The 54,497-nt window shown below is 70.6% G+C and carries 59 protein-coding genes and 1 rRNA gene (1 of these 60 running past the window's edge); 26 read left to right on the forward strand and 34 right to left on the reverse strand.

Annotated elements, in window-relative coordinates; genetic code table 11:
* Positions 1-95: ribosomal RNA gene (gene rrf / locus ACFY0F_RS09810) — 5S ribosomal RNA — on the forward strand; the annotation flags it as partial.
* A gap of 68 nt (positions 96-163) precedes the next feature.
* Entirely contained in the window at positions 164-715 is a 552-nt protein-coding gene (locus tag ACFY0F_RS09815; protein WP_388791371.1) for a GNAT family N-acetyltransferase, read from the forward strand.
* A gap of 4 nt (positions 716-719) precedes the next feature.
* Here ACFY0F_RS09815 and ACFY0F_RS09820 read toward each other — a convergent pair whose 3' ends face one another.
* The 8 genes from ACFY0F_RS09820 to ACFY0F_RS09855 form a co-directional block, all read right to left on the reverse strand.
* Positions 720-2,210: a type VI secretion protein gene (locus tag ACFY0F_RS09820; RefSeq protein ID WP_388791373.1), complete on the reverse strand. Its 1,491-nt coding sequence runs from the start codon at positions 2,208-2,210 to the stop codon at positions 720-722.
* A gap of 10 nt (positions 2,211-2,220) precedes the next feature.
* Positions 2,221-3,648 (reverse strand): ATP-binding protein, encoded by a 1,428-nt coding sequence (locus tag ACFY0F_RS09825; protein ID WP_388791375.1) that lies wholly within the window; start codon positions 3,646-3,648, stop codon positions 2,221-2,223.
* Between the two features lie 14 nt (positions 3,649-3,662).
* Positions 3,663-5,222, reverse strand: a complete 1,560-nt coding sequence (locus tag ACFY0F_RS09830) for an SCO6880 family protein (RefSeq protein ID WP_388791377.1) — start codon at positions 5,220-5,222, stop codon at positions 3,663-3,665.
* Positions 5,219-6,526 carry a hypothetical protein gene (locus ACFY0F_RS09835; protein ID WP_388791379.1) on the reverse strand — a complete coding sequence of 436 codons (1,308 nt, stop codon included), beginning with the start codon at positions 6,524-6,526 and terminating at the stop codon, positions 5,219-5,221. Before ACFY0F_RS09835 ends, ACFY0F_RS09830 begins: the two co-directional genes overlap by 4 nt.
* A complete protein-coding gene (locus ACFY0F_RS09840) occupies positions 6,516-7,340 on the reverse strand; it encodes a hypothetical protein (protein WP_388791381.1) in 825 nt (274 codons plus the stop codon). The genes ACFY0F_RS09835 and ACFY0F_RS09840 overlap by 11 nt, the downstream gene beginning before the upstream one ends.
* 193 nt (positions 7,341-7,533) lie before the next feature.
* Positions 7,534-7,842: a hypothetical protein gene (locus tag ACFY0F_RS09845; protein WP_014673544.1), complete on the reverse strand. Its 309-nt coding sequence runs from the start codon at positions 7,840-7,842 to the stop codon at positions 7,534-7,536.
* Positions 7,843-8,281: 439 nt separating this feature from the next.
* On the reverse strand, positions 8,282-9,610 hold the full coding sequence (locus ACFY0F_RS09850) for a peptidase S8 (RefSeq protein WP_388791383.1): 1,329 nt from the start codon (positions 9,608-9,610) through the stop codon (positions 8,282-8,284).
* A gap of 261 nt (positions 9,611-9,871) precedes the next feature.
* On the reverse strand, positions 9,872-10,474 hold the full coding sequence (locus tag ACFY0F_RS09855) for a TetR/AcrR family transcriptional regulator (RefSeq protein ID WP_388791385.1): 603 nt from the start codon (positions 10,472-10,474) through the stop codon (positions 9,872-9,874).
* Between the two features lie 89 nt (positions 10,475-10,563).
* Here ACFY0F_RS09855 and ACFY0F_RS09860 point away from each other — a divergent pair, with 89 nt between their 5' ends.
* Positions 10,564-11,487, forward strand: a complete 924-nt coding sequence (locus tag ACFY0F_RS09860; RefSeq protein ID WP_388791387.1) for an oxidoreductase — start codon at positions 10,564-10,566, stop codon at positions 11,485-11,487.
* Here ACFY0F_RS09860 and ACFY0F_RS09865 read toward each other — a convergent pair.
* Both ACFY0F_RS09865 and ACFY0F_RS09870 read right to left on the reverse strand, forming a co-directional pair.
* Complete coding sequence (locus tag ACFY0F_RS09865; protein ID WP_388791389.1) at positions 11,484-11,741, reverse strand: DUF397 domain-containing protein; 258 nt, start codon at positions 11,739-11,741, stop codon at positions 11,484-11,486. The two genes, ACFY0F_RS09860 and ACFY0F_RS09865, sit on opposite strands and share 4 nt — an antisense overlap.
* Entirely contained in the window at positions 11,734-11,925 is a 192-nt protein-coding gene (locus tag ACFY0F_RS09870; RefSeq protein WP_388791391.1) for a DUF397 domain-containing protein, read from the reverse strand. The genes ACFY0F_RS09865 and ACFY0F_RS09870 overlap by 8 nt, the downstream gene beginning before the upstream one ends.
* A 613-nt stretch (positions 11,926-12,538) precedes the next feature.
* Between ACFY0F_RS09870 and ACFY0F_RS09875 the strand changes: the two genes are divergently transcribed.
* The 4 genes from ACFY0F_RS09875 to ACFY0F_RS09890 all read left to right on the forward strand — a co-directional run bounded on the left by ACFY0F_RS09875 (position 12,539) and on the right by ACFY0F_RS09890 (position 15,859).
* Complete coding sequence (locus ACFY0F_RS09875) at positions 12,539-13,321, forward strand: trypsin-like serine peptidase (protein ID WP_388792383.1); 783 nt, start codon at positions 12,539-12,541, stop codon at positions 13,319-13,321.
* Between the two features lie 293 nt (positions 13,322-13,614).
* Positions 13,615-13,788 (forward strand): hypothetical protein, encoded by a 174-nt coding sequence (locus ACFY0F_RS09880; protein WP_388791393.1) that lies wholly within the window; start codon positions 13,615-13,617, stop codon positions 13,786-13,788.
* Between the two features lie 107 nt (positions 13,789-13,895).
* Positions 13,896-14,915, forward strand: coding sequence for an NlpC/P60 family protein (locus ACFY0F_RS09885; protein WP_388791395.1), 1,020 nt, complete (start codon positions 13,896-13,898; stop codon positions 14,913-14,915).
* A gap of 233 nt (positions 14,916-15,148) precedes the next feature.
* Positions 15,149-15,859, forward strand: coding sequence for a phosphatase PAP2 family protein (locus ACFY0F_RS09890; protein WP_388791397.1), 711 nt, complete (start codon positions 15,149-15,151; stop codon positions 15,857-15,859).
* Between the two features lie 19 nt (positions 15,860-15,878).
* Here ACFY0F_RS09890 and ACFY0F_RS09895 read toward each other — a convergent pair whose 3' ends face one another.
* Positions 15,879-17,474: an FAD-dependent oxidoreductase gene (locus tag ACFY0F_RS09895; RefSeq protein ID WP_388791399.1), complete on the reverse strand. Its 1,596-nt coding sequence runs from the start codon at positions 17,472-17,474 to the stop codon at positions 15,879-15,881.
* Between the two features lie 295 nt (positions 17,475-17,769).
* On the opposite strand from ACFY0F_RS09895, the gene pstS reads away from it, so the two are divergent.
* The 4 genes from pstS (at position 17,770) to pstB (ending at position 21,899) form a co-directional block, all read left to right on the forward strand.
* Positions 17,770-18,897 carry a phosphate ABC transporter substrate-binding protein PstS gene (gene pstS, locus ACFY0F_RS09900; protein WP_388791401.1) on the forward strand — a complete coding sequence of 376 codons (1,128 nt, stop codon included), beginning with the start codon at positions 17,770-17,772 and terminating at the stop codon, positions 18,895-18,897.
* Positions 18,898-19,026: 129 nt separating this feature from the next.
* Positions 19,027-20,034: a phosphate ABC transporter permease subunit PstC gene (gene pstC, locus ACFY0F_RS09905; RefSeq protein WP_388791403.1), complete on the forward strand. Its 1,008-nt coding sequence runs from the start codon at positions 19,027-19,029 to the stop codon at positions 20,032-20,034.
* Positions 20,031-21,086, forward strand: a complete 1,056-nt coding sequence (gene pstA / locus ACFY0F_RS09910) for a phosphate ABC transporter permease PstA (RefSeq protein WP_388791405.1) — start codon at positions 20,031-20,033, stop codon at positions 21,084-21,086. The genes pstC and pstA overlap by 4 nt, the downstream gene beginning before the upstream one ends.
* A gap of 36 nt (positions 21,087-21,122) precedes the next feature.
* Positions 21,123-21,899, forward strand: coding sequence for a phosphate ABC transporter ATP-binding protein PstB (gene pstB / locus ACFY0F_RS09915; RefSeq protein ID WP_388791407.1), 777 nt, complete (start codon positions 21,123-21,125; stop codon positions 21,897-21,899).
* Between the two features lie 558 nt (positions 21,900-22,457).
* Here pstB and ACFY0F_RS09920 read toward each other — a convergent pair.
* Together ACFY0F_RS09920 and ACFY0F_RS09925 are read right to left on the reverse strand one after the other, a co-directional pair.
* A complete protein-coding gene (locus ACFY0F_RS09920) occupies positions 22,458-23,456 on the reverse strand; it encodes an anion permease (RefSeq protein ID WP_388791409.1) in 999 nt (332 codons plus the stop codon).
* 7 nt (positions 23,457-23,463) lie between these two features.
* Positions 23,464-24,084: a DUF47 domain-containing protein gene (locus ACFY0F_RS09925; RefSeq protein ID WP_055490603.1), complete on the reverse strand. Its 621-nt coding sequence runs from the start codon at positions 24,082-24,084 to the stop codon at positions 23,464-23,466.
* Positions 24,085-24,290: 206 nt separating this feature from the next.
* Here ACFY0F_RS09925 and ACFY0F_RS09930 point away from each other — a divergent pair, with 206 nt between their 5' ends.
* Complete coding sequence (locus ACFY0F_RS09930) at positions 24,291-24,626, forward strand: metal-sensitive transcriptional regulator (protein ID WP_388791411.1); 336 nt, start codon at positions 24,291-24,293, stop codon at positions 24,624-24,626.
* Between the two features lie 16 nt (positions 24,627-24,642).
* On the opposite strand, the gene ACFY0F_RS09935 is transcribed toward ACFY0F_RS09930, so the two are convergent.
* The 12 genes from ACFY0F_RS09935 to ACFY0F_RS09990 all read right to left on the reverse strand — a co-directional run bounded on the left by ACFY0F_RS09935 (position 24,643) and on the right by ACFY0F_RS09990 (position 37,344).
* A complete protein-coding gene (locus tag ACFY0F_RS09935) occupies positions 24,643-24,819 on the reverse strand; it encodes a hypothetical protein (RefSeq protein WP_388791413.1) in 177 nt (58 codons plus the stop codon).
* Positions 24,820-24,917: 98 nt separating this feature from the next.
* Positions 24,918-25,802: a hypothetical protein gene (locus ACFY0F_RS09940; RefSeq protein ID WP_388791415.1), complete on the reverse strand. Its 885-nt coding sequence runs from the start codon at positions 25,800-25,802 to the stop codon at positions 24,918-24,920.
* Positions 25,803-26,164: 362 nt separating this feature from the next.
* A complete protein-coding gene (locus ACFY0F_RS09945; protein ID WP_388791417.1) occupies positions 26,165-26,584 on the reverse strand; it encodes an NUDIX hydrolase in 420 nt (139 codons plus the stop codon).
* 55 nt (positions 26,585-26,639) lie between these two features.
* A complete protein-coding gene (locus ACFY0F_RS09950; RefSeq protein ID WP_388791419.1) occupies positions 26,640-27,740 on the reverse strand; it encodes a CHAD domain-containing protein in 1,101 nt (366 codons plus the stop codon).
* On the reverse strand, positions 27,721-30,075 hold the full coding sequence (locus tag ACFY0F_RS09955; protein ID WP_388791421.1) for an RNA degradosome polyphosphate kinase: 2,355 nt from the start codon (positions 30,073-30,075) through the stop codon (positions 27,721-27,723). The genes ACFY0F_RS09950 and ACFY0F_RS09955 overlap by 20 nt, the downstream gene beginning before the upstream one ends.
* A 176-nt stretch (positions 30,076-30,251) precedes the next feature.
* Positions 30,252-31,109, reverse strand: coding sequence for a hypothetical protein (locus tag ACFY0F_RS09960; RefSeq protein ID WP_388791423.1), 858 nt, complete (start codon positions 31,107-31,109; stop codon positions 30,252-30,254).
* Entirely contained in the window at positions 31,106-32,149 is a 1,044-nt protein-coding gene (locus ACFY0F_RS09965) for an ABC transporter permease (RefSeq protein WP_388791424.1), read from the reverse strand. The genes ACFY0F_RS09960 and ACFY0F_RS09965 overlap by 4 nt, the downstream gene beginning before the upstream one ends.
* Entirely contained in the window at positions 32,146-33,036 is an 891-nt protein-coding gene (locus ACFY0F_RS09970; RefSeq protein ID WP_388791426.1) for an ABC transporter ATP-binding protein, read from the reverse strand. The genes ACFY0F_RS09965 and ACFY0F_RS09970 overlap by 4 nt, the downstream gene beginning before the upstream one ends.
* Positions 33,033-33,419 carry a GntR family transcriptional regulator gene (locus ACFY0F_RS09975; protein ID WP_388792385.1) on the reverse strand — a complete coding sequence of 129 codons (387 nt, stop codon included), beginning with the start codon at positions 33,417-33,419 and terminating at the stop codon, positions 33,033-33,035. Before ACFY0F_RS09975 ends, ACFY0F_RS09970 begins: the two co-directional genes overlap by 4 nt.
* A gap of 90 nt (positions 33,420-33,509) precedes the next feature.
* Positions 33,510-34,436, reverse strand: coding sequence for a mycothiol synthase (gene mshD / locus ACFY0F_RS09980; RefSeq protein WP_388791428.1), 927 nt, complete (start codon positions 34,434-34,436; stop codon positions 33,510-33,512).
* A gap of 54 nt (positions 34,437-34,490) precedes the next feature.
* A complete protein-coding gene (locus ACFY0F_RS09985) occupies positions 34,491-35,207 on the reverse strand; it encodes a PH domain-containing protein (RefSeq protein ID WP_388791430.1) in 717 nt (238 codons plus the stop codon).
* A 79-nt stretch (positions 35,208-35,286) separates the two neighbouring features.
* Positions 35,287-37,344: a pectinesterase family protein gene (locus tag ACFY0F_RS09990; RefSeq protein ID WP_388791432.1), complete on the reverse strand. Its 2,058-nt coding sequence runs from the start codon at positions 37,342-37,344 to the stop codon at positions 35,287-35,289.
* A gap of 170 nt (positions 37,345-37,514) precedes the next feature.
* Here ACFY0F_RS09990 and ACFY0F_RS09995 point away from each other — a divergent pair, with 170 nt between their 5' ends.
* Positions 37,515-38,258 (forward strand): hypothetical protein, encoded by a 744-nt coding sequence (locus ACFY0F_RS09995; RefSeq protein ID WP_388791434.1) that lies wholly within the window; start codon positions 37,515-37,517, stop codon positions 38,256-38,258.
* A 180-nt stretch (positions 38,259-38,438) separates the two neighbouring features.
* On the opposite strand, the gene ACFY0F_RS10000 is transcribed toward ACFY0F_RS09995, so the two are convergent.
* The 6 genes from ACFY0F_RS10000 to ACFY0F_RS10025 form a co-directional block, all read right to left on the reverse strand.
* On the reverse strand, positions 38,439-39,893 hold the full coding sequence (locus tag ACFY0F_RS10000) for an ATP-binding protein (RefSeq protein WP_388791436.1): 1,455 nt from the start codon (positions 39,891-39,893) through the stop codon (positions 38,439-38,441).
* Positions 39,890-40,624, reverse strand: a complete 735-nt coding sequence (locus ACFY0F_RS10005) for a response regulator transcription factor (RefSeq protein ID WP_388791438.1) — start codon at positions 40,622-40,624, stop codon at positions 39,890-39,892. The genes ACFY0F_RS10000 and ACFY0F_RS10005 overlap by 4 nt, the downstream gene beginning before the upstream one ends.
* Positions 40,625-40,709: 85 nt before the next feature.
* Entirely contained in the window at positions 40,710-40,916 is a 207-nt protein-coding gene (locus ACFY0F_RS10010; protein WP_388791440.1) for a hypothetical protein, read from the reverse strand.
* Positions 40,917-40,943: 27 nt separating this feature from the next.
* The gene (locus ACFY0F_RS10015) at positions 40,944-42,095 is read right to left on the reverse strand and encodes a S1C family serine protease (protein WP_388791442.1); all 1,152 of its coding nucleotides are present in this window, start codon (positions 42,093-42,095) and stop codon (positions 40,944-40,946) included.
* A gap of 166 nt (positions 42,096-42,261) precedes the next feature.
* Positions 42,262-43,284 carry a LacI family DNA-binding transcriptional regulator gene (locus ACFY0F_RS10020; RefSeq protein ID WP_388791444.1) on the reverse strand — a complete coding sequence of 341 codons (1,023 nt, stop codon included), beginning with the start codon at positions 43,282-43,284 and terminating at the stop codon, positions 42,262-42,264.
* A 105-nt stretch (positions 43,285-43,389) separates the two neighbouring features.
* Positions 43,390-44,169 (reverse strand): response regulator transcription factor, encoded by a 780-nt coding sequence (locus tag ACFY0F_RS10025; protein WP_388791446.1) that lies wholly within the window; start codon positions 44,167-44,169, stop codon positions 43,390-43,392.
* Positions 44,170-44,339: 170 nt separating this feature from the next.
* Here ACFY0F_RS10025 and ACFY0F_RS10030 point away from each other — a divergent pair, with 170 nt between their 5' ends.
* The 8 genes from ACFY0F_RS10030 (at position 44,340) to ACFY0F_RS10065 (ending at position 49,984) form a co-directional block, all read left to right on the forward strand.
* The gene (locus ACFY0F_RS10030) at positions 44,340-45,176 is read left to right on the forward strand and encodes an alpha/beta hydrolase (RefSeq protein WP_388791448.1); all 837 of its coding nucleotides are present in this window, start codon (positions 44,340-44,342) and stop codon (positions 45,174-45,176) included.
* A gap of 48 nt (positions 45,177-45,224) precedes the next feature.
* Positions 45,225-45,479 (forward strand): MoaD/ThiS family protein, encoded by a 255-nt coding sequence (locus ACFY0F_RS10035; RefSeq protein ID WP_388791450.1) that lies wholly within the window; start codon positions 45,225-45,227, stop codon positions 45,477-45,479.
* A 3-nt stretch (positions 45,480-45,482) separates the two neighbouring features.
* Positions 45,483-46,790 carry a hypothetical protein gene (locus ACFY0F_RS10040; protein WP_388791452.1) on the forward strand — a complete coding sequence of 436 codons (1,308 nt, stop codon included), beginning with the start codon at positions 45,483-45,485 and terminating at the stop codon, positions 46,788-46,790.
* 135 nt (positions 46,791-46,925) lie between these two features.
* Positions 46,926-47,663, forward strand: coding sequence for a DUF2993 domain-containing protein (locus ACFY0F_RS10045; RefSeq protein WP_388791454.1), 738 nt, complete (start codon positions 46,926-46,928; stop codon positions 47,661-47,663).
* Between the two features lie 196 nt (positions 47,664-47,859).
* The gene (locus tag ACFY0F_RS10050) at positions 47,860-47,940 is read left to right on the forward strand and encodes an Ms5788A family Cys-rich leader peptide (RefSeq protein ID WP_350751515.1); all 81 of its coding nucleotides are present in this window, start codon (positions 47,860-47,862) and stop codon (positions 47,938-47,940) included.
* A 129-nt stretch (positions 47,941-48,069) separates the two neighbouring features.
* The gene (locus tag ACFY0F_RS10055) at positions 48,070-48,915 is read left to right on the forward strand and encodes a sulfurtransferase (RefSeq protein ID WP_388791456.1); all 846 of its coding nucleotides are present in this window, start codon (positions 48,070-48,072) and stop codon (positions 48,913-48,915) included.
* 51 nt (positions 48,916-48,966) lie between these two features.
* Entirely contained in the window at positions 48,967-49,254 is a 288-nt protein-coding gene (locus tag ACFY0F_RS10060) for a DUF1416 domain-containing protein (RefSeq protein WP_054243838.1), read from the forward strand.
* Positions 49,255-49,726: 472 nt separating this feature from the next.
* Entirely contained in the window at positions 49,727-49,984 is a 258-nt protein-coding gene (locus tag ACFY0F_RS10065) for a DUF3099 domain-containing protein (protein WP_388791458.1), read from the forward strand.
* A gap of 10 nt (positions 49,985-49,994) precedes the next feature.
* Here the strand turns inward: ACFY0F_RS10065 and ACFY0F_RS10070 are convergent, their stop codons facing one another.
* The 3 genes from ACFY0F_RS10070 to ACFY0F_RS10080 are packed head-to-tail and all read right to left on the reverse strand — an operon-like array spanning position 49,995 to position 50,919.
* Positions 49,995-50,357, reverse strand: coding sequence for a DsrE family protein (locus tag ACFY0F_RS10070; protein WP_388791460.1), 363 nt, complete (start codon positions 50,355-50,357; stop codon positions 49,995-49,997).
* Entirely contained in the window at positions 50,354-50,581 is a 228-nt protein-coding gene (locus tag ACFY0F_RS10075) for a hypothetical protein (protein ID WP_388791462.1), read from the reverse strand. The genes ACFY0F_RS10070 and ACFY0F_RS10075 overlap by 4 nt, the downstream gene beginning before the upstream one ends.
* Complete coding sequence (locus ACFY0F_RS10080; RefSeq protein ID WP_388791464.1) at positions 50,578-50,919, reverse strand: hypothetical protein; 342 nt, start codon at positions 50,917-50,919, stop codon at positions 50,578-50,580. Before ACFY0F_RS10080 ends, ACFY0F_RS10075 begins: the two co-directional genes overlap by 4 nt.
* A gap of 164 nt (positions 50,920-51,083) precedes the next feature.
* On the opposite strand from ACFY0F_RS10080, the gene ACFY0F_RS10085 reads away from it, so the two are divergent.
* From ACFY0F_RS10085 to ACFY0F_RS10105, 5 genes are all read left to right on the forward strand, one after another.
* Positions 51,084-51,926: a helix-turn-helix domain-containing protein gene (locus tag ACFY0F_RS10085; RefSeq protein WP_388792387.1), complete on the forward strand. Its 843-nt coding sequence runs from the start codon at positions 51,084-51,086 to the stop codon at positions 51,924-51,926.
* Positions 51,908-52,111: a DUF397 domain-containing protein gene (locus ACFY0F_RS10090; RefSeq protein ID WP_388791466.1), complete on the forward strand. Its 204-nt coding sequence runs from the start codon at positions 51,908-51,910 to the stop codon at positions 52,109-52,111. Before ACFY0F_RS10085 ends, ACFY0F_RS10090 begins: the two co-directional genes overlap by 19 nt.
* Positions 52,112-52,323: 212 nt before the next feature.
* Complete coding sequence (locus ACFY0F_RS10095) at positions 52,324-52,899, forward strand: FABP family protein (RefSeq protein ID WP_388791468.1); 576 nt, start codon at positions 52,324-52,326, stop codon at positions 52,897-52,899.
* 331 nt (positions 52,900-53,230) lie between these two features.
* Positions 53,231-53,668, forward strand: a complete 438-nt coding sequence (locus ACFY0F_RS10100) for a Fur family transcriptional regulator (protein WP_388791470.1) — start codon at positions 53,231-53,233, stop codon at positions 53,666-53,668.
* A 9-nt stretch (positions 53,669-53,677) separates the two neighbouring features.
* Positions 53,678-54,497 carry the 5' portion of a YgfZ/GcvT domain-containing protein gene (locus tag ACFY0F_RS10105; protein ID WP_388791472.1) on the forward strand. The gene runs 146 nt beyond the window's last position, so only the first 820 of its 966 coding nucleotides appear in the window; its start codon is at positions 53,678-53,680; the stop codon falls past the right edge of the window.

Consider the following 54,497-nt stretch of genomic DNA (forward strand, 5'->3'; position numbering starts at 1 on the left):
AAACGCCCGGTTACATTCCGAACCCGGAAGCTAAGCCTCACAGCGCCGATGGTACTGCAGGGGGGACCCTGTGGGAGAGTAGGACACCGCCGAACAAATATTGAAAAAGGCCCACACCTAATCAGGTGTGGGCCTTTTTGCGTTTCCGGTTACTGTGAGACGCATGAACTACGTCATCCGCTCCATACGCGCCGACGAGTGGCCCGCAGTCAAGGCGTTGCGCCTTCTCGCGCTCCGGGACCCGATCGCGCACCTCGCCTTCCTGGAGTCGTACGAGGAGGCCGAGGCCAAGCCGGACTCCTTCTGGCAGGAGCGGGCGGCCGGCGCCTCGGAAGGGTCCTCCACCGTCCGGCAGTTCGTCGTGGAAGGCCCCGACAACGAGTGGGCCGGCACCCTCACCGTGCTGATGGAGGAGTCCGGAACCAAGGACTGGGCGGGGCTTCCCGTGGAGCGGCGGCAAGGACACGTCGTCGGCGTGTATATGCGGCCCGAGCACCGCGGGTGCGGTCTGACCGAGGTGCTGTTCGACGAGGCCGTGCAGTGGGCCTGGGCGGCCGGCGCGGAACGGGTGCGGCTCATGGTGCACGAGGACAACGGGCGTGCGCAGCGCTTCTACCGCAGGGCCGGGTTCAGGCCGAGCGGTGTCACCGTTCCGTTCTTCAGGGACGCTGCCCAGCGGGAGCTGGAGTTCGTGCTCGAGCGGGACGGCGGCTGACGGGCTACACCGGCAACTCGTCGTGGGGCCAGCGGGTGCGGGCCTGTTCGCGGGAGCGGAGCAGGGCCAGCGTGGGCAGGCCGCGGTCCGTTCCCGTGGACAGGAGGTCCGGGAGCTGGGAGATCGGGGCGACGGCCGCGACGTCCTCCAGGACCAGGGTGAGTGGTGGGTCGAGCCGACCGGAGGATGACCGTTCGGCCATGCGCCGGCCGCGCTCGACCACGCTGGAGACGAGGGCCGTCAGGAACGGCATCGCACCGGGAGCCGTCCTCGGGTCCTCGATGGATTCACCGAGCACATAAAGCGTGCCCCCTTCGTCGACGAAGGAATCCAGGGCAAGGGCATCAGTTCGGTTTGCCGTGCAGGCCTCGCGGATGTTGACCGTGGAGAGCGCCGACAGGGCACGGCTCGTCAACTCGTGTGCCATGTCCCGGCGGTCGGGGTGCGAGGTGAGCGCGGCCTCCAGCTCGCCCGCGGCGCCGGGAGCCGCTTTCGGGTGCGTACGCAGGACGCGGACCGCGTCCTGGATCTGGGTGCCCTGGGCCCAGCGGTGGAGGTGGCGGATGCTGCGGTTGTCGAGGGCGGCGGCGTGGAGGTAGCTGCGCAGGAGTGTCTCGGCGGTGTCGCTGACCGCCTGGTCCAGCCGGGCGGTCGGCCGGACCGGAGTGAGCAGGGCGGCCGCTCGCTGTACCGCCGTCTGCTTGTCCTCGCAGCCCGCGGTCGGGGACCAGTGCAGGCGGGCGGGTGTGTCGCAGAGGTGGGCGGGATCGTAGAGGAGGACAGGGCCCAGTTTGGCTCTCGCGTCCTTGGTTTCCTGCCAGAGCGCGGCATGGGAGCTGACGACGACGAGGGGACCTTCGGCGTCGCGGATGGCCTGGGCCGCGTCGGCCAGACGGTCCGCGGGGGCGCAGTACAGCACCGCGCCCTCGGCGGGCTTCGTGAAGGTACGAGGCTCCTCAGGCTCCGGTTCCCTCCGGGGCGCAGGCACCTCGTGCACAGGCTCGGGCACCTCATGCACAGGCTCGGGCACCTCATGCACAGGCCGGGGAGCGTCATTCACAGACCCGGGAACCTCGTAGGGAGACACCGGTGCCGGCACCGCCCCCTTGTGGAGCCTCCGCCGGACCCGCCCCGCCCGCCACCGGGCGACCGTGCCGATCACGAACACGGTCAGCACGAACAGCACCATCAGCTGCCCTATGAACAGCCCCCAGAACAGCCCGTACCCCGACAGCTGGGCCGCCGGGGTGTCCGGCCAGGCGCCGGTCATGTCGTGCGGTCGGCCGATGAGGTGGCGCATGGCCGTGGGCGTGTGGGTGAAGGTGACCCCGGACGGCCACGCGCCACCCGCGAACCAGCCCGCGAGACCCGTCGCCGTCCACACCAGCAGGGTCATGCCGAGCAGGAAGGCGATCAGACCGATCAGCAGACCGTCGGGAATGCCGCCCTGGCCCTCCCGGCGTCCCCGCCCGTGGTCGCGGTCGTCGGGTCTCACGCCGCCTCCCTTACGCCACCGTCGACTCCGACGACCCGTCCAGGTCGCCGATGTGCTGCTCCACGAAGGCCGCCGCCCGCTGCTCCGCCTCCAGTTCGGCGGCGCGCAGGGCGTCGTCGTACGGCTCGAGGTCGCTGGACGACTCGGTCATCGCGCGGTCGGTGAAGACCAGGGGGCGTTCCGTCTCGGTGACCAGGTGTTTGACCACCTGGACGTTGCCGTTGACGTCCCAGACCGCGATGCCCGGGGTGAGCGTCGGGATGATCTCCACCGCCCAGCGGGGCAGTCCGAGCACCCGGCCGGTCGCTCGGGCCTCGTCCGCCTTCTGGGCGTAGATCGTCCGCGTCGACGCCATCTTCAGGATGGCCGCGGCCTCCTTAGCCGCCGCCCCGTCGACCACGTCACTCAGGTGGTGCACCACCGCCACGAACGACAGACCGAGCCGGCGTCCGAACTTCAGCAGCCGCTGGAAGAGCTGCGCGACGAACGGGCTGTTGATGATGTGCCAGGCCTCCTCGACCAGGAAGATGCGCTTCTTCCGGTCGGGGCGGATCCACGTGTGCTCCAGCCACACTCCGACGATCGCCATCAGGATGGGCATGGCGATGGAGTTGCGGTCGATGTGGGAGAGGTCGAAGACGATCAGCGGGGCGTCGAGGTCGATGCCGACCGTGGTCGGGCCGTCGAACATGCCCCGCAGGTCACCGTCGACCAGGCGGTCCAGCACCAGGGCGACGTCGAGTCCCCAGGCCCGTACGTCGTCTATGGCGACGTTCATCGCCTCGGCCGACTCGGGCTCCGGGTGCCGTAGCTGCTCGACGATGTCGGAGAGCACGGGCTGGCGCTCGACGATCGTCTCGTTGACGAACGAGTGGGCGACCTTCAGGGCGAAGCCGGAGCGCTCGTCGAGGCCGTGGCCCATCGCGACCTCGATGATGGTGCGCAGCAGGGCGAGCTGACCGGTCGTCGTGATCGACGGGTCCAGGGGGTTGAGCCGGATCCCGTGGTTGAGGGCGGCGGTCGGGTCCAGCCGGATGGGGGTTATCCCCAGCTCCTCCGCGATGAGGTTCCACTCGCCCACGCCGTCCTCGCCCTGCGCGTCGAGGACGACGACCTGGCGGTCGCGGAAGCGGAGCTGGCGCAGGACATACGTTTTCTCCAGCGCGGACTTGCCGTTGCCGGACTCGCCGAGGACCAGCCAGTGCGGGGCGGGGAGCTGCTGGCCGTACAACTGGAACGGGTCGTAGATGTAGCCCTTCCCGGAGTACACCTCGCGGCCGATGATGACGCCCGAGTCGCCGAGGCCGGGAGCGGCGGTCGGCAGGTAGACGGCCTGGGCCTGGCCCGTGGAGGTGCGCACCGGCAGCCGGGTCGTCTCGACCTTCCCGAAGAGGAAGGACGTGAAGGCGTCCGTGATGGCGGACAGCGGGTCCCGCATCAGGGCATCAACCCCTACCTTCGGATTCCGGTGGCGAACGGCAGCGTGTTCACGAACGCGCGGTGGTGCTCGCGGTCGCACCACTCCAGCTTGAGGTACGACTTTCCGGCGGACGCCCTTATCGTGCGCTTGTCGCGGTTCAGCGCCTCCGGGGAGCGCGAGGAGACGGTGATGTAGCCGACGAGGTTCACTCCGGCGGCGCCGCTGGCGAGGTCCTCGCCGCGCTGGTCCAGGCGGTTGTGGGCGGCGACGTCCCGCGGGTCCACCGTCCGGTTCATCTTGGCGGCTCGGGACGCCTCGGCGACGTCGTTGGTCTTCTCGGTCAGCATCCGCTCGATGGCGAGCTCGGTGGGTTCGAGGTCCATCGTCACGGCGACCGTACGGATCACGTCCGGGGTGTGGACGAGCAGCGGCGCCAGGAAGTTGACGCCGACCGGGGTCATCGGCCACTCCTTCACCCACGCCGTGGCATGGCACCAGGGCGCGCGGGTCGAGGACTCCCGGGTCTTCGCCTGGAGGTAGGTGGGCTCCATGGCGTCCAGCTCGGCCGGCCAGGCGTTGCGCTGCGTCATCGCCTGGATGTGGTCGATCGGGTGGTCGGGGTCGTACATGGAGTGGATGAGGGACGCCAGGCGCCCCTGTCCCAGGGGCTGGCGGACCCGGATGTCGGCCTCCTGCAGCCGCGAGCAGATGTCGGTCAGCTCACGGGCCATGACGACGGCGAGCCCCGCGTCCCGGTCCAGTTTCCGCCCGCCCTGCGGCCGGGCCGCGCGGGCCATGGCCTGTGCCTCGGCGGCCAGTTCGCGGGAGTAGTGCATGCAGGCGACGAGGTAGGCGCGGTGCTGCTCGCTGCTGGTGGACACCATCGACTGCAGCTGGTCGTACGACTGCCTGAGCCAGCCCGGGGCCCGCTCGTCGCCGCGCTGGGTGACGTCCTTGGCGTGGGCGTCGGGGTCGGCGGGCAGGGTGCGGGCGAGCATCTGCAGGCGGGTGACGAAGCCGTCGCCGTTCGCCACGTGCTTGAGCAGCGTGCCGAACCGGTCGACCAGGGCCTCCTGGTCCTCGGAGTCGCGCAGGCCGACGCCCGGGCCCTCGATCTCGATGGCGGCGGTGACGGTCTTGCGGTCGGCGTGCAGCAGTACGGCGATCTCGTCCGGCCCGAACGGCGCGGCCAGCCAGCTGATCCGTCCGATGCCGGGCGGCGGGCCGATCTCGACCTCACGCCCGTCCAGGCGCGTGCCGGCCTCCATCACGTCGGAGCGGTAGACGGCGGCCCGCTTGACGGTGCGTTTGAAGCTGCGGTTGATCTCGAACCACTTGTAGAAGGTGCGGCGCTTGTACGGCACGTAGACCGCCGCCAGCGCCAGCATCGGAAAGCCGGTCAGCAGCACGATGCGCAGCGACAGGACGGGGACGAGGAGCCCGCACATCATGCCGAGGAAGGCGCCCGCGATGATCAGCGCGATCTCGCCCGACTCGCGGTTCCGGCCGATGATGCCGTTCGGCCGGGCGCGGCCGATCAGATACGTACGGCGGGGCGTGACCGGATGCGACATGTGGGACTGGGTCGTCAACGCCCTTCACCTCCCGTGCGGTTGCTGCTGTTGCGGGTGTTGCCTGCGTGCGGTGTGTTGACCGGGCTCGGGGCGCGCGGCGCGGGTGCGGCCGCGCCGCCCCCGCTCGGGGTACGGCTGCTGTGCGCGGCCACTCCGCCGGAGGCCGGGTTGGCCGGGCGGGGGCCGCCGGACGACTGGCCGCCGCCCGCGCCGTTGCTGTCGGCGCGGGTGCTGTGCGTCTTGATGCCCTGGGCGACCAGGGTCGCCGGGGAGCTGATGACCGCGGCGGCCTTGCCCTCGGCGCCCTGCATGATGCGGTTGTTGCGGCCGCTGGCGATCTCGTCGCCGAAGCCCGGTACGAAACGGTAGATCATCGCGCTCGCGAAGATGGCGAGCAGGATGATGGCGAGCCCGGAGACGACCGCGGAGAAGGCGTCCGGGCCGTTGTCGCCGGACAGTGCCCCGGCGAGGCCCAGCACGATGACGATGACGGGCTTCACCAGGATGACCGCGATCATGATCCCGGCCCAGCGCCGGACGTGTCCCCACAGGTTCTTGTCCACCAGGCCCGCGTAGACGACGGTGCCGAGGAGGGCGCCGACGTAGAGCAGGGCGGCGCGGATCACGAGCTCCAGCCAGAGGATGCCGGCGGCGAGGATGCTGACCAGGGACACGACGATCAGCATGATCGGGCCGCCGCCGATGTCGTCTCCCTTGCCCAGGGCGCCGGAGAACGTCCCGAAGAACGTGTCCGTCTGGTCGCCGGTGGCTTTCGCGAGTACGTCCGAGACGCCGTCGGTGGCCGATACGACCGTGTACAGGATCAGCGGCGTGAACGCGCTGGCCAGCACGGTCAGCCAGAGGAACCCGACGGCTTCCGAGATGGCGGTGGTGAGCGGAACGCCGCGCACCGCCCGCTTGGCCACGGCCAGCAGCCACAGCAGGAGCGTGAGGATCGTCGACGCCGCGAAGACCACCGCGTACTGCTGGAGGAACTTCTCGTTCGTGAAGTCGACGTTGGCCGTCTCCTTCACCGCGTCACTCAACTTGCCGATCGTCCACGACGCGGCCTCGGCGCAGCCCTTGGCCAGGGAGGAGAGGGGGTCTTGGGTGCTGGAGGGAGGGACGTCGGATGTGAGGCCGTGCTTGTTGCCCCTTTCGCAGTACGACTTGGCTGCGCCGCGAATGAGGTCACATGGGTCGTTGCTCTTGGACGGGGACGGAGTTGGTTCGGCGACGGCTTGGGAAGCGAGCAGCACCATGCTGGTCTGTGCCACGGTGAAAACCGCCGTCACTTTGAGCATGCGGTGGCTAGCGCGCATACGTGAACCCTCCGTACTCCTCGACGGCCTTCGTCATGTCGTCAGCGGTGGAGGCCTTCTGGTCGCGGCCGACTGGAACAGGGCCGTCCTTCTGCTGGAAGTCCGTGATCTTCCAGTCGTTGTCGGCCCACTTCATTTCGTACGTGGTGGTGTACCAGCTCTCGGTGACAGGGTTGGTCGACGCCCCGCCGGACAGGCCGAACAGCGAGGTGTACCAGACCTGCACGGTGGCGTTGTCCCCGGTCATCGAGGTGACCTTGGTGCCCACGGGGATGACCCGAGAGACGAAGGTCTGGCCACTTGGCGCGCTGCCGTCCTTGGTGAGCCCGATGTTGGTGAGGAACGACTGGCTGGAGTAAGCCTTGTCCATGGCCGGCTGCCTGCGGACTGCTACATCGGGGGCATAGACGGTGTTGACGATCGCGTGCCGCCGGTCGGTGTTGAACATCTCAGCCGAGCCCAGTGCCACGGAGTAGTTCGCGGCCGCACTCTCCGCCCCCTGCTGATCCCGCGAGAACCCCGTGGGGATCCCCCCTGCCTTGGAAGCCACCGGCTTCGTCCCGCTGGCCGCGGTGGTCGCGACCTCGGGCTTGGCCCCTGAGCCCGCGTCACCGCCGGAGGCGTCGTCGTCGCCGCGGTTCGCGAAGGCGATCGCCGCGATGAGGAGGACGACCACGCCGACCACCGTGACCAGGCTCCTGGAGGATGACCGACCGCCTCGGCGGGCCCCGCCGTAGGGGTCGGTCTCCCGTTCGGGCAGCCGGGTTCTGGTCTCGCCCGCGCCGCCGTGACCCTGCTCGTCTCCGAGACTCATGCCGCGTACGCCCCCTCGACCTCGACCTCGTACCGGAACGCGTAGAAGTACGACGGTAGCCGTGCTGGTTCCCGCGCGGGCGCGGTGTGGTGACTCGACATCAGGGAAACGCAACCTCAGCCGGTGGGCACGACGGGCGGGTGGGGTGGTGGGGGGCCGGGCGTGCCCGGAGGACTGGAGGAGTGGGAGTCCGCTACACGGCCATCCCGTACACGATGGTGAACAGTGTGCCGAGGGAACCGATGATGAAGACGCCCGTCAGACCGGCGATGATGAGGCCTTTGCCCTGTTCGGCGCTGAACGTGTCCCGCAGGGCCGTCGCACCGATGCGCTGCTTGGCCGCGCCCCAGACGGCGATGCCCAGGCAGAGCAGGATCGCCACGGCCATCACCACCTCGATCATCACCTTGGCTTCGTTGCCCAGGCTGCCGAAGGGCCCCCAGTCCGGAGCGATTCCGCCGATGATGGTGTTGATGTCTCCCTTGTCGGCCGCAAAGAGCATGTAAGTCACCGCCCCTGGTGGGTTGTTCCGCAGTCCCCCTGCCCTGTGCAGAGGTCAGGCCTCATTGTCGCCGACAATCTCGCTGCCATATGTCGACTTGGCGTCATTGTCGGGCTGGTTTCGTACGAATGACTCGTCTGGTCACTCTGTGTATCACGGCAGGTCACGCCGGGCAATGACGCCTGGGCGGAACCTGCCGTGTGGTTGTGTCGTTGTGCTTCTCTACGACCGGGCACGCTTTCTGACGGCTGGTCGGGTGACGCTTGTCGGGACGATGGTCTCACGAGGAAGCGGCACCGGCGGTGGCTCAGACCCAGAAAGAGGAAAGGGTCACGGCCGGCTGCCGTGACCCTTTCCCTCGTGTGCCGGCGAGAGGGCCCCACGTTCCCCTCGCCGTGGCGGCTCCCCGTGACCCGACGGGGAGGTCATGCCGTGGGGTTCACCCGGTGAAGGCGGTGGTGCCCTCCGGGGTGCCCCAGCCGGTGGGGCCGTCGTAGCCGGACCTGGCGGTGCACAGGTAGCTCGCGCTGGACGAGCAGCTGCCGTTGCTGCCGCTGGTGACGTCGTTGAGGGCCGAGGTGCCGGCCGACTCGTACGGGTACTCGGCGGGGTAGTCGCCGCTGCCGGGGGTGCCGGCGAGGGCGTAGACGCCGGCGATGATCGGGGCGGACGCGCTGGTGCCGCCGAAGGTGTACCAGCCGGCGGTGACCCCGTAGGAGTCGTAGACCGCGACGCCGGTGGCGGGGTCGGCCACGGCCGAGACGTCGGCGACGGCCCGCTTGCCGCATCCGGTGTCGGTCTGCCAGCTCGGCTTGGCGTCGTAGGAGGAGCAGCCGGAGCCGGTGCCCTCGGTGCTGCTGGTGCTCCAGACGCTCTCGCTCCAGCCGCGGGAGTTCGAGGAGGTGGACAGGGCGGTGCCGCCGACGGCGGTCACGTACTTCGACGCGGCCGGGTACTCCGCGCCGTAGCCCTCGTCGCCGGCGCTGACGGTGACGGCTACGCCCGGGTGGTTGAAGTACGAGGAGTCGTACGAGGTGTCGCTGGACGACTCGGAGCCGCCGTAGCTGTTGGAGACGAACTTGGCGCCGAGCTTGACCGCTTCGTTGACCGCGGTGCCGAGGTTGGTCATGGAGGAGGACTTGGCCTCGACGAGCAGGATGTTGCACTGCGGGCAGGTCGCGGAGGCCATGTCCAGGTCTAGCGACTCCTCCTCGGCCCAGCCGCTGTCGGCGGAGGGCAGGGAGGTGGTGGAGCCGGTCTGGCTGACCTTCTTGAAGCAGCCGTTGGAGGTCGTGCAGGAGGGGAGGCCGTAGTACGAGCGGTACTTCGCCAGGTCGGCCGCGGCGTTCGGGTCGTCGTACGCGTCGACGATCGCGATGGTCTCGCCGGAACCGTTCGTGGCGGCGGCGTCGGTCAGGCCGTAGGCGTCCTGGAGGTCGCTCGGGCCGTAACCGGTGGGGGCCGCGGCGGCGGCCTTGGGGGTGACCTTCGCGGTCTTGCCGGTCAGCTCGGCCTGCGCCTTCTGGAAGGCGGTGGTGCCGCCGGTGACCCGGAAGGAGTTGCAGGCGAGGTCGCCCTTGTGCTTGGGCGTGGCGCAGGGGGTGGCGGCCCAGGTCACCTTTGCGGGGGTGGCAGCGGTGGTCGCGGCGCTCGCCTGGGCGGCGGTGTCCAGTCCGGTGAACGCGAGCGCGGCGGTGGCGACGGCGACGGAGCCGATGCGGCGCCATCTGCCGGATATGTGGGGGGAGTCGGGGGTGGTCGTACGCAACGTACAGCCTCCTGGGAAGGGTGGACAGAGGCCTGCGGGTGGGGGGACCACCGATGTGCTCACCGGTGGGGGCGGCGGCCCGGCACGACGATTGCTTGTTGAGTACGCGACAACAAGACGGCTGGCGGAATCCTGACTCCCGCGTTACCGAAACGAGCGCCCGGCTTACTGGTCATTGGCGGGCGGATGGCGCCGGGGTGGGGGTGGCTTGACCCGGCGCACAGCCCGGTCACAGCCTGGGCGCCGCGGGTTCTGTGGGTTTCAGCGGGGCTTGAGGCCGTGCAGCAGGTGGTGTACGTGCTCGTCCAGGCCGGCGAGTGCCTGCTCGGCCGGGATCCTGCCACCCGCGGCGAAGGTGGCGAGCCCGTGCATGCTCGCGCCGGCGACGAGGGTGAGGTGCGCCGGGTCGCCCGCGACGATCTCGCCCCGCGCCTGCGCGTCCGCGATCAGCCGCTCGAAGGCCCCACCGGAGCGGTCGACGGCCTCGGCCAGCTGGGCGGAGGCGTCGGGGTCGTGCTTGAGCGTGAACATCAGCTCCAGTAGCGCGGCGTTCTCGACGGCGAACCCGACGTAGGCCCTGGCCAGCGCGGTCAGTCGCGGCTCCAGCGGCACTCCGGGATCGTCCGCGGCCTCCAGCGCCCCGGTCAGCCGCTCGTAACCGGACAGCGCCAGGGCGTCGAGCAGGGCCTGCTTGTCCTTGAAGTGCCGACCGGGAGCGGCGTGGCTCACCCCCACCTCACGGGCCAGCTCGCGCAGGGAGAGCGCGCCGGCCCCCCGGTCGCGCAGGGTGCGCTCGGCGGCCGCGAGGAGGGCGGCGCGCAGGTCTCCGTGGTGATAGGGGCGGCTCTCGGGCATGCGGACCATGCTATCGGCATGTAGGCGGCGACAGCATAGTTGGCATCGCCATCATTGTTGTCATTGACAGCATTGTTGGCGCCGTCTACTTTGAGGTCATGGCTGACAAGACCGACGCGCCCGCGGCGCGCACATGGAACGCGACCCACCTCCCCGACCTCTCCGGCCGCACCGCCGTCGTCACCGGCGCCAACAGCGGCATCGGCTTCACCGCCGTCGACGCGCTGGCCCGCGCCGGCGCGCACGTGGTGCTCGCCGTACGGGACCCCGAACGCGGCCGGAGCGCCGCCGCCCGGGTGACCGGCAGCACGGAGGTGCGCCGACTCGACCTCGCCGACCTGGCCTCCGTCCGGGAGTTCGCCGACTCCTGGCAGGACGGGCCGATCGACCTGCTGATCAACAACGCGGGCGTGATGATGCTCCCGGAGCAGCGGACCAAGGACGGCTTCGAGATGCAGTTCGGCACGAACCATCTCGGCCACTTCGCCCTGACGAACCTGCTGCTGCCCCACGTGCGGGACCGCGTGGTGACCGTCTCCTCCGGCGCCCACCGCATGGGCGACCGCAGGATCAGTTTCGACGACACGAACCTCACGGGCCGCTATACCCCGCAGCGCGCCTACTCCCAGTCCAAACTGGCGAACCTCTTGTTCACCCTGGAACTCCAGCGCCGCCTGACCGGGTCGGGCTCCCCCGTCCGCGCCCTCGCCGCCCACCCCGGCTGGGCGGCCACCAACCTGCAGAGCCACACCGCCAACCCGGTGGCTCGCCTCGTCATGCGGATCGGCAACGGGTTCCTGGCCCAGGACGACAGGGCGGGGGCGCTGCCCACCCTGTACGCCGCCACCCAGGACCTTCCCGGCGCGAGCTACGTCGGCCCCGACGGCTTCCTTGAGATGCGGGGTGCCCCCACCCTCGTCGGACGCACCACGGCGGCGAGCGATCCGGTGGCGGCGCGGCGGCTCTGGGCGCTGTCGGAGGAGCTCACGGGGGTGCGGTGGCCGCTGGGGGTGACTCTTTAGGACCCCTTGCTCTCCATGCCCTCGACGCCCTCCACGAAGTGGTCGAACTCGCCCGCCTGCACGCCGAGTACGAAGGCGTCCCACTTGCGCCGGTTGGTGGTGACCACGTTGTCCGGGTCGCTGGTCTCGCGGATGTAGACCGGGGCCTCCCCGTCGTCCCCCTCGCCAAAGGCGATCTCGATCCAGGGCCCCGGCCCGGTCGCCTCCGGCGGGGCGGCGCGCTCCCAGGTGAGGTCGGGGGGGATGTCAGGCATGGGCGGGCTCCTTCTTGAGTGAGGACAGGAGGGCGGCGAAGGCGGCCGGGGCCGCCGTGAGTATGGACCCCGTGGGGTCGCCGCTCTCGATCATGTGCGTCGATGCGGGCGTTGCGGCGACGTGTATGCAGGACTCGCCTTCACCGCAGTACGACGACTTCTGCCAGCCGGGGTTGCTGATCATGCCTGCCTCTCAGGTCGGCGCCGCACTGCCCGGAAGCGCACCGCCGACGGGACGGCAGGCCACTGGGTCGTCGAGCAACTCCCCTCAGTGCTCGGAGCGTTCCATGACCACCGTATCCCCGGCCTGGGCCTGCACCCTCCAACTCCCGCGCGATCCGCGCGCACCGGGGATCGCCCGCGCAACCCTCCGCACGGTCCTGTCCGCTCACGACCTCACCGCACTCACCCCCACCGCCGAACTCCTCGCGGCCGCGCTCCTCACCAACGCCCACCGCCACACCCGGGGCACCTACGCCCTCCGTCTCCTCTCGACGGAGGCGGGAGGTGTCCGGGTGGCCGTCTGGGACACCGATCCCCGGGTCCCGCGAGGCTTCGAGGCGGAGGCCGGCCCGGCCGCCGCGCCGCCGCTCGATGCCGAGGGCGGGCGCGGGCTGCACCTGGTGCGGGCTTGTGCGGACGCCTGGGGGGTATCCGCGTTGCGGGAATTGGAGGCTTCCAAGGGCGGGAAGCTGTTGTGGGCCGATTGCCGTCGGGTCGATGATGGCCGCGATTCACAGCCAGATCTCAGCTGGGCAAGGAACGGATTCTCACCTTCGAGGGACACAGTGGGCCTGGTGAAGCGCACCTCACGCATCTCGTTCACCTCACGACCCTCGCTGCTCGGAGTCGTTGTGCTGCTGGCGCTGACGTCGGCCTCCGTCGCGGCGGCCGACGACGGGCCGGGCCCCCTCGGTGTCACCGCCGGGACCGTTCCGACGAAGGAGAGCGCACGGATAGGTGCGATCTTCGGCGCGGACCGGGCCGACAAGCTCGCCGGGGGCCACTTCTGCACCGCCTCCGTCGTCCACAGCGCCCACGGCAACCTCATCGTCACGGCCGCGCACTGCGTGGACGGGGACGACGGCGGCGACCTGGTGTTCGTTCCGGGTTACCGGAACGGCGAGGCGCCGTACGGCCTGTGGAAGGTGAAGAGGCGGTTCCTGGCGGACGGGTGGTCCAAGGAGCAGGACGAGGACAGCGACGTGGCGTTCGCGGTGGTGGAGGGGCTGGGCGGCGAGCAGGGCAAGCGGCTGGAGGACGTCGTCGGCGCCAACCGCTTCGCCACGGGGGTGGCGACCGGCGCCACCGCTGTGACGGTGACCGGGTATCCCAACTCCGGCGAGGCCCCCATCACCTGCACCAACAAGCCCCGCGCGCACAGCAGCACCCAGCAGCGGATCTCCTGCCCCGACTTCACCGGCGGGACCAGCGGCAGCCCCTGGATCAACGGGGACCACCAGGTCGTAGGCATCCTGGGCGGCCACGAGCAGGGCGGGGCGACGGCCGACGTCTCCTACAGCGTGGTCCTGGGGGCGGAGGCAGCCAGGCTCTACCGGGAGGCGGCGGCGGATCCCTGAGCCGGGGTGGGGGCACGTGAGCTGGACCCCGGTTGGTCGGTTGCCGTGGGGCCGCCCGCTTCTTTTGCAGTGTCGGGCTGGAGCGGCCCCCACGGCAACCGCCCAGTCGGCGCCCGCATCACCCACCCCCCGAACCCCGCCCCGCCCCGCCACCTGCCCAGCATGCACCTGGCCCCCGGCGGCTGAACTTGGTCGGGCGGTCATATGACTGACGCCGCGTCCGTGACTGCCGCGGAACAGTGGAGTCGCTCCGAGAGCAGCAATGTCGGAACCACACCACGAGGGTTGTCGCCATGAAGAAACTGCCGGGCAAGCTGGGGAAGACGGCCGGAGTCCTGGGCCTCGCCGTGGCCGCTGTGACCGCCGTGTCGGCCGCCCCGGCCGCGGCGAGCGCCTCCGCCACGGCCGACCACCGGGTCCGGTCCCCTCGGGCCCCGGTCCCCCCGGCCCGGCTTCCCGCCCACTGATGCGCGGTCAGATCAGCGGTTACCCTGACGGATCGGTGGTGTGAATACGCCGAAATGCTGGCTGAGTCGGTCGGCGCGTGGCGAAAGCGGACTTGAAGCGGGCGCGGATGGGGGAGGGTTGGGCCGTGCGGAGAGTTTGGGTGGTCGGTGGGGTCGCGGTCGGGCTCGGGCTGAGCTTCGTCATGCTGCTCGTGGTCGGGGTGTACGTCGTCGCCGGGAACCTCGCGGGCGGGGCCGGCGGCGGGGCCGTCGCCCTCGCCAAGGGGGCCGTGCCCGCCGCGTACCAGACGCTCGTACAGAAGTGGGGCAATCTCTGTCCCGCCCTCAACCCCGCGCTGCTCGGTGCGCAGTTGTACCAGGAGAGCGGATTCAACCCGGACGCCAGGAGTCCGGCGAAGGCGGAGGGGATCGCGCAGTTCATCCCGGGGACGTGGGCCACGCACGGTGTCGACGGTGACGGCGACGGGGACCGGGACGTGTGGGACCCGAATGACGCGATTCCATCGGCCGCTTCGTACGACTGCCAGCTCGCCTCGTACGTGAAGACCGTCCCGGGGAACATCACGGAGAACATGCTCGCCGCCTACAACGCGGGCGCGGACGCGGTGATCAGATACCGGGGCGTGCCGCCGTACGGGGAGACGCAGAACTACGTGAAGACGATCACCACCCTGGAGAAGAGTTTCGCCGCCCCGGTCACCCGTGTGGACCCCAGCCAGCAGGCCGCCGGAGCCATCGAGTTCGCGCAGAAGAAGCTCGGCACGCCCTATCTCTGGGGCGGGAACGGTACCGCTGACCAGGGCGGACGGTTCGACTGCTCGGGGCTGACCAAGGCCGCGTACGAAACCGTGGGGATCACTCTTCCGCGGGTCGCCAACGACCAGTACAACGCGGGACCGCACCCCAAGCGGGACGAACTGCTGCCGGGGGATCTGGTGTTCTTCTCCGACGATCTCACCGACTCCCGGGCCATCCGGCACGTGGGGATCTACGTGGGCGGCGGGTACATGATCGACGCGCCGAGGACGGGTGCCGTGATCCGGTTCGACCCGATCGACACCCCCGACTACTTCGGGGCCACCCGGGTAACCGAGGATGGCGCGAAAGCACTCCCCACCAAGGTGTGAGCTGAGCGTGAACCCGCCCCCTGAGCTGCGGCGATGAGTCTCTCTTCGATAACGTCTGCGTGATCTTTCGGTGGAGAGTGGAACGTTGGGACAGGGGACGTGCGTTCCTGTTGACGTAGCCGAGCGGACGTCAGTGCGTCAGTGCAGCGGAAGCGGATCTACGAAACCACGGGGGTGGGTAGGAGCGGCGCACGCGAGGTGCGCCCGGAGAACGACGAAGGGGCCGCAGCACCATGGCTGTACTCGCCGATTCCGGATCTAACCCCGACGTCGATCTGCTGTACGACATCAACGGACTGGCGAAGGACGCGCCCGGGTGGTTCGACCGGGTGATGGAGTTCGTGGGTGAGTACGGGCTGCTGCTCGCCATGGTGCTCGTCGTGGTGTGGTGCTGGTGGTCGGTGCGGCGGCGGGCCCGGAGCGGGGACGAGGCGGCCGGCGCGGTCGCCGCGCTCGTGTGGGCGCCGTTGGCCGCCGGTGTCGCCGTACTGGTGAACGTGCCCATTCGCGGGTTCGTGGAGCGGCCCCGGCCCTTCGTCGATCATCAGGGTCTGGATGTGCTCGTCTCCGGGAAGAACGACTACTCGTTCGTGAGTGATCACGCGACCCTGACCATGGCGGTGGCGGTCGGCCTGTTCGTCGCCGACCGGAGGTTCGGGCTCCTCGGGATCGGGCTGGCGCTGTTCGAGGGCTTCTGCCGGGTGTACATGGGGGTGCACTACCCGACCGACGTGATCGGCGGGTTCGCGCTCGGGACCGCGGTGGCGCTGCTGCTGTCTCCGGTGGCGATGGCCCTGCTCACGCCGGTGATGAAGGCCGTCGAGCGGTCGCCCCGGGTGGGGTGGGTCGTTCGGCGGCGGTCGGCGGACGGTGTGACCGGCGACGCACTGGTTCCCGGCGCGCGGAAGTCCATGGCCTCGGAGGAGCGGGACCTCGCTGCCTGACCGCAGCCCCGCCGCCCGACTACACCCCCTGCGGGTAGCTGAAGAACCTCTCCGGGTCGTAGGTCTTCTTCACCTGCGCCAGCTTCGTCGCCGCGTCCCCGTAGTACGCCTTCCGCCAGTTCGTCAGCGTCGGGTCGGTGTAGTTCTGGTAGGCCGCGCCGGAGGCGTACGGCTTCATGGCGTTGTGCGCCGACGTCAGCCAGGACTGGGCCGTCGTGCCGGAGGCCCCCGCGCCCCAGGAGGCGATGTACTGGGCCAGCATGCGGGAGCGGCGGTGGACGAAGGCCGTGGCGGTCGGGGAGACCCGGTTGACCGCGCCGCCTAGTGCGGTGAGCGCGATGCTGCCCGCGCCGCCGCGCACCGACTTCACCTGGGCCAGCAGGGTCTGGATCCCGGCCGCCGAGAGGGAGCGGTCGAAGAAGTCCGAACGGGCGGCGTAGGTTTCGCGGCCCAGCGCGCCCTGCGGGGAGCGTCCCGGGGTCGAGCCGGGGAGGTGGCACTGGGCGGAGGCGGAGAAGGAGGAGCAGCCGGCGTAGATCTCCATGGCCTCCTCGTAGCCGCGGCGGTGGAGCGAGACGCTGCTCGCGTTCGCGCCCACCTTGTCCGCGAGGCGGTCCACCGCGTTCTTCAGCTCGCCGTAGGTGCCCAGGGAGAAGGCGGCCACGGAGATGGTGGGGGTGTGTCCCGGGGTGTTCGCCAGGTGCAGGGACGACCAGATCTCGTCGGGCTGGGTCGGGCCCCACTCCTGCCAGGCCTTGACCACCGCGGCGGCCTTCGCCCAGGGCCAGGTCAAGTAGCCGGTGACGGCCTGGGGGGCGGGGTGGGTCTTGAAGTGGAGCTCCGTCACGACGCCGAAGTTGCCGTTGCCGGCGCCGCGCAGGGCCCAGAAGAGGTCCTTGTTCGTCGTCGCGTTCGCCGTGAGCTGCTTGCCGTCCGCGGTGATCAGGGTCGCCTGGGTGAGGCTGTCGCAGGTCAGGCCGTACGCGCGGGAGACGACCCCGTGGCCGCCGCCGAGGACGAGGCCGGAGACGCCGACGGTGGGGCAGGAACCGGCGGGGATCGTGACGCCCTTGGCGGCGAGGGCGCGGTACACGTCGATCAGCTTGGAGCCGGCGCCGACCACCGCCTCCTGGCCGCTGACCCGGACCCGGTTCAGCTGGGAGACGTCGACTATGAGGCGGCCGTCGCCGGAGGACCAACCCGCGTAGGAGTGGCCGCCGTTGCGTATCGCCACGCGTATGCCGTGGGCGCGGGCGTAGACAAGCGTCGTCCGGATGTCGTCGGCGTGGGCGACGTAGGCGACCGCGGACGGTTTCAGGCCGTCGAAGCGGGTGTTGTACAGCTGGTGGGCGGTCTTCCAGGACGCGTCGCCGGGGCGGACCAGGGTGCCGTCGAGGTCGCGGGCGAGGCCGGCCCAGTCGGCGGCGGCCGCAGCGTTGGTGGTCTTGATGGGCGTACGCGAGGATGTGGCCGTAAGAGCCTTGGTCAACGGGTCCGAGGTGGTCGCCGTGTTCGTCGCGGATCCCGCGGAAGCGCCGCCGATCCCCCTGCATCCAGCCACCGCGGCCGCAGCGATCGCGGCCGTGCCGCCTGTGATGAACGTACGCCGTTCCATGCCCGTCCCCTTCGTCGGCTCCCGTGGAACGAGACGGAAGCCGAGGGCCAAAGGTTCCACCGTACGTAACTCGGCAGTCGGAACCTCCACGTGCCCTCCCCGTAAGCGTTCCGTGACCTCACCGGGCCGACGGCAGGGGTTCACCCTCCGTTCACTTCCGGCCATCGGCCGCTTCACCTGTTCTGCCTAATTTCGGCCGTACCAGGTGCTGAGTGCGGCCTTCGCGGCGTGCTCGGGCACTACAACGACTTCGCACGCCGCCGACGGTGGCGGCTCCTGGAAGGAACTCCCGAAAGTGAAGCTTCAGCGCAAGAACCGGCTTCGCGCCCTTTCCCTCGGTGCTGTCGCCGTCTCCGGCGCCCTGGCCCTGACGGCGTGCGGCTCCGACGACACGGGTACGAAGGCGGGCGGCGGTTCTTCGTCGACGGCGAACGCCAGCTCCATCAAGTGCGACGGCGCCAAGGGACAGCTGCTCGCCGACGGCTCCTCCGCGCAGAAGAACGCGATCGACGCCTGGGTGAAGAACTTCTCCCAGGCCTGCCACGTGCAGATCAACTACAAGGGCGGCGGCTCCGGCGCCGGCGTCACCGCGTTCACGCAGGGTCAGGTCGCCTTCGCCGGTTCCGACTCCGCGCTGAAGCCCGAAGAGGTCAAGGCCTCCAAGAGTGTCTGCAAGGGCGGCCAGGGCATCGACCTGCCGATGGTCGGCGGTCCGATCGCCATCGGTTACAACGTCCCGGGTGTGGACAACCTCGTCCTGGACGCGCCGACCCTCGCCAAGATCTTCGACAGCAAGATCAAGAAGTGGAACGACCCGGCGATCGCCGCCCTGAACAAGGGCGTCAAGCTGCCCGACCTGAAGATCCAGGCGTTCCACCGCTCGGACGAGTCCGGCACCACGGACAACTTCACCAAGTACCTGAAGGCCACCACCCCCGACAACTGGAAGTACTCCGGCGGCAAGGCCTGGCAGGCCCAGGGCGGCCAGTCCGCCCCGCAGTCCGCGGGTGTGGCCCAGCAGGTGAAGCAGACCTCCGGCGCCATCGGCTACTTCGAGCTGTCCTACGTCACGGACGGCATGAAGGCCGTCGCCATCAACACCGGCGCCAGCAAGCCGGTCGCGCCGAGCACCGAGAGCGCCACCGCCGACATCGCCGCCGCGAAGGTCGTCGGCCAGGGCAAGGACCTGTCGCTGCAGCTCGACTACAAGACCAAGGCCGAGGGCGCCTACCCGATCACCCTGGTCACCTACGAGATCGTCTGCGACAAGGGCAACAAGGCGGACACCCTGCCCGCCACCAAGGGCTTCCTGCGCTACATCGCCAGCGAGGACGGCCAGAAGATCCTGTCCGGCATCAACTACGCGCCGGTCCCCGACGCGATCATCTCCAAGGTCCGCACCACCATCGAGGGCCTGAGCTGACCCGAGTGCGGCCCGGCTCCCCCGCGGGGCCGGGCCGCACCTTCCGGTGCACCGCCGCCAGGAGCCGCGTCCCGCATACGGCTCCACCGAGCCGCCCGACGCAGGTGGCTCCGCAGACCGGAGAACCCGATGGACATATCCACGAAGACAACCGACGCACCTCCCCCCGTCCCCGAACCGACCGTGGCCGAGCAGAAGCGGAACGCCCGTGGCGCGACCCGCCCCGGTGACCGCATCTTCCTCGGCCTTTCCCGCGGTTCGGGCATCCTGCTGCTGGTGGTCATGGCCGCGATCGCGGTCTTCCTCACCTACCGCGCCGCCCTCGCGATCAGCAAGGACCACGGCAACTTCCTGACCACCTTCGACTGGAACACCGGCGCCCAGCCGCCGGTCTTCGGCATCGCGGTGCTGGCCTTCGGCACGATCGTCTCCTCGATCATCGCCATGGCCCTCGCGGTCCCGGTCGCGGTCGCCATCGCGCTCTTCATCACGCACTACGCCCCGCGCAGGCTGGCCGGCCCCGTCGCGTACGTGATCGACCTGCTCGCCGCCGTGCCGTCCATCGTGTACGGCCTGTGGGGCGCGCTCGTCCTCGTACCGCACATGACCGGCCTGTTCGGCTGGCTGGACCACTACTTCGGCTGGACCGGCATCTTCTCCTGGGACGGCGGCCCCGCCCGCTCGATGCTCACCGTCGGCGTCCTGCTCGCGATCATGATCCTGCCGATCATCACCAACGTCAGCCGCGAGGTCTTCCGGCAGGCCCCGCAGATGCACCAGGAGGCCGCGCTGGCCCTCGGCGCCACGCGCTGGGAGGTCATCCGCATGTCGGTGCTGCCCTTCGGCCGCTCCGGTGTGATCTCCGCCTCGATGCTCGGCCTCGGCCGCGCGCTCGGCGAGACGATGGCCGTCGCCACCGTGCTCTCCCCGACCTTCGACATCCAGGCCAGCCTGCTGAACCCGGGCGGCGGCACCTTCGCCCAGAACATCGCCAGCAAGTTCAGCGAGGCGACCGAGTACGGGCGTGACGCGCTGATCGCCTCCGGCCTGGTCCTGTTCGTCATCACCCTGCTGGTCAACGGCGCGGCCCGCATGATCATCGCCCGCCGCAAGGAGTACTCGGGGGCCAACGCATGAGCACCGCCAGCATCGCCGACAAGCGCCCCAGCACGCTGCGCGGCGCCAGCCTCCCGAAGTGGTCGCCATGGGCCATCGCCGCCGGGTCCCTCGTCGTCGCGGTCGGCATCGGCCTCGCCGCCGGCCTGGACAGCAAGATCCAGTGGGGTCTGATCGCCGCGATCCTGTTCATCCTCGGCACGTTCGGCATCGCCGCCCGCGTCGAGGGCCGCCGCCAGGCCAAGGACCGCGTCGCGACCTCCCTCGTCTGGGTCGCCTTCCTGCTCGCCGTCATTCCGCTGGCCTCCCTGATCTGGGTGACCATCGCCCGCGGCGTGAAGGTCCTCGACGTCTACTTCCTGACCCACTCCATGGGCGTCGTCGCCGACTCCGAGCCGGGCGGCGGAATCTACGCCGCCATCATCGGCAGCCTGGAGCAGGTCGGCCTCGCCACCCTGATCGGCGCGCCGATCGGCATCCTCACCGCCATCTACCTGGTGGAGTACGGACGCGGCAGGCTCGCCCAGGCCGTCACGTTCTTCGTCGACGTGATGACCGGCATCCCCTCGATCGTCGCGGGCCTGTTCATCCTCAGCCTGATGCTGATCTTCAAGATGGAGCCGTTCGGCTTCGCCGGCTCGCTGGCCCTGGCCATCCTGATGATGCCGGTCGTGGTCCGCTCCACCGAGGAGATGCTCAAGCTCGTCCCGAACGAGCTGCGCGAGGCGTCGCTGGCGCTCGGTGTGCCGAAGTGGCGCACCATCCTGAAGGTGGTCGTGCCGACCTCGATCGGCGGCATCATCACCGGCGTCATGCTCGCCATCGCCCGTATCGCGGGTGAGACCGCGCCGGTGCTGCTGCTGGTGTTCGGCAACCCGTTCATCAACAACGACCCCTTCGAGGGCGCGCAGGCGTCGCTGCCGCTGTACATCTACCAGCAGTACGCCGCGGGCTCCGACCCGGCGCACGCCCGCGCGTGGGCGGCGTCCCTCACGCTGATCGCCTTCGTGATGATCCTCAACATGGTGGCCCGGGGCATCGCCCGCTGGAAGGCCCCCAAGACCGGTCGCTGACCGCGGCCTCAGCGACTGACTGGAAGTGAAGTAGTTATGTCCAAGCGAATCGACGTGAGCGGACTCACCGCCTACTACGGCTCCCACAAGGCGATCGAGGACATCTCGATGACGGTCGAGCCGCGCACGGTGACGGCGTTCATCGGGCCGTCCGGCTGCGGCAAGTCGACGTTCCTGCGCACGCTGAACCGTATGCACGAGGTCACCTCGGGCGGACGGGTCGAGGGCAAGGTGATGCTCGACGACGAGGACCTGTACGGGGCCGGGATCGACCCGGTGTCGGTGCGGCGCGAGGTCGGCATGGTGTTCCAGCGGCCGAACCCGTTCCCCACGATGTCGATCTTCGACAACGTGGCGGCGGGGCTGCGGCTCAACGGGAACTACAAGAAGAGCGAGCTCGGGGAGATCGTCGAGAAGTCGCTCAAGGGCGCGAACCTGTGGAACGAGGTCAAGGACCGGCTGAACAAGCCGGGTTCGGGGTTGTCCGGTGGTCAGCAGCAGCGGCTGTGCATAGCGCGGGCGATCGCGGTGGAGCCGAAGGTGCTGCTCATGGACGAGCCGTGCTCGGCGCTGGACCCGATCTCCACGCTGGCGATCGAGGACCTGATCGGTGAGCTGAAGGAGCGGTTCACGATCGTCATCGTGACGCACAACATGCAGCAGGCCGCGCGTGTGTCCGACCGTACGGCGTTCTTCAACCTCGCGGCGGTGGGGCAGCCCGGGAAGCTGATCGAGATCGACGACACGGAGCGGATCTTCTCCAACCCGTCGGTTCAGGCCACGGAGGACTACATCTCCGGGCGTTTCGGCTGAGCCGATGGCTCGATGACCCCTCGCGGTGCTGCATGGCGGTGCCACCGTGAGGATGCAAGGGCCCGCCCCTGGCTCCCGGGGGCGGGCCCATCGCCGTCCGGCGGTTCGGTTGTGGGCGGTGCGGTGGCCGTCCGGCGGTTCGGTTGTGGGCGGTGCGGTGGCCGCCGTGGCCGGGGCTCCGCCCCAGACCCCGCCAGGGGCTGCGCCCCTGGACCCCGGGGTTTCCCACCCACCCACCCGTGACAGTGGGTCAAGAAGTCCCCCACCCTGGGGCTCCGCCCCAGACCCCGGCGGGGACTGCGTCCCCTGCACCCCTGCGGGCTGCGCCCGGGGCTCCGGCGGTTGTGCGCCCCTTGCGCCCCTGCGGGTTTCGCCCGGGCGCCGTCGGGAGCTGAGTCCCCTGCGCCCTTGCGGGTTTCGCCCGGGCGCCGTCGGGAGCTGAGTCCCCTGCGCCCTTGCGGGCTTCGCCCGGGCGCCGGCGGGAGCTGGGTCCGCTGTCCCCCTGCGGGCTCCGGAGGGGACTGCGTCCCCTCCCCCCGGCAGGCAAGCGCGCCCCGGTTACAGGAACGCCAGCTTCACGACTCCGTAGGCCGCGGCGGCGACCAGGGCTGCTGCGGGCATGGTGATGAACCAGCCGAGGACGATGTTCTTGGCTACGCCCCAGCGGACGGCGTTGACGCGCTTGGTGGCGCCGACGCCCATGATCGCGGAGGTGATCACGTGGGTCGTGGAGATCGGCGCCTTGAAGATGAACGCGGTGACGAACATGATCGACGCGCCGGTGGTCTCGGCGGCGAAGCCCTGGGGCGGGTCGAGTTCGATGATCTTCCGGCCGAGGGTGCGCATGATGCGCCAGCCGCCGGCGTAGGTGCCGAGGGAGAGCATCACCGCGCACACCAGCTTCACCCAGACGGGGATGGGGTCCGCGAAGGTCTGGTGGCCGGCGATGACCAGGGCCAGCACGACCACGCCCATGGTCTTCTGGGCGTCCTGGAGGCCGTGGCCGAGGGCCATGCCGGCCGCCGAGACCGTCTGCGCTATGCGGAAGCCGCGCTTGGCCTTGTGGGGGTTCGAGCGGCGGAACAGCCAGAGGATCACGGTCATCACCAGGTAACCGACGATCAGGCCCACCACCGGGGACAGGAACATCGGGGTGATGATCTTGTCGAGCACGCCGTTCCAGTGGACCGCCGTGCCGCCCGCGAGCGCCGCGCCGACCATGCCGCCGAACAGGGCGTGGGAGGACGACGAGGGCAGGCCGAAGTACCAGGTGACCAGGTTCCAGACGATGGCGCCGACCAGCGCCGCGAAGAGGATGGCCATGCCCGAGGAGCCGGTGGGCGTCTCGATCAGGCCTTCGCTGACGGTCTTGGCGACTCCGGAGCCGAGGAAGGCACCGGCCAGGTTCATCACCGCGGCCATGGCGAGAGCCGCCCGCGGGGTCAGGGCCCGGGTCGACACCGACGTCGCGATGGCGTTCGCCGAGTCGTGGAATCCGTTCGTGTACGTGAAGAAGAGCGCGACCAGGACGGTCGCGATCAGAGCGAAGGTGTCCATGGACGGGTCAGGACTCCTTGACGGCGATGGTCTCCACCGTGTTCGCCACGTGCTCGAACGCGTCCGCCGCTTCCTCCAGCACGTCCACGATCTGCTTGAGCTTCAGCACCTCGATCGCGTCGTACTTGCCGTTGAAGAGGTGTGCAAGAAGCTTTCTGTGGATCTGGTCCGCCTGGTTCTCCAGGCGGTTGACCTCGATCCAGTACTCGGTGAGGTTCTCCATGGTGCGGAGGTTCGGCATCGCCTCCGCCGTCAGCTCCGCCGCCCGCGCCAGGACCTCGATCTGCTGCTCGACACCCTTTGGCAGTTCCTCGACGTTGTAGAGGACGACCAGGTCGACGGCCTCCTCCATGAAGTCCATGATGTCGTCGAGGGACGAGGCGAGGGAGTAGATGTCCTCGCGGTCGAACGGTGTGATGAACGAGGAGTTCAACTGGTGGAAGATCGCGTGCGTGGCGTCGTCACCTGCATGTTCCGCGGCCCGCATACGCTCTGCGATCTCGGCCCGGGCGGATGCGTCCGCCCCGAGCAGTTCCATCAGGAGTTTCGAGCCGGTGACGATGTTGTCCGCGGAGGCGGCGAACATGTCGTAGAAGCTCGTCTCCCTGGGGGTCAGACGAAAGCGCACTTGGGGTCCTCGGGGTGCTTCGGTTTCGGTCAGGGTGATGCTAGGCGCATCATCCGGCCACGGCTAATGGGCCGTCCCCCAGTGTCACCCATCAGTCAAACCGATCATCAGGGGGGCGTACCAAGACCCCTCTACCCACCGAAATTGGGTACCATATACCCACCAGGGGTATCTGTCCGAAGCTCTGCTTTGACTGGAGGGGCGCGATGACGACGACCGAGGCCGGTGCCACGGCGCCCTCCGACACGGGCGGCGGCACCACCCACGGATATCACAAGCAGAAGAACGAGCACCTCAAGCGGCTGCGCCGGATCGAGGGCCAGATCCGCGGCCTGCAGCGCATGGTCGACGAGGACACCTACTGCATCGACATACTCACGCAGGTGTCCGCCTCCACCAAGGCCCTGCAGTCCTTCGCGCTCCAGTTGCTGGAGGAGCACCTGCGCCACTGCGTCGCGGACGCGGCCGTGAAGGGCGGGTCGGAGATCGACGCCAAGGTGGAGGAGGCCACCCGGGCGATCGGCCGCCTGCTGCGCACCTGAGGGACGATCCCGCAGGTCAGCCGTCGGCCGGGGTCCTTTCCTCGGCCACGCGCAGCACCTGGTCGATGCTCTCCAGGCTGAGCCGTTCGTCGGCGGCCGACGCCGCGATGATCAGCTCTCCGCACAGTTCGATCTCGGCGAGGGCCACGTGGTCCTGAACTGCCGTACCGCCGACCGGAGCCACGTGCGTCACCTCTTCTCTGCCGTTACCGACTTCCTAGAGTAGGCAGGGCTCTACACACGGCGCATGGCACGGACGGGCTAGTTCACGGGCAGCCGCTCTGACTAGTGCTACCGTCCGCTGTTCCGTTCCTCGGATGGCTGGTTTTCGGCGATCCGGCCCGCGTAGATGTCCTTCGACGGCGGCAGCCGGACGTCCGCCGGGGTCCCGAAGCCGTACAGCAGTGTGGTCGAGGCCACGGCCACGGTGCCCCTCTGCCGGCCGTTGACGAACGAGAAGCTCTGCCGGATCTTGCGGATGCGGCCCTCGTCGTCGAGATAGGCGTCGAACGGGACCTCGGCCGTGGCGAACCCTTTCGCCGCCGCCGCCAGCGCCTCCCGGTTGCCCGCCGAGGCGCTGCGCGCCGCACGGGCCAGGTCGGCGGTGCCGCGGAAGTGCCGCACCCCGACCCCGCCGAGTTCGCTCCGCCCCACGTACCGCGCCGTCCGTGTCCCGCGCAGCAGCTCCGCGGCGGCGTACGGGTCGGTCGCCCCGCCCGTGACCAGATTGCCGTCGGAGAGGGTCGCGATGTCCACCCGGACCCATTTGTCCGGGGGCACCCCGGCGCCGCGGTTCTTCATGAACAGGGCGCCGGGGGCGAGGAGTTCGGTGATCGGACGGTGCTCGGCGTTCCCCGCCGGGTCCTGCGGCAGCCGCACGGTCAGTCTGCCGAGCTGTCTGCGGTAGTCGTAGACGCCCTTGCCGCGGATGGTGACGCGGGTGCCGCCGGTGGCCATCTCCATCGACGTGGCGGCCCGGGAACTGCCCGCCGCGCGCAGTGTTCCGGCGGCGCGGTGCAGCGTGGTGACCGGGTCGCCCGCGCCGCGCGCGTCCTCCGCGGCGGCCCCGCTGAAGGAACAGCCCGTGGCGCCGAGGCCCACACCGGCGGCGATCCCCACCGCGAGTCCCACCATGCCGGCCGTGCCGCCCGCCCGCCTGTGCTGCCGCCGATCCATCGCCTGCCTACCCCCAGCCGGTACGTCCCTCACGCGCCCCCTGTCGATCCGGTTAACGACGAGTAGGGGGCGGCCGTCACGCGTGCTCCCGGCACGTGCGGCCAGAGCTCGGCAAGGGACGGACGAGTCGTTCACCCCCCTGTGGGTAACGTTGTCAGAGTGGCGCAGCAGGACGGCCCGGAGCGGGTCCGGCAGGGACAGGAACACTCCACGACGACGAGTGAACAGGGCCGCTTCTGCGTGGCCCGCTGCACATGCGGCTGGCGCGGCCCCGCCCGCCGGGCCCGTAGTCAGGCGAGAGCGGACGCGGAGGGGCACGCGGGCTGCTGAGGGGCTGTGCGGTCCACTGAGGGGCGTGCGGGTCACACGGGGGAGTCGCAGACCAGTTCGTCGACGAGGTCCCGGTCCCGGGGCTGGGTGAGGCGGTCACGGGCGGCGGCGGGGGTCAGCCAGAGGATGCGGTCCACCTCGTCGTTCGGGGTGAAGCCGCCCGCGACGGCCTCGGCCGCCCAGTAACGGACCTCCTTGGGCCGTCCGGCCGCGTAGTAGCAGACCGTGGACAGCTCGGTGCCGGGCTCGCAGGTGTACCCGGTCTCCTCCGCCACCTCCCGCACGGCGCCCGTCAGTGCCTCCTCGCCGCGCTTGAGCTTGCCCTTGGGGTGGGACCAGTCGTCGTACTTCGGCCGGTGGACGAGGCAGACCTCCAGCCGGCCGTCCACGGGTGAGCGGCGCCACAGTACGCAGCCCGCCGCCTGTACGGGGGTGTCCCTCGGGGTCGTCACCGGTGCTGCACCGCCTCGGGTAGAAGATCGAAGGCCGGGTCGAAGGGCGAAGGGGTCAGGGGGTGTTGACCGTCCGCTTCTGCCAGCACTGCTGGAACGCGAACCGCGCCGCCTCGACCTCGTGGCGCTGGTCGGCGTGGAGCACACCGAGGGCGTACGCCGTCGCCGGGGCGATGCGCGGGGTGCGGGCCGCCTGTGCCGCCGCCGCGGCGGCCTCCGAGGCGTCCCGGTGCCGGTTGAGGGACTGGCCGGCCGTCAGCAGCCGCATGTCGACGGGGGTGTTCGGGCCGTGCAGCACCTCTCGGGCGTAGCGGTGCAGGCGCAGCAGCAGGCGGACCTGGTGCCACGGGCCGTCCTGGGGGTGGGGGGACGGGTCCGGGGACAGGCCGTGGACGAGGGCCTCCGCGTTGTACGGGTGGCCCGCGGTGACCAGGGGGAGTGCGGAGATCGCGTCGGTGAGACGTTCCTCCGCGGCGGCGGCCAGAGGGCGCAGGTCGGTGGTGGCGGCGGAAGTGGTGAGGGGGACCTCGCTGGCCAGTAAGGCGACCTTGTCGGCGACGGCGTGGAAGCGGGAGGAGCCCAGGGCCTGCAGGGCGGTGGAGTGGGCGCGGGTCCTCGCGAGGGTGAGCTGGCGGTCGAGCAGCGCACCCGCCTTCGCCGCACCCACGGTCAGGTTGCCGCGTTCCACCGGCAGTTGGGCGGACGTCATCCCGTCGGCGCGGCCGCCCACCGCCGCGCCGACCACCTGGGCGGACACCGCCGTCGACCCCGACAGCCGGTGCAGCGCCAGCAACAGCCGCTCCAGCCGGGCCTCGTAGGCGTGCTCCAGCCCCAAGGTCCCCGACAGCCAGGCCAGTTCCGGGCGGATCTCCTCCGACCAGGCGGTGTCGAGCAGGGGGCGGAAGGTGTGCAGGCTGCCGCTGATGCGGCGGGCCGAGCGGCGCAGGGCGCGCGCCGCGTCGACGGACGCCTCCGCGCCGCCCGCCTCCCCCGCCCTGGACTTCGCCCGATGGGGGGGACCGCCGTCCCCGGTCTCCCGGTGCAGCCGCAGCGCGCGGAGGAACTCCGTGGCCTGGGCGCGCAGGTAGCCCGCGAGGGCGTCCCCGTTCGTCACCCGGGCCGTGGGGTCCGTCGGGTCAAGGTGTTGCTGTGCCACGCCGGCGCCTCCGGGCGTCTATGAGCATCTCCTGGACGTTGCGCAGGGGCTGGCCGTCCCCGTCGACCGCGTGTCGCGTCCACTCGCCGTCCGGGCCCAGGTGCCAGGAGGCGGTGGTGTCGGACATGCCGGTGTCGAGCATCCGGTTGAGGGATGCCCGGTGGGCCGGGTCGGTGACCCGGACGAGGGCCTCTATCCGGCGGTCGAGGTTGCGGTGCATCATGTCGGCGCTGCCGATCCACACCTCGGGCTCGCCGCCGTTGCCGAAGGCGAAGACGCGGGAGTGCTCGAGGAAGCGGCCGAGGATGGAGCGGACGCGGATGTTCTCCGACAGGCCGGGGACGCCGGGGCGCACCGCGCAGATGCCGCGGACCCAGATGTCGACCGGTACGCCCGCCTGGGACGCGCGGTAGCAGGCGTCGATGATCGCCTCGTCCACCATCGAGTTGACCTTGATGCGGACGAACGCGGGACGTCCGGCACGGTGGTGCAGGACCTCCTTGTTGATCCGCGCGACCAGGCCGTCACGCAGGGACTTCGGGGCCACCAGCAGACGGCGGTAGGTCTCCCGGCGCGAGTAGCCGGAGAGGCGGTTGAACAGGTCGGACAGGTCCGCGCCGACCTGCGGGTCGGCGGTGAGCAGGCCGAGGTCCTCGTACAGACGGGCCGTCTTCGGGTGGTAGTTGCCGGTGCCGACGTGGCTGTAGCGCCGGAGGGTGTCGCCCTCCTGGCGCACCACCAGGGACAGCTTGCAGTGGGTCTTCAGGCCGACGAGGCCGTACACGACGTGACAGCCGGCCTCCTCCAGCTTGCGCGCCCACTTGATGTTGGCGTGCTCGTCGAAGCGGGCCTTGATCTCGACCAGGACGAGGACCTGCTTGCCGGACTCGGCGGCGTCGATGAGCGCGTCGACTATCGGGGAGTCGCCGGAGGTCCGGTACAGGGTCTGCTTGATGGCGAGGACGTCCGGGTCGGCCGCCGCCTGCTCCAGGAAGGCCTGCACGGAGGTGGAGAAGCTGTCGTACGGGTGGTGCAGCAGCACGTCCCGGCTGCGCAGCGCCGCGAATATGTCCGGCGGCGAGGCGGACTCCACCTCCGCCAGGTCCCGGTGGGTGCCCGCGACGAACTTCCGGTACTTCAGCTCGGGCCGGTCGAGGCCGGCGATGCGGAAGAGGCCGGTGAGGTCGAGGGGACCGGGCAGCGGGTACACCTCGGCCTCGGTGATCTTCAGCTCGCGCACGAGCAGGTCGAGGACCTCGCGGTCGATGTTCTCCTCGACCTCCAGGCGCACCGGCGGGCCGAAGCGGCGCCGCATGAGCTCCTTCTCCAGGGCCTGGAGCAGGTTCTCGGCGTCGTCCTCCTCGACTTCCAGGTCCTCGTTGCGGGTGACCCGGAAGGTGTGGTGCTCCAGCACCTCCATGCCCGGGAACAGCTCCTCGAGGTGGGCGGCGATGACGTCCTCGAGGGGGACGTACCGGCCCGGGGAGCACTCCAGGAAGCGGGACAGCAGCGGCGGCACCTTGACGCGCGCGAAGTGCGGCGTGCCGGTGACGGGGTTGCGTACCCGCACGGCCAGGTTCAGGGACAGGCCGGAGATGTACGGGAAGGGGTGCGCCGGGTCGACGGCGAGGGGGGTGAGGACGGGGAAGATCTGGTGCCGGAAGAGCGTGAAGAGGCGTGCCTGCTCCTTCTCGGTCAGCTCGGCCCAGCGCACCAGGTGGATGCCCTCCTCCGCGAGGGCGGGGGCGACGTCCTCGTGGTAGCAGGCGGCGTGCCGGGCCATGAGCTCGCGGGAGCGGGCCCAGATCATCTCCAGTACCTCGCGGGGCTGGAGACCGGAGGCGGAGCGGGTGGCGACGCCCGTCGCGATACGGCGCTTCAGGCCGGCCACCCGGACCATGAAGAACTCGTCCAGGTTGCTGGCGAAGATCGCCAGGAAGTTCGCCCGCTCCAGCAGGGGCGTGTCGGGGTCCTCGGCGAGCTCCAGGACCCGCTCGTTGAACGCGAGCCAGCTGCGCTCCCGGTCGAGGAAACGACCCTGCGGCAGCTGTACCCCGTCGACTTGCGATTCCTCGTACGCGTCGAGATCGGCATCGATGTCGGGTTCCAGGTCGGAGACGACGGCGGCCACCGTGTGCGGGCGGTGCGCGGCGATGGAGCCCACGGAGGGCTGCGCGTGCTGGACCTGTGCCTGGGTGTCTGGCTGGCTCATGACCCCATTGTTCCGCGCCACGAGCGAAACGGGCGCGTCGGAACGTGCGGGTGGGAGCTTCACGGCCCCGTTCCCCGCGGACCCCTCGGGGGGTGGCGAAGGCTCTGGCACGGCGGGCTTCATTGGCTGAGCGTCGCAAGGTCGTCTGAATCGATGGTTACGGCGACATGACGTGCGGGATATCGGGGGGCGGCTCCCGGGCGTCCGTGGCGCCGGGAGGGCGGTGAAAGTGACGGTCCCGTACGCCTTTCCCCCCGTGGAAAGGCGTACGGGACCGTCGGTCCGCGGTGGCCCGGCTCTCAGGCGGTGCGCCGGCGCAGCACCGTGCAGGCCGCCGTGGTCGCGGTGGCCGCCAGGGTGAGGACGATGCCGGTCTCCACCAGGTGGAGGGGCCAGTAATGGGACTCGGGCTGATAGACGGCGAAGTAGCCGTCGGCGTTCCGCCCCCAGTCCACCTGCCAGGCGCCGCTGGGCCAGTGGGGCCGCTTCGGTGCCGTGCGGGTCACCGCCGGCCACAGGTCGGTGCGGTGGCGTTCCAGCACGAAGCCGAGCAGCCACATGACGGCGAAGGCGGTGCCGAGGGCGGCGAGGGTGCGGCGCAGCAGCACCGCGGCGAGCGCGCCGACCGCGAGGGCGCACAGGCCGTAGGCCACCATGAGCGGGCCCCGGGCCACGAACGCCGCCGGCAGGGTCCAGTCGTCGCCCGTCAGGTCGTGGTTGGCATCCCAGCCCCAGCGGTACACGCTCACCAGCACCGCGCCGCCGGCCACCACCGCCAGCGCGGGCACCGCGAGCTTGGCGGTCAGCCAGCGGGCCGGGGTGACGCCCTGCGTCCAGGCCAGCTCGGCGGTGCCGGACTCCATCTCGCGCCCGACCAGCGAACCGCCCGCGAAGGCGGCGACGGCCAGGAAGCTGTAGCAGATCAGCGCGCCGATCCAGCCGACCGGTTTGCTGTAGGCGAGGGAGGCCAGGGGGTCGGCGCACATACCGAGGCGGACGCAGCCGTGTTCCGCCCTGCGGACGTCGACCGCGGTCACCTCGTTCAGCCAGACCAGCCAGCCGGCCATGCCGACGACGAACGCGGTCCAGGCGAGCAGGGCCCAGCGGTGCAGGCGCAGCACGGTGCGGGGCAGGCCCGTGAGTACGGCGGAACTCATCCGGCGGCTCCCTCGGTGATCGGGTCGGCGGTCCGCAGTGCTCCGGTGAGCCGCCTGAGGACGAGGAACGCGGCCACGGTGAGCAGGACGGCGATGGCCAGCACCACGGCCGAGGTGGTGAGCTGGAGCGGCCAGAAGTGCGAGGAGGGGTGGTAGGTGTTGTAGTAGCCGACCCCGCCGAGCTTTTCGAACAGCCGCCGGCACTCCTCGGACGTGCTCGCGGAGCAGTCGGGCTGGGGGATGTGCCCGCCGGTGGAGGTGACCAGGCCCCAGTCGACCTCGACGCCGTTGTAGAGGTCGCCGTAACCCTCCTTGAAGCTGGTCACACGCGTGACGGCGGGCCACAGGTGCGGCATGAGCCACCAGGCCAGGCCCCAGACGCCCGCGGTGAGGGCCAGGGCGCCGGCCAGCGCGGGCAGGGTACGACGCAGGAGCATGCCCGCGAAGGCGCCGGCGGCCAGGCCGGTCAGGGCGAGGGCGACGACGAGGGGGCCGTTGGCGTGGAAGGTCAAGAGGCCGTGCCAGGCGTCGAGGCTGCTCGTGCGGCTGTGGGCCGTCGCCCAGGCCCGGTGGTGCAGGAGCACCAGCAGGCTCGCTCCGGCGGTGATCGCGGCGGCGGGCAGTGCCAGCTTGGCCGTCAGCCAGCGGGCCGGGGTGACGCCCTGCGTCCAGGCGAGCTGTGCGGTGCCGGACTCCATCTCGCGGCCCGTCAGTGCGCCGCCCGCCCATGCGGCCACCAGGAACGGCAGCGCGACCAGGGCGAGGGTGAGGTAGTCGTACGTGTCGTCGAAGAGCAGAATCGCTTTCTGGTCGTACGCGCAGTGCGCTGATCGGTAGCAGGAGTGCCACTGCCGCCACGCCTCGGCCGCCGCGTCGGTGACCGGTCCGGCGAGCCACAGCAGCAGGGCGGCTCCGACGACCACCAGGGCGGCCCACACGAGCAGCGCCGGGCGGTGCAGGCGCAGCAGCCAGCGGGTCAGGCGCGGGCGGTGCGGCCGTTGCCGCCCGGCTGTCGAAGTGGACGCGGTCATGACACTCATGCGGCGGCCTCCTCGGTCGCCGCGGCGGTGAGGCCGGGGGCGTCGGGGTTGCGCAGGTGGGCGAGGACCAGCTCCTCCAGGGACGGTGTGCCGGCGCTCCAGTCGGCGGGCAGCGGGCCGGTGGGCCGGATCAGGGCGCTGAGCTGGCGGCCGGTGACCCTGGACTCCACGACGGTGTGCGGGGCGAGGTCGGCGGAGTCGGCGGCGGCGCTGACGCGCGTGTGTGCGGCCAGTACGTCGTCGATCCCCCCGGCCAGCCGGATCCGGCCGCCGCCCACCAGCAGCAGGTGGTCGCAGGAGTCCTCCAGCTCGGCCACCACGTGCGAGGACATCACGATCGTGGTGCCGTGCTCGGCGGCCTGCGCCATCAGCCCGCCCATCAGCTCGTGCCGGGCCAGGGGGTCGAGGTCGGCCATCGGTTCGTCGAGGAGCAGCAGTTCCGGCTGCTTGCCGAGGGCCAGGGCGAGCGCGACGCGGGTGCGCTGGCCGCCGGACAGGGAGCGGATCCTCGCCTTCGGGTCGAGGTCTCCGGCGGCGGTCGTCCGCTCGGCGACGGCCGCGTCCCACCGCTCCGGGTTGAGTTCGGCGCCCATGCGGAGCGTTTCGGCGACCGTGAGCTGCGGGTGGAGCGGCTTGTTCTGGGCGACGTAGGCGACGCGGGTGCGTGCCAGGGCCGGGCGCGTCCCGAGGACCGTGATCGTGCCCTCGGTGGGGACGAGCAGCCCGGCGGCCAGGGCGAGGAGCGTGGACTTGCCCGCACCGTTGGGCCCGACGACGGCACACACGCGTCCGGCGGGCAGGACGAAGGTGCAGTCGCGCAGCGCCCAGCCCCCGCGCCGGCCGAAGCGCTTGCCCAGCGCGTCGGCCCTGAGTGCCGAGTTGGTCATGACGGGTCTCCCTGGAAGTGTTTCTCGAGTACGGCAGTGAAGAGTGCGGCCACGTCGTCCCGCTCCAGCCCGGCGTCGCGCGCGCGGGCCGCCCACTCCTCCAGTTCGGTGCGCAGGGGGGAGTCGGCGGGGGCGGCGCCGAGCGAGCGCCGTACGAAGGTGCCGAGCCCCCGCCGGGCCTCCACCAGTCCCTCGCGTTCCAGCTCGCGGTACGCCTTCAGGACGGTGTTCGGGTTGATCGCGGTGGCCTCGACGACCTCCCGTGCCGTGGGCAGCCTGTCTCCCGGCCGCAGCAGCCCCAGGCGCAGGGCCTGTTTCGTCTGCTGGACGATCTGGACGTAGGTGGCCACGCCGCTGTGCCGGTCGATGCGGTACTCGACCACTCGGTCCATCACCCTTTCACTAATTGAGTAGTGAAAGGGTGATGGAAAGAAGGGGCGGCGTCAAGATCGCCGCCCCTTATGAGAGGTGAATCAGGTTTCGGTCCGGTACATCAGGTCCGTCTCGTACGTCGTGAACCCCAGCCGCTCGTACACCGCCACCGCCGCCTTGTTGTCCGCGTCGACGTACAGCATCACCGCCGGCAGCCCCCGCGCCGCCAGATGCCGCAGGCCGACGGTGGTGAGCGCCTTGCCGAGCCCGCCGCCCTGGTTGCCCGGGGCCACGCCGAGGACGTACACCTCGCCCAGACGCTCCTGCTCGTGCACCTTCGTCCAGTGGAAGCCCACGAGTTCGCCCTCGCGCTCGGCGAGGAAGAAGCCCGCCGGGTCGAACCACGGCTGGGCCTTGCGGTCGTCGAGGTCGCGCTGGGTCAGGGAGCCCTGCTCGGGATGGTGGGCGAACGCGGCGGCGTTGACGGCCAGCCAGGCCGCGTCGTCCGCGCCGGAGATGAAGGTGCGTACCGTCACGCCCTCGGGCAGCACCGGATCGGGCAGGTCCAGCCCGGCCAACGGCCGCCGCATCTGGCGCAGTTCACGGAACAGGGTGAGCCCGAGCACCTGGGCCAGGTGACGGGCGGCGGAGTGCCCGCCATGCGCCCACACCCGCAGCCGCTTGCCCGAGGCGGCCAGCAGCGCCGAGCCCAGCGCCCGGCCGTGCCCGTGCCCGCGGTGCGAGGGATGGACGACCAGTTCGGCGGCCGGTGCCTCCACCGGGTCGGTGTCCTCCAGCTGGGCGTAGCCGACGAGTTCGCCGCCGACGAGCAGCAGCAGATGGGAGACGCCTTCGCGGGCGCCTCCCGCCAGTCGCAGGCGCCCCTGCTCGGACACCGGCTGCTGCCCGTCGGTACGGGCGGCCTCGGCGAGCAGGCCCTGCACTGCCTCGGCCTGGTCCTGGGAGAGCGCGGAGTAGGTCTCGATGGAACGGGTCTGTGCGGGCCGTGCGGTGTCGTCGCTGGTCATGCGTACGAGGGTACGGGCGGGGGACGCTGATCGGGCGCTGGTGAGTGCGGTCCCTCACACGCCGCCGGCCGCCCGGGCCGCCGAGCGCCAGTGCAGCACGGCGGCGAGGACGGTGAAGGCGGCGAGCGGAATCCACAGGAACAGCAGCAGGGCAGGCGGTCTGCCCACGCCGAACAGCAGCACGATCCAGGCCACGAGGGCGGCGCCGTAGGCGATGAGGGTCCCGATGACCGTCCGCTCCCACGCCTTGCGACGCCCGGCCCGCCGCCGGATCCGTGCCTCCACCTCGGGCCGCCGCGTCCATGGCGCACCCCGGTACGCCGCGGTGACGGCACGCAGCTCGGCGACCTCGCCGGGCGGGTCCTTCAACTGCCAGTCGTCGATGTGGGGGAGGAGGAAGCGGCGGCCCTGCATGTCGTACAGGTAGGTGAGCCACTTGCGCTGGTACGAGGGCGCGCCGGGGACCGGCTCGGCACGGATGTCGTAGACGTCGGGCCAGGCAAGGGTGCGCCTCGTCAACGCCCGGCGGGCAGTGACCCCGTGCGGACCGACCAGGGTGCGGGCGCGCCACAGGTAGAGCACCGTCCAGCCGACCGCCACGAGGCACACGCCGGTGACGGCCTCCGGAGCCCACTCGGGGAGGAGGTGCACGGAGCGCGCCGCGTGGAGGCAGCCCTTGCCCGCCAGCAGCCCCATGACCGCGGTCGTCCCCCAAGGCACTTTCCTGACCTTGCGGTACTCCCGCTCGGTCCCGCCCTCGTGTTCGGCCACGCACCCCACCCGCCGATCCGTTCCGGACTCTTGTTCGGGGATCTTAGGGCGGGGCCGGTGAGGTGGGGAAACGGTCGCCTCAGGAGGCGGTCGGTGTCCAGCCCTGGAGCCAGTCCGCGACCTCCTGGTCCGCCGCCTGGGCGTCGGTCAGCTGGGGGCGGTCGCTGCTCGCCGCGCCCGAACCCGCGCCGGTGTTCCTGTACTCGGCGAAGCGGTCGTCCTTCCAGGAGAAGCCGCTCATGTCGGTCCACGGGGCGGTCCTGATCGCGGCGCTCAGGGACGTGTTGCGGACCGTGGTCTGCGGGTCGAGGGTGGCGTCGCCGCCCGCGTGCCAGGGACGGCCGAGGTAGAAGCTGCGGTCGGACACGTCACCGCTCACCGTGGAGTCGGCGATCAGGATGCCCTTGCGGCCGGCGGCCGTGCTCGGGGCCGTGACGTAGCCGGCCGAGGTGCCGTTGTAGCGCTTCTTCAGCGTGATGACGGACTTGTCGATCACGGCGGTCGCGCGGCCGAAGATGAAGTCGACGTTGCCGATCACGTAGGAGTTGGCCATGTAGACGCGGCCGAGCTTCTCCTTGGCCGCGGTGTCCACCAGCAGGGTGTCCTGGTCGCCGCTGACGATCACGCCGTCGAGGAACACCTTGTCGGAGGCGGTGCGCAGGGCGACGGCCTGCTGGCTGATGTTCTGGTGCGCGGCCTCGTCGAAGTCGTTGGAGATGGTCAGGTTGCGGGCCTGGAAGTCGTCGGCCTCGACGGCGACGGTGGCGCTGCCCCCGGTGCCGTAGGGGCCGGAGCCGTCCGGCTTCTGCGTACCCGCCGCGTTGTTGTAGACGATCACCGTGTCCTTCCGGCTGCCGCCGGTGCCCTGGATGGTGACGTGCGGCTTGTTCGACGGCACCTTGACCAGCTCGCGGTACGTGCCCGGCTTGACGCTGATCACCACGCGGGAGGCGTTGCCCGCGGGGACGGCGTTCACCGCGGCCTGGACCGTCCGGTACTGGCCGCTGCCGTCCTGGGCGACGGTGAGGGTGGTGGCGGCGGCCCTGGTGGTAGGGGCGGTGGACGTGGTGGTCGCCGTGGTGCCGATGGAACTACGGGGTCCCGCACCGGACTTCAGCAGGGCGGGGACGTCCGCGGCCTTGTCGAGGGTGTAGCCGTAGTACGTCCTCGGATCCCAGGCCGCGCCCGTGCCGCCGCTCTCGTTCCTGCCGCTCGTGCCGGAGAAGACGTTGCCGCGCTGGACCAGGGTGGCCGTACTGTCCCTGATCACGGGGTTGTTCATGCCCTGGAAGCAGGAGTTCTCCAGCAGCATGTTCGTCCTGCCGCGCGCGTAGTCGCCGTAGGAGGACTTGATGGTGGTGCCGGCCTCGTCCTCCAGGTAGTTGTTGTACAGATGCGCGTGCGCCACGTTGTCCGTGGAGGGGTTGCGCTGTTCCGTCTCGCGGATCCAGTTGTGGTGGACCGTGATGTCCGCGGTGACGTTGTCGGTCCAGCCGATGCCGAAGGCCTTGTTGTCCTGGCTGAGCTTGTTCCAGGAGACGGTCAGGTAGGTCGTGTCCTTACGGCTGTCGATCAGCCCGTCGGCCATGTGCCGGATGTCGTTGTGGTCGATCCAGACGTGGTGGGCGCCGTCCATCTGGATGCCGTCGTAGTCGTGCTCCTTGTCGTTCCAGGTGCCCTGGTACGTGTCCCGGATCGTGAGGTTCCGGATGATCACGTTGTGGACGCCCTGGCCGAGGAAGAAGCCGCCGCCGACGATCTGGCCGGCGGTGCCGGCGCCGACGATCGTCTTGTTCGACTGGACCTTGATCTCCTTGCCGACCGGGTCCACGTCGATCGCCGCCGCGACGACGATGACGTACGGCTCGGCGGCCGTCGCGTACTTCTCCAGGTCGGCGAGGGTCCTGACGGTGACGGTCCTGCCGTCGCGGCCGCCGTATGTGCCGTTCTGCCCGAGCGCGTCGACGGAGGCGAAGCCGTCGGCGGTGGCGGTGGCCCAGGCGGGGGCGGCGGTGGTCGCGGCTGCGGCCTGCTGGCTGCCGGTGACTCCGTAGGCGAGGGCGGCGGTGGTCAGCGCGACCGGGACGCCGAGGGTGAGGGCGGCGCGGCCCGCGGGCTTGGAACGGGGGGTGGCCATGGGGCGGCTCCTGATCGGTCGTTCCCTGTGGGGGTTGACCTGGAGTTGCCGCGGGGCGGGAGGAGGTTGCCCCCTTCGCGTGAACGGTGGCCGAGTGGCCTGTATCCGACAGGTCACGTGTAGGTACTTCTACTCATGCGTGGCTTCCCGCATGGCAGAAGGATGGATCCATGCCTGGATACCGCAAGAACCGGACCTTGTTGGTTGCGGCCGCGCCCCTCGTGCTCATCGCCGTCTCCGCGTGTTCCTCGGGCGCTGTCAGCGACAAGGAGGCAAGCAGGCTCGCCTCCAGCCCGGCCGCTGTCCAGGCACGCCAGCAGGCACGGCGAACACTGCTGCAGACCATCGGTTCCTATGATCGGCGCACTTCCCTCACCCTCGCCCTGACCGTCGTACAAGACACGTGCTCGCCAGGCCGGGCACGCGAGTGGATCGAATCCGACGGCGACGACAGCTACAAGGTCAACTGCACCATGCGCGCCACCGCCTACTACGGCGCCGACCGCAAGCACGTGGGAGACGTACTCGACAGCATCCTCGCCGCGGGCGACGAGCCGGGGACGGGCATCCCCTTCAGTCACGACTACTACAGGGACCATCTCGTCGCCTACTACCGGGGCAAGGGCCCCAACCCGCTGGCCGGTTCCCAGCCCAAAGGGCAGACAGTCACCGAACCCGCTCCGGAAATCTCCGATACCTCACAGAGGCTGGCCTGGGACCCCGCCCACCCCACACGAGCGGATCACCCGGTTCCCGAGCCGCCCCCGTGCCCAGCCGGCAAGCCTCCGCTGAGCCGCTGCACCCGCGAACCGGCCCACAGGACAGTCGCCGACATCCGTAAGCAGTACGGCATGGTGTTCACAGTCGACTTGAGCGACCCCGAGTACTACGAAGTCTTCAAGAACGGCAATTAGGGCCTGTCCGGCGGATCATGCCGTGGTCGCGGGGCTTGGCACGCCCTCCCCCACTCTCGGCTTCGCTCGAGCGGGCGGTGCCCCCACCGGCGTTGTCGTCGGTTGCCGACTCCTAGTTGTATTGATCACGAGCGTTGTCAACGCTGGTCCGGCGGCTGAGGGACGACCCGCCCGGGTGCCTTACGGCACCTCGGGCGGAGCCGTCGGCGCCCCCGGCAGTCGTACCGTCGCCACCGTGCCGCCGCCCTCCGCGCGGGCGAGGGAGACCTCGCCGCCTGCCTGCTGGACCGTGCGGGCGACTATGGACAGGCCGAGGCCGGAGCCGGGGAGGGCGCGGGCCGAGGGGGAGCGCCAGAAGCGGTCGAAGACGTGGGGGAGTTCGTCGGCGGGGATGCCGGGGCCGTGGTCGCGGACCGTGAGGACGCCGCCGGTGAGCTGTACGTCGATCACCCCGCCCTCGGGGCTGAACTTCACCGCGTTGTCCAGGATGTTGACCACCGCCCGCTCCAGCGCGGCCGGCTCCGCCCGGGTGTACCAGGGCTCCAGCGACGCCGTGATGGTCAGCTCCGGGCCGCGCAGGCGGGCTCGGCGCAGGGCCGCCTCCACGGTGTCCTCCAGGGAGACCACCTGCACGCGTTCGCCGCGCTGGGCCTCCGAGCGGGACAGTTCCTGCAGGTCGCCGATGAGCGAGGCCAGCTCCGTCATCTGGGCCTTCACCGAGGCGAGGAGCGCCTTGCGGTCCGCCGGGGGGAGGGGGCGGCCCGTCTCCTCGCTCCGGGTGAGGAGTTCGATGTTCGTGCGGAGGGAGGTGAGGGGCGTGCGCAGTTCGTGGCCCGCGTCGGCGATGAGTTGTTGCTGCAGCTCGTGGGAACTGGCCAGGGCCGACGTCATCGAGTTGAAGGAGCGGGAGAGACGGGCGACCTCGTCCTCGCTGTCCTCCTCGACCGGGATGCGGATGCTCAGGTCCTCGGTGCGGGCGACGTGTTCCACGGCTTCCGTGAGCTTGTCGACGGGGCGGAGACCGGCGCGGGCGACCGCGAGGCCGGCGGCGCCTGCGCCGACTACTCCGATACCGGAGACGAGGAGGAGGATGAGGGCCAGGTCGTTGAGGGTGTTCTGCGTGCCCTTGAGGGGGACAGCGACGACGAGTCCGATGTTGGGCCCCGTCTCCCCTGTGGCGGGGACGTGCGTGGCTCCCAGCGGCCTGGTCATCACACGCACCGCGTTGCCGTGCGCGTCGGTGCCGTTGCGGAAGTAGACCCGGTTGTCCGCGTTCTTGATCTCGTTCTTGTCGTCCTGGGTGACCTTGATCCGGTCGGTGGCGCCTGGGAAGAGGCAGACGGTTCCGTCTTCCTTGACCACTTGGGAGTAGGAGGTCCGGTAGTAATCCTTGTCCGGCTGTGCTGTGTCCGTACAACTCGCGAGCGCGATGTTGATCGGCCCGTCGCTTTGGGTGACCGGCCCCCTCGTTTGCTTCATCAGGTCATCGTTCAGCTGGGCGTACAGCTTCCCCTGCACAATGAACCAGCACGTCACCGAAACCGCCGCCACCGCGAACGCCACCGCCGCCGCCACCAGCAGCGCCAGCCGGGAGCGGATGGGGAGGGAACGGTAGCGGCGCAGGAGCCGTTTCACTCGGCGCCGCCCTGTCGTAGGACGTAGCCCACGCCGCGCACGGTGTGCACGAGGCGCGGCTCGCCGCCGGCCTCCGTCTTGCGGCGGAGGTACATCACGTAGACGTCCAGGGAGTTCGACGACGGCTCGAAGTCGAAGCCCCAGACCGCCTTCAGGATCTGCTCACGGGTGAGCACCTGGCGCGGGTGGGCCATGAACATCTCCAGGAGCGTGAACTCGGTGCGGGTCAGCTCCACCTGCCGGGTGCCGCGGGTGACCTCGCGGGTCGCGAGGTCCATGCGCAGGTCGGCGAAGGTGAGGGCCTCGTCCTCCTGGGCCTGGGCGGAGACGGCCGCCGCGTAGGAGCTGCGGCGCAGGAGGGCACGGATGCGGGCGAAGAGCTCGTCGAGTTCGAAGGGCTTGACCAGGTAGTCGTCGGCTCCGGCGTCCAGCCCCGTGACCCGGTCGCCGACCGTGTCGCGTGCCGTGAGCATCAGGATCGGGGTGGTGTCGCCCGCGCCCCGGATGCGGCGGGCGGCCGTCATGCCGTCCATGCGCGGCATCTGGATGTCCAGGACGACCAGGTCCGGCTTGTAGGCGGTCGCCTTCTCCAGGGCGTCCGCGCCGTCGACCGCGACCTCGGTGTCGTACCCCTCGAAGGCGAGGCTGCGCTGGAGTGCTTCGCGTACGGCGGGCTCGTCGTCGACGATCAGGATGCGCTGGGGGTCACGGTCGCCTTCGGCGGGGCTCATCGCTCGGGGTTCCTCGGGGTGCGGTGGGTGCGGGTCGCTCTCAGCCTCGCACGTCTGCGGGCCGGGTCGTAAGAACGGAGCGGCGTCAGCCACGGACCGCGGTCAGGCGCTTGAGCGGGACCTTGTGGCGGTGCGGGTGGGCGGCGGCGGGGACGCGCAGGCCCATCAGCTGGGGGGCCGCGACCTCGGGGGCGCGCGGCGCCGGTGCGTGGAGGTCGTACGCCGTCTCGAGGGCCAGGGCGATGCCGGCCGGGTCGGTGTCGGCGACCGTGTGCGTGACCTGCTTGATCATGACGTGCTCCTGACGTATGGGGGAGGCTCAGCTGGTGGAACCCGACCGCAGCTTGGCGAGGTCGGACTTGACCGTGTTGATCGGGATGGCGAAGCCGAGGCCGACGCTGCCCGCGTCGGAGGACGAGGACGCCTGGGCGCTCGAGTACATGGCGGAGTTGATGCCGACGATGTTGCCGCCGGCGTCGATCAGGGCGCCGCCGGAGTTGCCGGGGTTCAGCGAGGCGTCGGTCTGGATGGCCTTGTAGGTGGTGGTCGAGGAGCCGGTGTCGCCGTTGAACTGCCGGCCGCCGAACTGGAACGGCCAGCGTCCGTCGCCGCCCTGGTTCTGGCCCTGGCCCTGGTTCTCGTCCGTGGAGACGGTCACGTCACGGTCGAGCGCGGAGACGATGCCGCTGGTGACGGTGCCGGTCAGGCCCTCGGGGGAGCCGATCGCCACGACCGTGTCGCCGACCTGGACGCCGTCGGAGTTGCCGAGGGTCGCCGCCTTGAGGCCGGAGGCACCGCTCACCTTGATGAGGGCGAGGTCCTTGGAGCTGTCGGTGCCGACGACCTGGGCGGTGTACGACTTGCCGTCGCTGGTCGTCACCTTGATCGACGAGGCGCCGGAGATGACGTGGTTGTTGGTGACGATCTCGCCGCCCGAGGAGATGATCACCCCGGAGCCGGTGGAGGAGCCGTCGCTGAGGGTCGCCTGGATCTCGACCACGCTGGGGCTGACCGCGGCGGCGATCGCGGCGACGTCACCCTTCTTGCCGACGGGCACCACGTTGGTGGTGGTGCTGGTGGCGGCGACGGTGTCCGTGCCGGTCAGCTCCTGGAAGGCGTACGCCGTGCCGCCGCCCACGGCCGCGGCGACTATCGCGACGGCGGCCAGCAGGGCGAACGGACCCCGGGTGCGCTTCTTCTTCGGCGCCGGACCGGTGGCGGCCTGGCCGGCGTCGCCCGGGACGGTGGTGAGGAGAGCGGTGCCGCCGCCGTGGCCGCCGTCCGAGGCGCCCGCGCCGCCCGCGACCGTGCCCGGCTCGACGGCGACCGGCTGCGCGGGCTGGTACGCCGGCGGGGCCGGCCAGTCGGGGTTCACGGGGGAGGAGGCGTGCTGCTGCTGGGGGTACGCGCCCTGGTAGGCGTCGCCCTGGGGGTTCTCGTACGCGCCGCTGCGGCGGAAGCTCTCGGTCATGTCATAGAGCTTTGCCCGCGATCATGAGAGCTTCCTGAGTGCCCGCTGAGAAGCCCGGCAGAACCTCGTATGCCCGATATAAAGACCGTCCTCGCAGGTCGGGGCGGGCTCTCAGGCGGCCTTCATCGTGGCAGGTACAGGGGGATTCACAGCGCCGGGCGCCGTGTCACTTGCAGCCGCAGGACCGGCGGACCACCAGCCGGGAGGGGAACGTCTTCAGCCGTTCGCGCCGGGAGCCCGCCACCCGCAGACCGTCGTCGAGGACGAGGTCCACGGCGGCCCGGGCCATCGCCGGGCGGTCCGAGGCGATGGTGGTCAGCGGCGGGTCGGCGAGCGCCGCCTCCTTGATGTCGTCGAAGCCGGCCACCGCCAGCTCGCCGGGGACGTCGATGCGCAGCTCGCGTGCGGCGCGCAGCAGGCCGATCGCCTGGTCGTCGGTGGAGCAGAACACCGCCGGCGGGCGGTCCGGGCGGGAGAGCACCTCCAGGGCCACGCGGTAGGCGTCGTAGCGGTTGTACGGGGCCTCGAAGAGCCGGCCCTCGGTGGGCAGCCCGGCCTCGGTCATCGCGCGCCGCCAGCCCTCGACGTGGTCGGAGACCGGGTCGCCGACCGCCGGGGTCTCGGCGGTGCCGCCCATGCAGGCCACGTACTCGTAGCCGTGCTCCAGCAGGTGGCGTACGGCGAGCTGGGCGCCCCCCAGGTCGTCCGTGACCACGGCGACGTCGTCGATGGCCTCGGGGCGCTCGTGCAGCAGCACCACCCGGGCGTCCCAGGCGTCGATCTCGGCGGCGGCCAGGTCGTTCAGCGCGTGCGAGACGAGGATGAGGCCGGAGACGCGCATGCCGAGGAAGGCGCGCAGATAGTGGACCTCGCGTTCGGCGATGTAGTCGGTGTTGCCGACCAGGACCATCTTCCCGCGCTCGGAGGCGGCCTGCTCGACCGCGTGCGCCATCTCCCCGAAGAAGGGCTGGCGGGCGTCCGGGATGATGAGGCCTATCAGGTCGGTGCGGCGCGAGGCCATCGCCTGGGCGACCCGGTCGGGCCGGTACCCCAGCTCCTTGATCGCGGCGAGGACACGCTCGCGCGTGGCCGGGGCGACCGGCCGGGGTCCGTTGTTGATGACATAGCTGACCACGGCGGTGGAAGTCCCCGCCAGCCGAGCCACATCGTCCCGAGTCACCTTGGCCACGCGCGGAGTCTACGCGGAGAGACCCGCTCTGGGCAGGGCATTCGGAGCCCGCTGTGCGGCGACGAAGCCCTGCGTGAGTGCGGAGTGAGCGCGGACGGGCGCCTGCTACGCCTCCGCGGGGACCCCGGAGGCGTCCAGGGCGGGCGAGCTGTCCTCGTTGCCCGGTTTTGAGTGGGAGGTCTTCGTCTTGCTCTCGTCCGAGGCGCGGTCCCCCTTCTCGGGGGTAACGAATCGGTAACCGACGTTCCGGACGGTTCCGATCAGCGACTCGTGCTCGGGCCCGAGCTTGGCGCGCAGCCGTCGTACGTGCACGTCGACCGTGCGGGTGCCGCCGAAGTAGTCGTAGCCCCAGACCTCCTGCAGGAGCTGGGCGCGGGTGAACACCCGGCCCGGGTGCTGGGCGAGGTACTTCAGCAGCTCGAACTCCTTGAAGGTGAGGTCGAGCACCCGGCCCTTGAGCTTGGCGGAGTACGTCGCCTCGTCCACCGACAGGTCGCCGTTGCGGATCTCCATCGGGGAGTCGTCGGCGACGATCTGCTGCCGGCCCATGGCCAGCCGCAGGCGTGCCTCCACCTCGGCGGGGCCGGCGGTGTCGAGCAGTACGTCGTCGATGCCCCAGTCGGCGGTGACGGCGGCCAGGCCGCCCTCGGTCACGACCAGGACGAGCGGGCAGCCGGGGCCCGTGGAGCGCAGCAGCTGGCACAGGCTGCGCACCTGCGGCAGGTCGCGGCGGCCGTCGATCAGGATGACGTCGGCGCCGGGGGTGTCGACGAGTGCCGGCCCCTCGGCCGGGGCCACGCGCACGTTGTGCAGCAGCAGGCCCAGGGCGGGCAGCACCTCCGTCGACGGCTGGAGGGCGTTGGTCAGGAGCAGCAGAGAACTCATACGTCTGGTTCCTCCTCGGTCCCTGCGAGGACGTGTGCGGTACGGAACTGCTCTGCGATCCCGAAGGCCCGTACACCTGCGGTTTCCCGCTTCGTATACAACGCTTCCGAAAGCACAAAAGGACCCGGGGGCAACACTGCCCGAGTCCTCTGCCCAGCAGAATAGCCCACATGAGCAACAGTCCGGCAGGTCATGTGGCACGTTCCACCGTTCGTCCGAAGGGTGAGACGAGCAGAGGCACCCCTTTGCGGACGTTTCTGCACACTGCTGACGGGGTCGCGATCGATTCCGTATACGACCCGGGGTCGGCCGTATACGACGCTTCCGCGCCACCCTCCCGTGACCTGGTGTTCGTCGTCGCACACGGGTTCACCGGCGCCGTGGACCGGCCGCATGTGCGAAGGGTGGCGGGGGTGCTCGCCCGTTACGGGGCCGTCGTCACCTTCTCCTTCCGGGGGCACGGTGAGTCCGGCGGCCGGTCCACGGTCGGCGACCGGGAGGTGCTGGACCTCGCCGCCGCGGTCGAGTGGGCCCGCGGCTTCGGGCACGCGCGCGTGGTCACCGTCGGCTTCTCGATGGGCGGCTCGGTGGTGCTGCGGCACGCGGCGCTGCACGAGGGCACGGACGCCGTCGTCTCGGTGAGCGCGCCGGCCCGCTGGTACTACCGGGGCACCGCCCCCATGCGCCGGCTGCACTGGCTGGTCACCCGGCCCGAGGGCCGCCTGGTCGGCCGCTACGGACTGCGTACCCGCATCCACCACCGGGACTGGAACCCGGTGCCGCTCTCCCCGGTCGAGGCGGTGCCGAGGATCGCGCCGACCCCGCTGCTGATCGTGCACGGCGACAGCGACGGCTACTTCCCCGTCGACCACCCCCGGATGCTGGCCGACGCGGCCGGTGACCACGGCGAACTCTGGCTGGAGCCCGGCATGGGCCACGCCGAACACGCGGCGGACGACGCGCTCCTGGCCCGGATCGGGAACTGGGCGGCCGTCCGGGCGGGCTAGCCTGGCCTCATCCGTCTCTTACTTACCTTCGTCCATACGAGGAACCAGATGTCCAAGGTCACGGTGCGCTACTGGGCCGCCGCCAAGGCCGCGGCCGGGGTCGCCGAGGAGCCGTACGACGCGGCGACCCTCGGCGAGGCGCTCGCCGCGGTGCGGGAGCGACACCCCGGCGAACTCGCGCGCGTACTGCAGCGATGCTCGTTCCTCATCGACGGTGACCCGGTGGGGAGCCGCGCACATGAGACGGTACGGCTGGCCGACGGCGGCACGGTCGAGGTGCTTCCGCCGTTCGCAGGAGGGTGAGCGATGACCGACCAGCCGTATGAGGGCCAGAACCCTTACCAGCGTCAGGGGTACGACGGACACCAGGGGCAACAGGCGTACGAGGGCCACGAGCCGTACCAGCAGCAGGCGCCGCAGCCGCAGCCGCAGCAGCCGCCGCAGGCGTGGCCCGGGCAGGCGGGGTACGACCAGAGCGGGTACGACCAGAGCGGGTACGACCGGTCGGGGTACGGCCGGACGGGTCACGGCCCGTCCGGGTACGGCCCGTCCGGGTACGACCAGGCCGGGTTCGGCCAGGCCGCCGGGTACGACGAGCAGCACACCCAGCAGTGGCAGGGCCAGACCTGGGAGACGCAGGTGCACGCGCCCGTGCAGCCGCCGGTGGCGGCCGCCGAGACGGCGTACCTGCCGCAGCAGGGCTACGAGCCCGCCGCGCCCACCCACCCGCAGCCTCCCGCGGCGCCCCAGCCCCCCACGCCCCAGCCCGCCGCATCGCAGCCCCCCGCGGCTCAGTCACCCTCCGCGTCGCCGTCCGGCCCCGGCTACGGCCCGGCCACCCTCTCCGGCAACGCCCGTATCACCGACGCCCAGCGGGCCCGCCTGGAGGGCCGCTCCCCGATCATCGAACCGGGCATGCAGCCGGCCGCGCTGACGGCGCTGCTCGGCCTGCTGCTCTCCGGTGCGGCGGCCGTCGGGACGTACGCCCTGGTCGTGCCGCTGGTGCTGCTCCAGGCGGTCACGGCCGCCGGCTGGTTCCGGCTGAACGGCATGTGGCCCGCCCGGCAGGGCATCGCCCTCGCCTTCGCGGGGGCGCTCACCGCGGACGTGGCGGTGCTGGTGGCGGGCCGGGAGAACGCGCCGGCCGCGATCCTCGGTCCGCTCGGGATCTGGGTGCTGCTCACCCTCGTGCTGCAGCTGCGCTCGCACGCCTCTCCCGACGAGCGTATGTACGGCCTGATGGCGACGGTCGTCTCGACGGCCCTCGCGGTGATCGCCACCGGCTACCTCGGCGCCGACCCCGACGCGGTGACGGTCGGCGCGGCGGCGGTGGCGGTCGCCCTCCTCGCCCGCGCGCTGCCACTGCCGACCCCGGCCTCCGTGGCCGTCGCCGTGCTCGCCGCGGCGGGCGCGGGCATCGCGCTGGGCGGTGTGACGGACCTGGGCACCAAGGGCGCGGTCCTGGGCGCCGCCGCCGCGGTCTGCGCCCTGGTCGGCCACCGTGTCGCCGCCTACGACTACCCCTCCCGCTTCGTCCACTTCACGGCCGGCGTGGCCCTGCCGCTGTCGACGGCGGCGCCGGTGGTGTGGGTGCTGGGGCGGGCATTGGGGTAGCCGGAAGGCGTGGACATGGGGCCCCTGTCACAGATGATCGACAATTTCCCTGCGGCTCGCCCCCGCAGGGATACCGTCGGCGTTGCACCACACGTGTCCGAGCGCCACAAGACCGCCTGACCGGGGGAACAACTGATGCGCGCCCTGCGAGTACTTCTGATCGTCGTCGTGATCCTGGGCATCCTGTTCGTGATCGTCGACCGCGTCGCCGTGCACTTCGCGGAGGGCGAGGCCGCCGACAAGCTCAAGGCGACCCAGAACCTCGCCGAGACCCCCGACGTGTCGATCAACGGCTTCCCCTTCCTCACCCAGGTGGCGGGCGGCTCCCTGGACGACGTCGAGGTGGGCATCAAGGACTACGAGGCGGCCACCGGCAACGGCAACGAGCAGATCCGCATCGACGACCTCAAGGCCGACATGAAGGACGTCGAGTTCTCCGGCGACTACAGCTCCGCCACCGCGTCCACGGCCACCGGCACGGCGACCATCGCCTACGACGAGTTGCTGAAGGCCGCGAAGGCCGAGCCGACCCAGGTCGCCCCCGGGGTCACGGCCCATGTGGTCGGCCTGTCCGACGGCGGCAACGGCAAGATCAAGGTCGCGGTGGATCTCAAGGTCCCGGCCCTGAACGTCGACAAGACGGTGCCCCTGCTCAGCACGGTCACCGTCGTGGGCGACACGGTGAAGGTGCGCGCCGACAACCTGCCCGCGGTCGGCGGTATCGCCCTCGCCGAGAACCGGATCCGGGAGATCACCGACATCAAGCAGGCCATAGACCGGCTGCCCGGCGGCATCAAGCTCGACTCGGTGCGGGCGGCGCCGAACGGCGTCGAGATCACGGTGAAGGGTTCGAACGTCAAGCTGGCCGGGTAGGACAGCAGCGGTGGACAAGGGCGTCCGAGTGGCGAGACGCCCGCGTCCGTGACGCAGCTGCCCCGGCCGCGCCCGACGCCCGGAGGGCCTTTGCGTGGGCCGCCTCGCCCTCTCGCGTCCCACATGGCGGACGATCCCATCTCAGTATGCGACACCCCGGTGACACGCCCCGTTGTCCGTCCCTACGATCGAGCCCATGAAGCGACAGGCGGATCTCACGAAGCGGCGGGCAGTGGACCTGTGCCGCGTTGCCGCCATGCTCTGTCGCCCCTTCTGAGCGGAAGCCCGACTTCCGCGCTCACCCCCCTCGCCCCGCCCTGCTCAGGGCACCCGTGTGCTGCCCCTGCCCGGGCCACGCACCCACGCACTCGCACGCCCCGCCGTAACTGCCCCGGAGGAGAAGAGCATGAGCCGCAGCGACGTCCTGGTCGACGCCGACTGGCTCCAGGAGCACCTGGACGACCCGACCATCGCCATCGTCGAGGTGGACGAGGACACGTCCGCCTACGAGAAGAACCACATCAAGAACGCGATCCGCATCGACTGGACCAAGGACCTGCAGGACCCGGTCCGCCGCGACTTCGTCGACCAGGAGGGCTTCGAGAAGCTCCTGTCGGCGAAGGGCATCGCCAACGACACGCTGGTGATCCTCTACGGCGGCAACAACAACTGGTTCGCGTCGTACGCCTACTGGTACTTCAAGCTCTACGGCCACGACAACGTCAAGCTCCTCGACGGCGGCCGCAAGAAGTGGGAGCTGGACGCCCGCGAGCTGGTCGACGGCACCGACGTCCCCGAGCGCCCGGCCACCCAGTACAAGGCCAAGCCGCAGGACACGTCGATCCGCGCGTTCCGCGACGACGTGGTCGCCGCGATCGGCTCGCACAACCTGGTCGACGTGCGCTCGCCCGACGAGTTCTCCGGCAAGCTGCTCGCCCCCGCCCACCTGCCGCAGGAGCAGTCGCAGCGCCCGGGCCACGTCCCGTCCGCCCGCAACATCCCGTGGTCGAAGAACGCCAACGACGACGGCACCTTCAAGTCGGACGACGAGCTCAAGGAGCTCTACGCCGAGGAGAACGTCGACCTGGCCAAGGACACCATCGCCTACTGCCGCATCGGTGAGCGCTCGGCCCTGACCTGGTTCGTCCTGCACGAGTTGCTGGGCGTGGAGAACGTCAAGAACTACGACGGCTCCTGGACCGAGTACGGCTCCCTCGTCGGCGTGCCGATCGAGCTCGGCGCCAACAAGTAACCCACCCGACCGACCTTCCGGTCAGACCCAAGACCCCCTCTGGAGAAAGACATGTGTGGAGCGAAGGCCGGCGGCCCGGACGCCTCGACGATCAAGCCCGGTGAGACCACGATCCAGGGTCAGGTGACCAAGGACGGCGAGCCGGTGACCGGCTACGTCCGTCTGCTGGACTCGACCGGCGAGTTCACCGCGGAGGTGCCCACCTCCGCCACCGGGCAGTTCCGCTTCTACGCGGCCGAGGGCACCTGGACCGTGCGCGCCCTCGTCCCCGGCGCCACCGCCGACCGCACGGTCGTCGCCCAGCAGGGCGGCCTCGCGGAGGTCGCGATCGCGGTCTGAGCAACCCTCAGCACCGGCCGAAGGGCCGCACCCCCGGGTTGGACGCCTGGGTGCGGCCCTTCCGGCTGCCCGGCCCCACGCCCTCGCGCCCGCCGCACGGGCCGAGCGGCGCCCGCCCCCCTACGCCCCACCTTGACGCGGACCTCGCACTGCTGCGCAGGCTTCGGCCCGCTGCGCCGGACTCCGTCCGTCGACCTCGCGCCCGCCGCACGGGCCGAGCGGCGCCCGCCCCCCTACGCCCCGCCTTGACGCGGACCTCGCACTGCTGCGCAGGCTTCGGCCCGCTGCGCCGGACTCCGTCCGTCGACCTCGCGCCCGCAGCACGGGCCGAGCGGCGCCCGCCCCCCTACGCCCCGCCTTGACGCGGACCTCGCACTGCTGCGCAGGCTTCGGCCCGCTGCGCCGGACTCCGTCCGTCGACCTCGCGCCCGCAGCACGGGCCGAGCGGCGCCCGCCCCCCTACTCTGGAGTCATGTACGCACGGCGACGGCGCTGGTACTTCGCCATGATGGGGACCTGCATCGGTCTCTTCGTCCTGGCCTGGGGAGTCGTACGCATCTGGTCGGTCCCGGCGGCCGTCGGGATGTGCGTGGTGGCCATGGTCATCCCGCCCGTGGCCGCGATGGTGGCCAACCGGCGCGGCCCGGAGGACCGCTGGTGGGACGACCCCTCCGGCGACCCGCAGTCCGACGAGTGGTGGGACGAGCTGGACGGCAAGAAACGCAGGTGAGGCGGGTGTCTCAGTAGACGAGCGCCTGCGTCTCGTCCGCCAGCGCCTCCTGTACGAAGACCTGGGCGCCCGCGATGCGTACGCCCTCGATGACATCCTTCTCGGTGATCTCCCGGCGGGCCGCGCACTGCGTGCACAGGGTGATCCGCCCGGCCGCCAGGATCGACTCGATCAGATCCGGCAGCGGCGCCGCGTGCGGCAGCTCGAACTCGGCGGCCCGGCCCGGCAGGGCGAACCAGGACGACTCCCCGGTCAGCCACAGCGACACGTCGACCCCGCTGGCCACGGCCACCGCCGCCACCGTGAACGCCTGCGAGCAGCGCTCGGGGGCATCGGCCCCGGCCGTCACCTTGATCACGAGCTTCTTGGTCATGCCGGAAGCGTAGCCGCGACGGCGATCGTCACGAGCAGCGCGGCCACGCAGAGGGCGGTGAGTACGCCGCTCAGGACGGCCCTGTCGACCGGCGGGCGCCTGCGCCTTCGCCGGGAGCGCGGGTCGAACGGAGGAAGCGCGAAGGCCGGGTACAGCGGTGCCCGGTCGCGCGGTGCGGCGTGCTGTCGCCGCCTGCACTCCTCGTACGGCAGGCGGCCCCTCATGCCCTGTGCTCCCGCCGCCGGTGCTGCCTCAGCAGGACGTTGGCGTCGGTCTCCGCACTGCGGTCGTACTCGGCGCGGGCGGCCTCCCTGAGCCCGGCCAGTTCCGCGCAGTCCGGACAGCCCGGGACCGGCAGGGGCGGACGGCTCAGGTCGTCGGCGAGGCGTTCCCGGTCGGTGGCGGGGCGGAGCGAAGCCGGGTCGGCTTCCCACTCCCTTCCGCCACCGACGGGACGCAGCAGCGCGTACGGACCCGCCTTGTGCTGGTACTCGCCGACCTTGGCGGTCGCCGGGTCGTAGAGGAGGGATCCGGGTTCGAGGGGCTCCGACTTCGTTGTCATCGAGCTCCGCTCCTTTCGGTGAACTCCTGAGCGCAGTGCGACGGGCGAACTACGCTGCGTGGTGGGACGCCTTGAGCATGGCGCACAAAAAGCGCGTTTGGGCAGTTCAGGGGCCCAACTTCAACGCTGACCCGGCCAAATTCAACAAATTCAACAGGAGCGCGATGCCGCAACGGTTGGTGATCACAGGGCGCAGCCAGGAGCCGAGGGGGCGATTCGCCGAGGAGCTGCGGCGCCTGAGGACCGAGCGGGGTCTGAGCCTTCGGGACCTGGCGAAGGAGATGGGCTGGGACTCGTCCCAGTTCAGCAAGATGGAGAGCGGGCGGACGCTGGGCGGGCCCGAGGTCGTACAGGCGCTGGACCAGTTCTATGGGACGCCGGGGTTGCTGGTGACGCTGTGGGAGCTGGCTGTGGCGGATCCGACGCAGTTCAAGGAGCGGTATCGGCGGTACATGCTGCTGGAGGCGGAGGCGGTGAGCCTGTGGCACTACGGGGTGAGCATCCTTCCCGGACTTCTCCAGACGGACGGGTATGCCCGTGAGGTGCTCGCACTGGGAGGAGCCAGGGGCGAGGAACTGGACCAGCAGGTCGAGGCCCGGACCGGGCGGCGGAAGCTACTGGAAGAGGGCGATGCCCCGCCGTTCCGGGCTCTCCTCGCAGAGGCGGTGCTGCGGACCCCCCTGCGGGACGTGGGCGAGTGGAGGCGACAGTTGGAGCACCTGCTCGAGGTTTCGGAGCGGCCAAACGTCACGATGCAGGTCCTGCCGCAATGCGTCGGACTGCACGGTCTGGTGAGCACGGCAGTGATGTTCCTGCGGCTGCTGGACGGGCGGACGGTGGCGTACACCGAGAATGCCCTTCGAGGCGAACTGGTGGAGGAAAACGCATCTGTTGAGCATCTGCACCGTGCGTACGATGCGATGCGTGACCAGGCTCTGAACCCGGCCGAGTCGCGCAAGTTCATCCTGCGGATGTTGGAGGAAATGCCGTGCGAGCCATCGACCTGAACGGCGTGACCTGGCGCAAGAGCAGCTACAGCAATCCGGACGGCGGCGAGTGCGTCGAAGTCGCTGACAACGTCCCCTCCCTCGTCCCCGTCCGGGACAGCAAGGACACCAGCCGCACCCCCCTCCTCTTCACCGCCCCGGCCTGGACGGCCTTCCTCGACGAAGTCAAGCGGCGGCGACACTGAGGGGCCGACCTCGCCAAGAGGCCCGGACCCCGGCCGCGTAAGCTGGGGCCCGGCTCTGTGTACGCCCACACCCCGCTCAAGGAGCACCCCGTGGAGATCTTCTTCGAAACCCTGCTGGTCCTGGTCTGCGTCGGCGTTCTCGCCTTCGCCGGACTGACCGTGAAGAAGCTGTACCAGGGCCAGCGCTGACCCCCACCTAGGAACCGCCGATCATGATCGAGATCCCGTCCGACCTCCACAAGGACCTCGTCCCGCTCGCCTTCCTGCTCGGCAACTGGGCCGGCGCGGGCGTGCACGACTTCCCCGGCTCGGAGAAGTGCAACTTCGGGCAGGAGGTCACCTTCACCCACGACGGCCGGGACTTCCTGGAGTACCACTCCCGCACCTGGGTGCTGGACAACGACGGGAACAAGGTCCGCCCGCTGGAGTCGGAGTCCGGCTTCTGGCGGATCGACGACGCCCGCAAGGTCGAGGTCACGATGACCCGCGACGACGGCGTCATCGAGATCTGGTACGGCGAGATGGCCGACAAGAAGCCGCAGATCGACCTGGTCACGGACGCCGTGGCCCGCACGCCCGCCTCCCCGCCCTACACCGGCGGCAAGCGCCTGTACGGCTACGTCAAGAGCGACCTGATGTGGGTCGGCGAGAAGCAGACCCCCGAGGTCGAGCTGCGCCCGTACATGTCCGCCCACCTGAAGAAGGTCGTCACCCCCGAGGAGGTCGAACGCTGGGCCAAGGCCCTCCCGGACGACCTGCCGGACGACGGGATCGCGTTCTTCAAGTAGCTCCCGTGCCTCTTCCGGACCCCTCCGGCCTTGTCGGCGGGGTCCGTTTCATCTCAGGGTTCACCTACACGGAGCCCCGGTCGCGGCATGCCTGCGACCGGGGCTCCGGAGGCTGTGCCCTGGGTGGCTTGCGATGCAGAGGCGAGCCCAGAACGTTCACCGCAAACGTTAGCAGCGCCGACGCCGCCGAGACCGTCAGGCCGGGCTGGTCGAGGCCGGTGCCGAGCATGAGGTGATCGCTGCCATGCCCGCCGACTCCCTGGCTGTGCCGTCCGCCGGGGCATGAGATGCGCACGGCGCACCGAGTACGTGCGGCCCTAGACTGGACGCCGTGGTGAGCACCGACTGGAAGAGCGACCTCAGGCAGCGCGGCTACCGGCTGACGCCGCAGCGGCAACTCGTGCTCGAAGCCGTGGACACCCTGGAACACGCGACCCCCGACGACATCCTCAGCGAGGTGAGGAAGACGGCGTCGGGGGTCAACATTTCCACCGTGTACCGGACGCTGGAGCTCCTGGAGGAGCTCGGCCTGGTCAGCCACGCCCATCTGGGGCACGGCGCTCCCACCTACCATCTGGCCGACCGGCACCACCACATCCATCTGGTCTGCCGGGACTGCCAGAACGTGATCGAGGCGGATGTCGCGGTGGCGTCCGAGTTCACCGCCAAGCTGCGTGAGACGTTCGGTTTCGACACCGACATGAAGCACTTCGCGATCTTCGGGCGCTGCAAGGACTGCGCGCTGAAGAGTTCAACTACCGAGTCGTAGGCTTTGCGTATGAAGAGCCCCCTGCTGTCCCTGCCCGGTGCCGTCCCCGCCGAGGGCGCGGACGACGGAGTCGCCGCCCACTACGGCGACCTTTTCCGTGAGCAGCGCGCCCTCGCCGACGGCACCGGTTTCGTCGACCTCTCCCACCGCGGTGTCGTCACGGTCACCGGCGAGGACCGGCTGAGCTGGCTGCACCTGCTGCTCACCCAGCACGTCAGCGAGCTCCCCCCGGGCCGGGCCACCGAGGCGCTGATCCTGTCCGCGCACGGCCACATCGAGCACGCCCTGTACCTGGTGGACGACGGCCGGACGGTGTGGGCGCATGTCGAGCCCGGCACCCAGGAGGCGTTGCTGGCGTACCTGGAGTCGATGAAGTTCTTCTACCGGGTCGAGGTCGCCGACCGCACGTCCGACACCGCGGTGGTGCACCTGCCGGCCGGTTCGATCGCCGAGGCGCCCGAGGGTGCCGTCGTACGCGAGACGGCGTACGGGCGTGATCTGTTCCTGCCGCGCGCCGACCTGGAGTCGTACGCGGAGACCGCCGGGCCGCCGGCCGGGATCCTCGCCCACGAGGCGCTGCGCGTCGAGCAGCACCGGCCCCGCCTCGGCTTCGAGACCGACCACCGCACCATCCCGCACGAGCTGGGCTGGATCGGTACCGCCGTCCATCTGCAGAAGGGCTGCTACCGCGGCCAGGAGACCGTCGCCCGGGTGCAGAACCTGGGCAAGCCCCCGCGCCGCCTGGTCTTCCTGCACCTCGACGGCAGCGAGGTCCACCTACCGCCGCACGGCACGGACATCCGCGTCGCGGACGAGGGCCCGGACGGCC

This window comes from Streptomyces sp. NPDC001544, from assembly GCF_042894285.1.
Taxonomy (GTDB): domain Bacteria; phylum Actinomycetota; class Actinomycetes; order Streptomycetales; family Streptomycetaceae; genus Streptomyces.

Bases quoted from the DNA above. Each gene is read 5' to 3' on its own strand.
- ACFY0F_RS09815 (WP_388791371.1), top strand. From the start codon at position 164: ATGAACTACGTCATCCGCTCCATACGCGCCGACGAGTGGCCCGCAGTC.
- ACFY0F_RS09825 (WP_388791375.1), bottom strand. From the start codon at position 3,648: ATGCGGGACCCGCTGTCCGCCATCACGGACGCCTTCACGTCCTTCCTC.
- ACFY0F_RS09835 (WP_388791379.1), bottom strand. From the start codon at position 6,526: ATGCGCGCTAGCCACCGCATGCTCAAAGTGACGGCGGTTTTCACCGTG.
- ACFY0F_RS09840 (WP_388791381.1), bottom strand. From the start codon at position 7,340: ATGAGTCTCGGAGACGAGCAGGGTCACGGCGGCGCGGGCGAGACCAGA.
- ACFY0F_RS09845 (WP_014673544.1), bottom strand. From the start codon at position 7,842: ATGCTCTTTGCGGCCGACAAGGGAGACATCAACACCATCATCGGCGGA.
- ACFY0F_RS09855 (WP_388791385.1), bottom strand. From the start codon at position 10,474: ATGGTCCGCATGCCCGAGAGCCGCCCCTATCACCACGGAGACCTGCGC.
- ACFY0F_RS09860 (WP_388791387.1), top strand. From the start codon at position 10,564: ATGGCTGACAAGACCGACGCGCCCGCGGCGCGCACATGGAACGCGACC.
- ACFY0F_RS09865 (WP_388791389.1), bottom strand. From the start codon at position 11,741: ATGCCTGACATCCCCCCCGACCTCACCTGGGAGCGCGCCGCCCCGCCG.
- ACFY0F_RS09870 (WP_388791391.1), bottom strand. From the start codon at position 11,925: ATGATCAGCAACCCCGGCTGGCAGAAGTCGTCGTACTGCGGTGAAGGC.
- ACFY0F_RS09880 (WP_388791393.1), top strand. From the start codon at position 13,615: ATGAAGAAACTGCCGGGCAAGCTGGGGAAGACGGCCGGAGTCCTGGGC.
- ACFY0F_RS09885 (WP_388791395.1), top strand. From the start codon at position 13,896: ATGGGGGAGGGTTGGGCCGTGCGGAGAGTTTGGGTGGTCGGTGGGGTC.
- ACFY0F_RS09890 (WP_388791397.1), top strand. From the start codon at position 15,149: ATGGCTGTACTCGCCGATTCCGGATCTAACCCCGACGTCGATCTGCTG.
- ACFY0F_RS09895 (WP_388791399.1), bottom strand. From the start codon at position 17,474: ATGGAACGGCGTACGTTCATCACAGGCGGCACGGCCGCGATCGCTGCG.
- pstC (WP_388791403.1), top strand. From the start codon at position 19,027: ATGGACATATCCACGAAGACAACCGACGCACCTCCCCCCGTCCCCGAA.
- pstA (WP_388791405.1), top strand. From the start codon at position 20,031: ATGAGCACCGCCAGCATCGCCGACAAGCGCCCCAGCACGCTGCGCGGC.
- pstB (WP_388791407.1), top strand. From the start codon at position 21,123: ATGTCCAAGCGAATCGACGTGAGCGGACTCACCGCCTACTACGGCTCC.
- ACFY0F_RS09920 (WP_388791409.1), bottom strand. From the start codon at position 23,456: ATGGACACCTTCGCTCTGATCGCGACCGTCCTGGTCGCGCTCTTCTTC.
- ACFY0F_RS09930 (WP_388791411.1), top strand. From the start codon at position 24,291: ATGACGACGACCGAGGCCGGTGCCACGGCGCCCTCCGACACGGGCGGC.
- ACFY0F_RS09940 (WP_388791415.1), bottom strand. From the start codon at position 25,802: ATGGATCGGCGGCAGCACAGGCGGGCGGGCGGCACGGCCGGCATGGTG.
- ACFY0F_RS09955 (WP_388791421.1), bottom strand. From the start codon at position 30,075: ATGAAGCCCGCCGTGCCAGAGCCTTCGCCACCCCCCGAGGGGTCCGCG.
- ACFY0F_RS09960 (WP_388791423.1), bottom strand. From the start codon at position 31,109: ATGAGTTCCGCCGTACTCACGGGCCTGCCCCGCACCGTGCTGCGCCTG.
- ACFY0F_RS09965 (WP_388791424.1), bottom strand. From the start codon at position 32,149: ATGAGTGTCATGACCGCGTCCACTTCGACAGCCGGGCGGCAACGGCCG.
- ACFY0F_RS09970 (WP_388791426.1), bottom strand. From the start codon at position 33,036: ATGACCAACTCGGCACTCAGGGCCGACGCGCTGGGCAAGCGCTTCGGC.
- mshD (WP_388791428.1), bottom strand. From the start codon at position 34,436: ATGACCAGCGACGACACCGCACGGCCCGCACAGACCCGTTCCATCGAG.
- ACFY0F_RS09990 (WP_388791432.1), bottom strand. From the start codon at position 37,344: ATGGCCACCCCCCGTTCCAAGCCCGCGGGCCGCGCCGCCCTCACCCTC.
- ACFY0F_RS09995 (WP_388791434.1), top strand. From the start codon at position 37,515: ATGCCTGGATACCGCAAGAACCGGACCTTGTTGGTTGCGGCCGCGCCC.
- ACFY0F_RS10005 (WP_388791438.1), bottom strand. From the start codon at position 40,624: ATGAGCCCCGCCGAAGGCGACCGTGACCCCCAGCGCATCCTGATCGTC.
- ACFY0F_RS10010 (WP_388791440.1), bottom strand. From the start codon at position 40,916: ATGATCAAGCAGGTCACGCACACGGTCGCCGACACCGACCCGGCCGGC.
- ACFY0F_RS10015 (WP_388791442.1), bottom strand. From the start codon at position 42,095: ATGACCGAGAGCTTCCGCCGCAGCGGCGCGTACGAGAACCCCCAGGGC.
- ACFY0F_RS10025 (WP_388791446.1), bottom strand. From the start codon at position 44,169: ATGAGTTCTCTGCTGCTCCTGACCAACGCCCTCCAGCCGTCGACGGAG.
- ACFY0F_RS10030 (WP_388791448.1), top strand. From the start codon at position 44,340: ATGAGCAACAGTCCGGCAGGTCATGTGGCACGTTCCACCGTTCGTCCG.
- ACFY0F_RS10035 (WP_388791450.1), top strand. From the start codon at position 45,225: ATGTCCAAGGTCACGGTGCGCTACTGGGCCGCCGCCAAGGCCGCGGCC.
- ACFY0F_RS10040 (WP_388791452.1), top strand. From the start codon at position 45,483: ATGACCGACCAGCCGTATGAGGGCCAGAACCCTTACCAGCGTCAGGGG.
- ACFY0F_RS10045 (WP_388791454.1), top strand. From the start codon at position 46,926: ATGCGCGCCCTGCGAGTACTTCTGATCGTCGTCGTGATCCTGGGCATC.
- ACFY0F_RS10050 (WP_350751515.1), top strand. From the start codon at position 47,860: ATGAAGCGACAGGCGGATCTCACGAAGCGGCGGGCAGTGGACCTGTGC.
- ACFY0F_RS10055 (WP_388791456.1), top strand. From the start codon at position 48,070: ATGAGCCGCAGCGACGTCCTGGTCGACGCCGACTGGCTCCAGGAGCAC.
- ACFY0F_RS10060 (WP_054243838.1), top strand. From the start codon at position 48,967: ATGTGTGGAGCGAAGGCCGGCGGCCCGGACGCCTCGACGATCAAGCCC.
- ACFY0F_RS10065 (WP_388791458.1), top strand. From the start codon at position 49,727: ATGTACGCACGGCGACGGCGCTGGTACTTCGCCATGATGGGGACCTGC.
- ACFY0F_RS10070 (WP_388791460.1), bottom strand. From the start codon at position 50,357: ATGACCAAGAAGCTCGTGATCAAGGTGACGGCCGGGGCCGATGCCCCC.
- ACFY0F_RS10075 (WP_388791462.1), bottom strand. From the start codon at position 50,581: ATGAGGGGCCGCCTGCCGTACGAGGAGTGCAGGCGGCGACAGCACGCC.
- ACFY0F_RS10080 (WP_388791464.1), bottom strand. From the start codon at position 50,919: ATGACAACGAAGTCGGAGCCCCTCGAACCCGGATCCCTCCTCTACGAC.
- ACFY0F_RS10085 (WP_388792387.1), top strand. From the start codon at position 51,084: ATGCCGCAACGGTTGGTGATCACAGGGCGCAGCCAGGAGCCGAGGGGG.
- ACFY0F_RS10095 (WP_388791468.1), top strand. From the start codon at position 52,324: ATGATCGAGATCCCGTCCGACCTCCACAAGGACCTCGTCCCGCTCGCC.